Genomic DNA, 57,671 nt, shown 5'->3' with positions numbered 1-57,671 from the left:
ATGAGACCGGAGTAGTCCAGCCTCATTATAACTATTGCGGATTATTTTCAGAAGATTTAAACTTGACCTTTTTAATTTTAAAGTCAATATGTCTTTCTCTGATAGTTGATTCGATATCATCAATTAGGATTCTCTTATCATTCTCTATCTGAATATTAATTTCGTACTTTCCTCCAATATCCTTCACATCCACATTTGCGATTTGATATTGTTTTAAATTACAGTATTCATAAATATCGTGAACAAGAGAAATATCTCCAACAGTTCCATTAATACTTGCCTGATAAATCTGCTGCTGTTTTGTAAAATCATGTGTTAACCATTGAATTAACATAACAAAGATACTACAAACAATTCCAAAGAACCAAAATCCTCCACCAATGGCCATTCCAATCCCAGAAGTAGCCCAAATACCAGCAGCTGTTGTTAACCCGCTTATTTTTTTATCCCTCATGAAAATGATACCACCACCAATGAAGGAAATCCCACTTACGATTTGAGCAGCCACACGAGAAGTGTCGTAATCTGGAGTGTCTAGAAAAGCTTCTTTAGAAATAATCATCATTAAGGCAGAAGTAAGACAAACGATCACGTGAGTCTTTACTCCAGCTTGTTTATTCCTTGCTTTTCTTTCATAACCAATTAATAAACCACAAATACAAGCTAAAATAATTGATGTAAAATGTCGTAATTCAAGCATTGCATCAAATGAACGTATAAACACTTGATCCATATCTTTCCTCCCTAAAAACGTGTATTCCTATTTTACGTTTGTTTAATAGGAAAGTCAAATTTTATGAAATCGTTTACCGAAACGAATTAAAGAGAATTTAATCTCAAAATAAAATCAGGAAGTGAGTCTATACTACTCAATCTTCCTGATTTTTTAATAAATAATTTTTCTCGATAGAATTATATTATGTGAGAAAAACACTCTAACAACTACTCTTCTTTTGCCAACATGTAGCATAAGAATTATATACTCCTCTTCATATTAATGAGTTCTCTTTAAATACGTTTTCTTACTTCTCTATCTTCTACTATCCTTTGCCAAGTATTCATTAATTTCAGAATAAAAATCTAGATAATATAGTTCTTTTAATAAATTTAATAACTATTTAGTTTATTACAATTCAATATTTTTATTTGCAATCTTCTTTTTGAAATAGTTATCGTGTTCAACAAATATAAGAGTAATATCATTATCCAGTATTACTTTCTCAATTTGCTCCCTAGAAATTACATCGATATAATTCATAGGTTCATCCCATATATACAAATGAGCTTTTGTAGCCAAGCTAATTGATAATAACAATTTCTTTTTTTGACCATCACTATATAAGTCGATATCACTTTCTAACAAATCTTTTGAAATATTTAGTTTTGACAATAGAGTTCTACAGAGTGTTTCATCGATTTCTTTTGAACGAATGTATTCTTTAAAACTTCCTTTTAAATTTTTTATCTCCTGAGGAACATAGGAAATTTTTAAATCTTTTGGCTTTAAAATCATAGTGGGATTAATTTCTAGTTTACCAATCAAACATTTGAACAATGTACTTTTTCCTGAGCCATTTGCTCCATTAATCGATACTCTATCCCCTCTTCTTATCACAAAAGAAAAATCTTGAAGAATATTTTTATCTCCATAATTAAAAGTAAGATGATTCACTTTTATGAATTCCTTTTTAGGATAATTCAATGGATGCAAAAACAAGTTTTCCTGAATCTCTATATCTTTTAGTAGCCGTTCTTTCTCTTCAATTAGTTTTTCTTGCCGTTTTATAAGATTCTTTGACTTTTTCATCATTTTTGCAGATTGATGCCCAATATATCCCTTATCTGGTTTAATTCCCGATATTTTATGTCCATTTTTAGTGTTTTCAATCCGATCGGACCATTGTTTGGTTTCCTTCGAAGCATCCTTTAATCGGCTAATTTCCTTTATTAGTTTATGATTTTCATAAAATTCTAGTTGGTCTTTTTGGAGTTTATTTTGATACCAAGTACTGTAATTTCCACTTTGGATTTCTATACTATTGCGATTAATGGACAATACATGATCGATACAACCATCTAAAAATTCACGATCGTGTGAAATAACCATAAATCCCTGTCTTTTTTGCCGAAGATATTCGCTAACAACTTTTCTTCCTAAGGAATCAAGATGATTCGTAGGTTCATCAATTAATACAAAAGCATCTTCCTTCGTAAACAGAATTCCAAGAAGAACTTTCATTCGTTCCCCAGGAGATAATAAAGATAAAGGCTGATCCAAAACACTTAAATCTAAACCTAAAAGATTAAGCTCTCTTATAAATTTCCATTCTTCTTCTGTGCTACTTTGTCTATATATTTCCAAACACGTTAAATCATGATTTTTAATCGTTGGAGGAAAATAACAGCATGTAGTGCTATTTGTAATGACACCTGTATATTCTAATTCCTTCGTTATCATTTTTAATAAGGTTGTTTTACCGATTCCATTTCTTCCAATCAACCCTATCTTCCAATTTGTATCAAAAGATAAATTTATCTGATTAAAAATAGGTCTTAGACTACCATAGTAAGAAAACGAAACATTCTTTAAAGAAATATCAGTCATGAACCCACCTCCTCTATTCTAATTTTACCATATTCATGTAAAGACACAAAAAGGTGATTACGATATCCGTAATCACCTTTTTATTAATGATATAAATTTGAGTAATCTTTAAGACCACCGATTCTGTTTAGAGGCCATACAGTAAATACAGCTTTTCCTTCAATTGAAGCCTGATCGATAAAACCAATCATTCGACTATCCTTTGAAACTCCTCTATTATCTCCCATTACGAAGTATTTTCCTTCTGGAACTTTCTCTTCTCCAGTCAATTGTTTTAATGTGAAATCATCAATATAGACAGTCTTTTTATCACTATTTGAATTGATAAACGGCTGTTCTACCTGTTTCCCATTAATGTAAAGGACTCCTCCTTTAACTTCAACAGTGTCTTCAGGCATCCCTATTACTCGTTTAATATACTCTTTGTCTTCATCAGGTGCTTTCAAAATAACAACATCAAAACGATTAATACCACCAAGTTTTGACATAATCATATGATCACCGTTATGAAGAGTAGGATACATCGATTGCCCACTAACCGTAAATGGTCTTCCTACAAAAACGTATAAAAGAAACATAATAGTTGCTGCAACAATTATTGACCAAATCCAACTCACAATTTCCTCGATGATTGGATGAAGTTTTTTCTTTTGTTTACTCTTATCTTTTCGAGACTGAAGACGTCCTTCAATAGACGATAGGCTTGAATTTTCTAGTTGATTCTCTTCGTTCATTCCTATCCTCCTTATTGTAATGCTTTTACCGCAGCTTTATATTGCGTATCGTTTTTCTTCAATTCTTCACGAATTGCAGTCATTAAAGCCGATCCCGTTTGTTCATTCACTTCACCAGTTTCTGAGATTCCTTTTGATTTTTGGAACTGTTTTACTGCTTCAGTTGTTTTAGAATCAAAATATCCATCTGCTTTTACATCATATCCTAAACCTTTTAAGATTGTTTCGATGGTTTTAACATTATCAGATACAGAACCTTCTTTTACGACTTCACGAGTATCCACAATTGTAATGTTGTAGTATTCAGGCATTGATACCGCTTCGGTTGGTTCAATTCCTGTTTTGTGAATCCACGTTTCATTTGGAGTTAACCATTTAGCAGTTGTATATTTTAGCTCTGCGTTTTTTGAAACATCAACTACAGACTGTACGGTTCCTTTTCCGTATGTTTTGGAACCAATTAATTTTGCATTTGCAGATTCTTTAAGGGCTCCTGCTAAAATTTCAGACGCAGAAGCACTTCCTTCGTTCACAAGAAGCACATAAGGTTCTGTGATTTTAAAGGTACCATATTCTTTAGAAGCTTTATAGGCTGTAATTTTACCATTTCTATTTTCAATATTTAAAATAGTCTTGCCTTCTTCTACAAACATATTACTAATCGCTAATGCTTGGTCTAACAATCCACCTGGATTATAGCGCACATCAAAGATGAATTTCTTAACGCCTTTTTGACGTAAATCGGTAACAGCAGTTTCAACTTCTTGAGCCGTATTTTTAGCAAACGAGTTAATTTTTACATGACCAATCGCTGGATTTGTTTCATCAACAGTCCCTTTTACAGTCTCAATAGAAATTTTCGCTCTGGTAATTTTTACTTCTAACTCTTGACTTCCGCGTTGAATGGTTAAAGTGACATCTGTTCCAATTTCTCCACGAACTTTGGATACTACATAAGAAATACTTTTTCCTTCCATATCCTCACCATTAACTTTAAGAATCACATCATTTTCCTGTAATCCAATTTTTTGAGATGGTGTTCCTTCACGCGTATTACTAATAATCACTTTATTATTCTCAGATCTTAATTCCGCACCGATTCCTCCGAAAGAACCCGTTAGTGTTTCGTCTATCGCCGCTGTTTCTTCATTCACCAAGTAGGTTGTATAAGGATCTCCAGCTGCATCACTCATTCCTTTTAAGGCTCCATTAATAAGATTATCTTTGGAGATGTTTTTATCCACATAACCGTTCATCAAAGTTTTATAGACTAATTCTATCTTACTTAAATCTTCGTTAGAGAGCACACCACTATTTGAATTTCCATTGGTAGTTTGCGTAGATTGCGTAGTTGAAGCTTGGGATTGTGGTGAAACTGTAAGAGTTGTGCCAAAGTAAGTTAAAGCAGCAGTGATCAGTACAGCCAGTATTAAAATCCAAACGGAAACTTTTTTTGACTCAAATCCTGTTTGAACAGCTCCTTGAGGTTTTGGATTATTTCCCATTCGGGTTCCTTCTTTCTATTCAAATTTTATGCACGAACTGTTTCTAACGCGATTTCCATCATGTCGTTAAATGTTTGTTCACGTTCTTGTGCAGTTGTTTCTTCACCTGTTAACAGATGATCACTAATGGTAAGAATTGCTAAAGCTTCTTTCTTATGTTGTGCTGCTAATGCATATAGTCCAGCAGCCTCCATTTCAACACATAGCATTCCATAATCCATTAATTTTTTCTTATCTAATTCTGCATTATAGAATCGATCTGATGATAGTACGTTTCCAACGTGTACACCTACACCACGATCTTTCGCAAGATGATATGCTTTATCTAATAAATTAAAGCTTGCAATTGGAGCGAACGTTACTTGGTTATGAAAAATATTGTTGAAGATTGATGAATCTGTAGTAGCTCCTTGAGCTAATACAATATCACGAACCTTAACATTCTCTTGCATACCACCCGCAGAACCAATACGGATGATGCGTTCTGCACCAAATTCAGTATATAATTCATTCGCATAAATCATAATTGAAGGAATTCCCATTCCACTTCCTTGAACAGAAACACGTTGTCCTTTATAAAGTCCTGTATATCCAAACATATTTCGGACCGCATTATATTGTTCTACTTCAGTCAAGTAATGCTCAGCAATAAATTTCGCACGTAATGGATCTCCTGGCATTAAAACTGATTCGGCAACTTGCCCTTTTGTTGCATTAATATGAACACTCATTGTTAAATCTCCTTTTCTGGGAACACCCAATACTTATATATCCACTATTTTACTATAAAATGGAATTAATGAAAACTTAAAAAGGCACCTTTAAGCCTTTCTTAACAACGAATATGTTTCAGGTTCACAAAAAAATCCTAAAAAGTCAGTTGGACAAATAACGATTTGCCTTCTATAATAAGATGTATTGAAAGGAGCGTGTTTCTATGAAAGAATCAACTCTCAAAAAAGAACGAAAAGTCCAATCGATAAAATCAGAGATTGTCGGTGAAGTCCTTAATGCGGTCACTCACGGTATTGGAGTCGCATTAGCCATTACAGCGCTTGTACTACTCTTAATGAAGGCTGTGGCAGTCAATAATACCACGCAAATCATCGCATTTAGTGTGTATGGAGCTTCACTCATCTTATTATTTTTAGCGTCAACGCTCTATCATAGCTTTAAATTTACAAAAGCCGCGAAAATATTTCAGCGGATTGATCACTCTTCGATATATCTATTAATTGCTGGAACCTATACTCCATTTTGTTTAATCGGAATTGGAGGCCAGGAAGGATTAACCTTCTGCATTGCTATTTGGATTTTTGCTATTGGTGGTGTCATCATCGAAGCATTCTTTTTAGAGAAATTCTCTAAGATTTCAGTTTTTCTTTACCTAGCAATGGGATGGGTTTCCATTTTTACTATAAAACCTTTATATGAAAGTATGGGCTGGGGAGGGATTCTCTATCTCATCTTGGGTGGATTAAGTTATTCGCTTGGTACAATCTTCTACAAACGTAAATATCATAATTTCTATCATGTGATTTGGCATATTTTCGTTCTGGCTGGAGCCATTTTCATGTTCCTAGCGATTTTCAAATATTTATAAAGCAAAAAAAATCTCTTAGATTGCTCTAAGAGATTTTTTTGTTTACTTTTAATTAGCATTGAATGTCATTTTTACATGAACCAGTTTCAACATATGCTTTTAAGTTTTCAAAACTTGTTTCAACCATGTTTAATACTGCTTCATCAGTGTAACTACCCATATGAGGTGTTAATAATACACGTGGGTATAATTCAACTAATTTACGGATAGCAGGATTTTTGATTTCTTGACCACGTAAGTCTTTGAAGAATACTTCGCTTTCCCCTTCTAAAACGTCTAAACCAACACCACGTAAGTGACCTGATTCTAATGCTTCGATGATCGCATCGATATCTTGTAATTCACCACGAGCAGTGTTTACTAAGATAGCACCTGGTTTCATTTTGCTGATGAATTCTTTAGTGATTACCTTTCCGTTTGCTGGAATGTAAGGAGCGTGAATTGAAATCACGTCTGATTTTGCTAATAACTCATCTAAAGGTACTTGAGTACAGATATGATCAACGCCTTCTTTAGGGAAAGCATCATAAGCTAATACGTTAGCGCCTAAACCTTTAAATAATGTTGCAGTTGTTAAACCGATACGTCCGATACCAACAACCCCAACAGTACAGTTACGGATTTCTTTAGCAAACATTTGAGTATCTACTGTGAAATCTTGTTGGCTAGTTTTTGCTGCAGTGTAAGCAACGTTACGTAATAATGTCATTGCTAAAGTAACTGCTAATTCACTAATTGCGTTTGGAGAATAGAAAGGAACGTAACCTAATTTCATTCCTAATGATTTTGCGTATTCAGCATCGATGTGGTTTACACCCACAGTACGAGTTAATACGTACTCTACTCCTAATTCTTTGTAGATATCTAAAGTTTCTTTGTTTGCCCAGCAGTTTCCACGTAAAATAACAGCTTTGAAACCTTCTGCTTTACGAGCAGTTTCTTCAGAATTTAAGTATTCTGGAATACATGTTAATTCGTATCCAAATTTTTCGTTTACTTGTTCGAAAATTGGTAATTCAACTTCGCGAACACCATATGCTAAAACTTTCATTTTTCATCCTCCGTTTTATATAAATTGAAAAGTAGACCGAGAATCGATCTACTTTTATAGTTTATCCTATCCAGGGAAAATAACAGATCCAGCAACAATCCAGAAGATGATTGCGAATACTGCTAATACAGTTCCTAGTAATGAAGCATTACTTGCAAGTGCTGCTTCTTTATCATATTTTATAGCGTATGCCACAGCAACTGTTGCTGGTGGTGTCGCTAGCATAATAAGAATCCCTTTTGAAGCTTCAGGGCTCATTGGTAAGAATGCGCTAACTGCGAAGATTACTCCAACAAATACTGCAGGAACTAAAATTAATTTAACAATGCTGTAGAACCAAACCATCTTATCTTTAACGGCTTCACCTAAAGAAATGTTTCCTAAAGTGATACCGATTGCTAACCAAGCAAGTGGTGAGCTTAAATCAGCTAAGTAAGTAAGAGCTTTAAATAACCATGGTGCTGTCTTATCAATACGTAAGAAAGCATACATCATTTCTTTTGTTTCTTCACCGACTTTAACTTGAACTGCTACTTGTGGTAAAGAAGCTTGGAAAATCCAAATTAATAATCCAGCAAATGTTGCAATAACAATAATGTTTCCAAAAATCATTTTTAAGTTTTTCTTTTCGAATTTTAATCCGCTCATACGAATTAATCCGTAAGAATATAAGAATACACGGTAAGCTAGGTTGAAGATGTTGGCATATAAAGTACCAGTTGCACCTAACAATCCGTTAATAATTGGAATTCCAAAGAAAGTAGTTGAACCGAAAGTTGTTAAAACTGATAAAGTAGTTTTACGGTCACCTTTCTCTTTCATGAAGAATAATTCTCCTAAAAGAATTAAAATTACATAAGCGATAAAACCAAAAATAAATACGTTTAAACCAGTTGTGAATGTTTTGTCGTTAATATCAACCATGAAGGCTTTGAACGCTAACGCAGGAATCGCAACTGATAGTAAAACGTTAGATAAGACTTTACCACTGTTTGCATCAACAATATTTTTCTTACGGATGAAATAACCCACTAAGATAATTGAAATTGTTGAGAAGATAGCAGACACAAATGTTGGTGCTGTTAAGATCTTAACGATATTTTCCATTGGATAGATATCCCCTTTTCTTTTCTTTTCTTTTTGTGCATTTGAAATGCCATAAGATATAATAACACATTCTTTAAGAAATGTTTAACAATAACTCTTATTTTCAAAAAAATTCATTTTGATTTTCATCAATCAAAAATGCTTGGAAAACGTTATTTCCAAAAAATTTCCCTTGATGCGTCAAAACAAAACCATCAGGAGTTGTTGTAATGAGTTTATCTTCCAATAATTCGTCTATTACTTCTCCATAGATTTTTTCCATTGAAATTCCAAATCTTTCAAAGAATTCTTTTTTCGACACTCCAGAAAACTTTCTTAATCCTAAAAACATAAATTCTTCAATCAGCTGTTTTTTAGATAGTTTTGTTTCTGAAAAGATAGGAAGTTTCTTCTTTCTCAAAGGTGTAAGATATTGTTGAATAGGACCATTATTCTGATAACGGACTTCGTTCACATACCCATGAGCTCCAGCACCGAAAGCAAGGTATTCATCCGCATTCCAATAATGGAGGTTATGTCTCGATTCATATCCATCAAGTGCATAATTACTAATTTCATAATGATGTCTGCCAAACTCCTCCATTGTTTTCATAGCGAGTTCAAACATATCCGCCTCTTCATCCTGCGTCGGCAACGGAAGTTTTCCTTGTCTCATTAGATTATAGAAAACAGTCTTCTGCTCTAAAATAAGCGAGTAAATGGAATAATGAGGCAAGTCTAGCACCATCGCCATTTTTAGACTCTCTTCAAAATCTTCAATCGTTTGTTTTGGAAGTCTGAAAATTAAATCGATACTCATGTTCTCAAACCCGACTTTTCGTGCATTTTCAATCGTTCGGATTGCTGTTTCTTTTGTATGTTTGCGACCAATTGATTTCAATAAATCATTATTAAAGGTTTGGACACCCATGCTGAGACGATTCACTCCTCCTTGTTTCATTACGCTGAGCAGTTCAGGAGTACCGTCATCAGGATTCAATTCCATCGAGAACTCCGCACCTTTTTGTAGTGGTAAATATTGATGGATGCCATCCAATAATCGCTCCATCTGTTGAGGAGTTAAAGAAGACGGCGTTCCTCCACCCACATATAGCGTTTCAAGTAGTTCAATTTTATATTTTTCCCCAGTCAGTTCCATTTCTCTAATCAATAATTCGATATATTCATCAACCGGCTGTCCTTCAATAAATACTTTGTTAAAATCGCAATAATAACAAATATGCGAACAAAAAGGGATATGAATATATGCTGCTTTTGGTGACATTATTCATCTCCCTCCTTTCTAAAAAATGGCTCCCTCTTGAACCTTAATATCTTCATCTTTTAAATAATCACGGATTGTCTCAATCGCAATCTGTAAAGCTTTAGTGCTCTCTTCAAGCGGTAGAGACGGTTTATCCGTTGTTTGTTCTGGAATAAAAGGAATATGCATAAATCCCGCTTTAAAAGGTTTCTCGGCCTTTGTTGAAGCAAATAATGCTTGGTACATAATGTGGTTACACACAAATGTCCCAGCGGAATTTGATACTTCAACTGGAATTCCCGCTTCACGAATCGCTTTTACAATTCGTTTGATCGGTAAAGTTGAAAAATAAGCAGCTGCCCCTTCTGTTTGAATTGTTTCATCAATTGGTTGTTGGCTGATATTGTCTGGAATTCTCGCATCATCTACATTGATTGCAATACGTTCCATTGTAATCCCAGGTCTTCCTCCTGCTTGACCAACGCTTAATACTGCATCTGGTTTCACTTCATTAATGACTTCATTCAAACGCTTTGCTGATTCCTTAAATACAGTCGGTAATTCTAATCGAATGAGTTCTACGCCTTTAATTCCAGGAAGAGCCTTAACACATTCAATTGAAGGATTAATCTTTTCCCCTCCAAAAGGGTCAAATCCTGTCACAATAATTTTCATAAGTTCACTCTATCTCGGTTTATTATTTCTTAACGCTTCAACCTTTACTGGATCTGGCGTAATATAAGTATTTTGTTGGCCTTCGTAGACTACAAAACCTGGTTTAGCTCCATTTGGTTTACGAATTTTCGATACTTGAACATAATCCACAGGAACCGTCCCAGAAAGTCGATATTTCGAGTAGTATGCCGCAAGCATCGCGCCTTCACCAATTGTTTCTTCGGCTGGATTACTGGATTCGATAATAACGTGCGATCCTGGAATATTTTGCGCATGAAGCCATAAGTATTCCTTCTTCGCTTGTCGAAGTGTCAATTGGTCATTTTGTAAATTGTTACGTCCAACTAGAATTCGCGTGCCATCAGTTGCGTAGAACACATGTGGTTTTGCGCTTCCTTGTTTCTTGATGCCTTTTTTCAAAGTAGAACGTTTTAAGTAGCCGCTCTCTACAAGTTCTTCTCGGATGGCTTCTAAGTTGAATACGTCCGCTTCTTCGATTTGGTAAATAACACTCTCTAAATAATCCATCTCATTTTTCGTTGTTTCTTGTTGCTCATGAATATGCGTTACCGCATTTCTAAGTTTTTGGTACTTTTTAAAATACGCCTGCGCATTTTGAGAAGCCGTTAATAATGGATTTAATGGAATTGTTACTTCTTCGTAGTCTTGATAGAAGTTTTGAACCGCAACACTACTTGCACCTTTTTCAATTTGGTGTTGGTATGTGTTAATCAAATCTCCATATACACGATAATGATTCGCATCTTCTGTTCGGGCTAAATCTTCATCGAGTTTTACCATCTTTTCGCGGTTCTTGCGAAGTTCGGATTTTAGCATTTGCAACAGGTGGCCTGCTAATTGCTGAATTTTCTCTTCTTGAATCTTCTGAACATAATATGCACTTAATAATTCAGAAAGAGTTTCAAAGTTTTGTGATTCACCCGTCTTACTCATATACGAAAACGGTAAGAAGTAAGTCTTCCCGTCCGTTGATTTCGTAAGTGTCGGTTTTATATCGGTATTCCCTTCTTCGAGATAATGATGCAAGGCCTCGGCTAAGCTTTGGCACTTTCTTTCACTACGTTCCACAATTTCATGAGCTGACTGTTTACTAATCCCTTGAAAGACATTCATCAATGTTCTTTCTCCAGGTTCTCCAATAAATGGATGAAGTAAACTATCTAATTCAAAGAGCGAATACTCAAAAGGATTTTTCTTCTGCGTTTGAGGAGGCATTACATAGGCAGCACCTGGCTGTAAGGTACGGTAACTATTTTGCCCAAGAGAAACACGTTTAACACAATCGATAATCGTGTTATCTTCTTGATTCACTAGGAATAAATTACTATGACGGCCCATCATCTCAATGGTGAAACGATATCCAGCCTTATCCCCAAGTTCATCACGTGTAGACACATCCATATGTAAAATACGATCATTCTCTACTTGAGTGAACGATTGAATAATAGATCCTTCTAAATACTTACGCAGAATCATACAAAAGTTAGGAGCAACTTCTGGATTCTCTGGTTTCTCAGAAATAAATTGTACACGAGCCATCATTGGGTGTGCCGAACATACAAGTAAGTAATTCTTACGGTTAGCACGAATGGTGAATTGTACATCGTATGGTAATGGCTGATGAATTTTTGTAATACGCCCTCCTACTAATAGAGGCGCTACTTCGTCCATCATCCATTTGGTGAAAATACCATCAAATGTCATGAACTCACTCCTTTCTTTCTATTGTTAAAAATTATAATGCTGCTAAACGAGCGATTTCGAGAATCACTTGTGTTGCTTTTTCCATTGATTCAACAGCAACATATTCATAGCGGCCATGCATGTTTTCGCCACCTGCAAAAATGTTTGGAGTTGGTAATCCCATGAAGGAAATTTTAGAACCGTCTGTACCACCACGGATTGGTTTAATGATCGGAACGATATCTAAGTTTTCTAATGCTTGTTTTGCCACATCCACACAACGGAAATCTTTTTCGATGATTTCAGCCATGTTGTAGTATTCGTCGTGTAAATCAACGGTAATACGGTCTGTATCCAATTCTTTATTCATACGAGAAGCGATACGTAGCATCATGTCTTTCTTCGCATTGAATAATTCACGGCTATGGTCACGTAAAATGTAGACTAATTTAGCTTCTTCTACAACCCCTTCAGCTGCTACTAAGTGGTAGAATCCTTCACGCCCTGTAGTATGTTCAGGAACTTCGAACTCTGGAAGAGCATTTTGGAATTTACGAGCTATTTCCAATGCGCTCACCATAGTATCTTTAGCTGTACCAGGGTGAACATTCTTTCCTTGAATACGAACGGTTGCACGACAAGCGTTAAAGCTTTCGTATTCTAATTCACCAACAGGTCCACCATCCATTGTATAAGCAAAATCACATGCAAAATGTTCAACGTCGAATAAATCAGCTCCACGACCAATTTCTTCGTCTGGACCAAAGGCTACGCGGATTTTTCCGTGTTTAATTTCTGGGTGTTGTAATAAATAAGCACCTGCTGTAACGATTTCTGTCACACCAGACTTATCATCAGCACCTAGTAATGTTTTACCATTTGTTGTAATTAATGTTTGTCCAACATAGTTCTTTAAGTTCGGGAAGTCTTTAGGATCTAATACGAATTTTCCTTCTTCGTCTAAAACGATTGCTTCGCCATTATAGTTTTCGTGAATTTGTGGTTGAATATTTCTCGCTTCAAAGTCAGCAGTGTCCACGTGAGCAATAAATCCAATAGTTGGAACTTCATGGTCAACATTTGATGGGATTGTTGCTGTTAAAAAGCTGTTTTTAGGATTTAAATATACTTCTTGGAATCCTAATTCATTTAATTCTTGTTCTAAGTCTTTTAAAAACGCTGTTTGAGATGGCGTTGTTGGGACTGTTTGACTTGTTTCATCAGATCTTGTTTCTTTCTTTGCGTAACGGATAAAACGTTCTGTTAATTCTTTATGCATTTTCTTCACCTGCTTTATAAAATTCAAATGGATCTGTAAAAGTTTCACTTTCAATCACTGTTACATCCCAATTGTTTTCTTCTTTCCATTCTTGAACCCATTTCGCTAATTGTTTTCGACACACCACTTCAATATGATGTCCAGCATCTACTAGGAATAATGGAGTCTCTTCTATATCATGCGCTGTATGGTAGAAAATATCTCCTGTTACAAAGGCATCTGCACCATTTCTAAGTGCATCCATATAATAATTTCCACCTGAACCACCCATAACAGCGACTCTTGAAATAAGGCCATCTGGATGTACGCGAGAAGGAACGTAACGGAGCCCCTTCAAACTGAAACGCTCAGTAACAAAAGCGATAAATTCTTCCCCAGTCATTTCTTTAGGAAGATTACCAACTCGTCCAAATCCTAAGGTCTTCCCTGCATTCTTCAATGAGAAAACGTCGATTGCTGGTTCTTCATAAGGATGAGCACCTCTTAAGGATCGTAAAACATCAGTTAACACTTCTTCCGAACAAACAACTTCCAGTTTCACTTCCTCTACGAATTCTAGCAGGTTCAATGAACCAATAGTCGGATTTGCACTCTCAACGGGTGTGAATTGTCCAACTCCTGAAGTTTGAAACGCACAGTCTTTATAGTTGTCACCAATTGTCCCAGCACCAGCTTCAAACATCACTTCTAAAACTTTCTCTGCACTATCTTTTGGAACATAAGTAACGACCTTAACAGAAGAAATCGTCGTTGTTGGAGACATCACCGTAACATCAGATAACAGTAATTCATCTGCCAACCAATCATTCACTCCACCTTGCACTACGTCAAGGTTTGTGTGCGCGGCATATACTGCGATATCATGTTTTAAAATTTGTTGAAACATCTTGTTTTGCGGAACGGTTAAGTCAAATAACGCTACCGGTCTAAAGATTGGCGGATGATGCGCGATAATTAAATCAACGTTTTTAGCAATCGCTTCCTCAATGACACTTGGACGAATATCCAAAGTTGTCATGATTACTTTCACTTTTTGATTCCAATCTCCAAAATGAAGTCCAATTGGATCTTTTGGAACGGATAGACTCTTTGGTACACGCTTTTCAAAACGACTTACCACATCTCTAACTGTTGGCACGATCAATCACTCCTTGCAATTCATTAAATGCTTTTTCAAACTGCTCAATTTTTTCATGTTGAGGTGTCTTGCTCTTTTGTAATTGTTCCAAAATCTCTTTGTTTTTACGGTTCGTACGTTTCCATTTTGCAACAGATAATTCTGATGGTTCTTTTAGTAAAATCGGACCGTATTTTAATTCTAATTCTGTGTACTCTACTTGTTCATTTGATGGTTCTGCAACGATAATTTCATACAAGCGATGGTTATCACTAACAACTGTTTCTTCAACAATTTGATAAGAATGATTCATTAACCATTCACGCACAAAATGTTCAGCGACATTTGGTTGAAGAATGAGTCTTTCACGTCCGTTTAGATGACTACCACTGTATCCAGCTTCAAGAATCCTAGAAATGAGTTCTCCGCCCATTCCACAAATTGTAACGGCCGTAACTTCGTCTTCTTTGGACAAAATTTGAAGTCCGTCCCCAAAGCGAACTTCGATGTGGTCTTCCATTCGATAATCACGAACTGTTTGCTTTGCTGATAAAAACGGGCCTTCGACCACTTCTCCTGCAATGGCTGAAGTAATCTGGTTATTTTGGATTAAATATACTGGTAAGTACGCATGGTCACTACCAACATCACATACCTTTGAATCCTTTGGAACAAAATTAGCAACTTTAGTTAATCGTTCTCCTAATTCAATCATTTTATACCTCTACATTCTTTTTCTTACGAAATAAATATGACTTTGATACCAATGCTCTTTAGATAAGCAACAGTCTCAGGATCTGCTGAATGGTCTGTAATTAAATGAGTAATCATATTACAGTCAGCAGTATGGAAGTTTGAATCACGCCCCACTTTAAATCCTTCCGTAACGATAATGCGATGTCCTGTTGTCCGTTCTAAAATCACACGGTTCACCGCAGTCTCTGGAAGTGCATAGGTTGAAATTCCATTTTTACTAATTCCACCGACCCCTAAGAAGCAAATATCAGCTCTAGCTTTTGAAAATGAGTTAATCGCAAAATCCCCAACAAGAGATTTTTTCTGTTCGAAAATTTCCCCACCACTAATCACAACAGATGCTTTCGTAGATGGCTTTTTGAAGATGGAACGACCATTATTCGTTAAAATCGTTACATTTGCATCCGCTAGAAAATTTAATAATAAAAAGGCAGTAGAGCCTGAGTTAATAAAGACCATATTATGATCTCGTACTAATCCCGCGGCTCTTCTTGCGATGTTTTTTTTCATGGAATTATATTGGATTTGTTCCACGTTTTCATGTTTAATTTTTCCAGCAAGGTACCGCGCGCCTCCATAGAAGCGCTCGATAACTCCTTGATCTTCAAATTGTTGTAAATCTCTTCGAATGGTGATTTCAGAAACTTCTAACTCTTTCGATAAGTCTTCAACAGACATTTCATGGTTTTCTTGTAAAAGTTGTAAGATACGTTGCTGTCTTTTAAAAACAACACCTTTACTACTCTTCAAAGTTTCATCCTCCTTTTAATTTTCCATTCTATACTATTTAATTTTTAATGAAAGCTCATCTAGTTGTTTTGCGGACACTTCACTTGGAGCTTGTGTCATTGGGTCTACTGCTGAGCTGTTCTTAGGAAACGCGATGACTTCACGGATGTTGTCTTCACCAGCAAGTAGCATTACTAAACGGTCTAAACCAAGCGCAATTCCTCCGTGTGGTGGGAAGCCATAATCTAATGCGTCTAATAAGAATCCGAATTGACTTTCCGCAGATTCTTTTGTAAATCCTAAAACTGTGAACATTGCTTCTTGCATGTCACGACGGTAAATACGTAATGAACCTCCACCTAATTCATAACCGTTTAATACGATATCGTAGGCTTGTGCTTTCGCCGATGCAGGATCATCGATTAATGCTTGGAAGTCTTCATTTACTGGACGAGTGAATGGATGGTGCATTGCAACATAACGGTCTTCTTCAGCATCATGTTCTAATAATGGCCAATCAACAACCCATAAGAAGTTAAATTTGTTTGTATCGATTAAGTTATGTTTCTTACCAAAGTGTAAACGTAATTCAGATAATGATTGAGCCACTACTGACGGCTTATCCGCACAGAAGAATACGATATCTCCTACTTCAGCATTGATACGTTCACGAAAAGCTGCTTCTTGGTTCACGATGAATTTTGCGATTGGTCCTTTTAAGCCATCTTCTTCCACTTTAATCCAAGCCAAACCTTTAGCACCAAATTTCGCTACAAAGTCCGCTAAGCTATCTGCATCTTTACGAGAGTACTCTGAAGCTAGCCCTTTTAAGTTAAGCACTTTAACTTCTCCGCCGTTTTCGACACATGAGCTGAACACTTTAAGGTCTGATTCTTTCATGATGTCGCTCACGTCGATTAACTCTAACTCAAAACGAGTGTCTGGTTTATCGTTACCGTAACGTGCCATTGCTTCTGCAAACGAAATACGTGGGAATGGTGTTTGAACCTCCACATCCAATGTATCTTTCATCACTTTCTTCAATAAACCTTCCATCATTTCTTGAATTTCTTCTGCTGATAAGAAGCTTGTTTCGATATCGACTTGTGTAAATTCTGGCTGACGGTCTCCACGTAAATCTTCGTCACGGAAGCAACGAACGATTTGGTAGTAACGGTCTAATCCGGCACCCATTAACAATTGTTTAAATGTTTGTGGTGATTGAGGTAATGCATAGAAACTACCTTCGTGAACACGGGATGGTACTAAGTAGTCACGCGCTCCTTCTGGTGTCGATTTTGCTAAAATTGGTGTTTCAACGTCGATATACCCCTCGCCATCTAAATACTCACGAATAGATTTAGTCGTTTTATGACGTAAGCGTAAATTTTCTAGTATTGGACGACGACGAATATCTAAATAACGATATTTCAAACGTAATTCTTCTGATGGTTTTTGTTCGTCATCGATATAAATTGGAGAAGTTTTCGCCTTAGAGAATACTTCAACTTCGTCTACTAATAATTCATATTTACCCGTTTTAAGATTTAGGTTTTCTAACCCTTCACCACGAAACGCTACTTCACCTGTAACTTGAATTACGTATTCAGAACGTAATTTTTCAGCAATTTCAAACGCTTCTTGGTTACGTGCGGGGTTGAAGACTACTTGCATAATGCCTTCACGGTCACGTAAGTCGATGAAGATAACTCCGCCATGGTCACGACGTTTTGATACCCAACCATCTAACGTTATTGTTTGTCCTACTAATTCTTCACTAATTAATCCACAATATTCTGTTCTTCTTTTCATATCCATCCCTCTTTCTATTTACCGAAGTACTCGTCAATAGCTGTTGTATCCATTGTAATTTGACGATAAATACTATCAAAATCACTATACAACTCACCTAAATCAACTTTCACTTCTTTACCAGTCTTCATCACTTTCACTGGAACCTGTTTTGTTTCTAATTCTTCTTCACCGAGTGTAATCACCACTTTGGCCCCATATTTTTGAGCGTTCTTGAATTGTGGTTTTGCTTTACGTCCAAAGAAATCACGGTCTACCGAGTACCCTTGTTGACGAAGTGAAATTGAAAGTTTTAATACTTCCTCTTCTGTTGTTTCACCAAGACCTACCACATAAACATCTAATTCTTGTAATTCAGGGACTTCAACTTGTTCATCTTTCATTAATAAGACAAGACGTTCCAATCCAATACCGAAACCAAATCCTGGTGTTTCAGGTCCATCGAGTTCTTGAACAAGACCATCGTAACGTCCACCACCACAAATCGTAGTCTTTGCTCCGAATGATTTTGAATCCGTCATGATTTCAAAAATCGTATCTTGATAGTAATCAAGTCCTCGAACCATTGTTTCATCAATTTCATATGGAATCTCTAGAGCATTTAAGTATTGTTGTACTTTTTCAAAGTGCGTACGTGCCTCATCTGATAGGAATTCTAAGATACGTGGCGCATTCTTCACGATTTCAATATCACGTTTGTCCTTACTATCTAAGACACGTAACGGATTTTTGTGAAGACGATTTTTAGAATCTTCACTGAGTTTATCTGCAAAAGGTTCTAGGTAACTAATTAATGCTTCACGATATTGAATACGGTCTGCAGTTTTCCCTAATGAATTAATCACTAAGCGCATATTCGATAACCCTAGTTCTTTTAATAAATCCCAAGCCATCGCGATTGTTTCAACATCTGTAGCAGGATTTGTAGACCCAAAAACCTCAACTCCTAATTGGTGGAATTGACGAAGACGACCTGCTTGAGGACGTTCGTAACGAAACATTGGCGCCATATAATACACTTTATAAGGTTTCTTATGTTCTGGTCCGAATAATTTATTTTCTACATAGGCACGTACAATTGCTGCAGTTCCTTCTGGACGAAGTGTAATGTGACGATCTCCTTTATCGTAGAAATCATACATCTCTTTTGAAACGATATCGCTTGTATCCCCAACACCACGGCTAAATAAATCGTAGCTTTCAAACATTGGTGTACGCATTTCTTCAAATTGATAATCGCCTAAAATGATGCGTGCTGTTTCTTCGATATAGTGCCAAATTTTAAGTTCTTCAGGTAATAAATCGGCTGTTCCTTTGGGTTTTTGAATCATATGAATCATCCTTTCTTTCGATAAAAATAAAAAAATCCCAACTTCAATAGAAGTCAGGACGAAAATTTCGTGGTACCACCTTAGTTTGGAAAGAGCTCTTTCCCTCTTAATGATAACGGAATTACCGGAATAACTTTGCATTATTCTCCTCAAGAGTGTCTTCCCTCGTACGGTTAGAAGCTTTCAGCCACGGCTTCCATCTCTTTAGTGTACGTCTTATGTCTCTGTCTAAGGATTTATATTGTTGGTATAAAGAATACTAGAGGAACGTGTATTTGTCAAGAAAATCTAATTATTTTTTAATCTCATAATCTACTAAAAACGAAAAAGCAAAATGTAACATATATGTTACATTTTGCCTTTTTACAATTTATTGAATTAATTTGTCAATAGCCTTAATGACGCCATTATTTTCATTCGTATCTGTTACGATATCTGCAATAGCTTTTACTTCTTCGCTGGCATTACCCATTGCAATCGCAAGTCCTGCATATTCCAACATTTCGATGTCATTGGCCGCATCTCCAATTGCTGCGATTTCACTTGGTTGAATGCCTAACTTATTTGCTAATTTTTCTAATCCAAAAGCTTTATTCACACCTTTTGTAAGAACTTCTATTAAATACTTCTGACTACGAACTACATAAAATTCGTTTCTCCACTCTTCTGGAATAACCTTTTCAAACTCATTGACTTGTTCCCCGTCGCCAAGTAATAAAAGTTTATAAAACTTAGTAGATAACGACTCTTCTTTTGAAATTCGTTTTAAAGAACCGTTCACGATTTTCACGTCAAATTCCATCCATTCTGTCGGTTCTTCGTCGAATGAATAATAGTAATCAACACCCGCCCCCATAACACTAACTCCGTGTTTCTTGCCTAGTTCAATCCATTTTTGAATCTCCTCTGAATCAAGAAAAGCATCCATTACTCGTTTTCCATTTAGACTCTCATAAATGTTCGCACCATTTTGACTAATGATATAGTGGTTTTCTTCTAAATATCCCAAGTCTTTTAAATAAGGTCGAATTCCACTTTCAGGCCTGCCTGTACAAAGCACTAATAAAGTTTCAATGCCTTTGTTGTGAAAATCTTTGAAATATAGCTTAGTTTCCTCTAATAATTGTTTTCTTTGATTTAATAAAGTTCCGTCCATATCAATGGCAATCAGTTTAATCATTATTTATTCCTCTCTAATCATTTTTTGTTCAGATTACCCAACCTTAATTATTTTAACTCAATTTCTCTACAATAAAAGCCCTCATGTAATATGAGAGCTTAAAATCAGTTATTTTAAAATTTTGATTGTAACTGTTCTTCTTCCCCATTGTTTCGCTTGATCGACAGAAACGAAATGAAGGTCAATTTTATTTCCCTTTATCGCACTACCAGTATCCCCAGCAATTGCAACACCGTAACCAGGAACTTCAATCAAACTTCCTAAAGAAATGACACTTGGATCCACCGCAATGACGGTTGGATTAGAGCGCAAATCAATTCCTGTTGCTGTATAGTATCCTAAACCAGGTTCATTATATGAATATCCAGTCGCGACAACTTGTAGTGTTCTTCCGCTAGATTGTGAGGAACTCGAACTGTTTGAGGTAGTCGTAGGCGTCTCTGATGTAGTAGAAGCTGCTTGAGTAGTTGTCGTTGAAGGTTCCGCGGCTACTGGTTTAGCAATAGTCGTATCCTGACTTGAAGTAGATGGCGCTACCTGATTCGTTTGTTTAGAATCATTCGTTAAAGTAGCAATTGAAGGTGAAAAAGCTACTTTTGCTTCTTTCTTTTCCTTCTCCATCTTTTCAAATGTTGCTTTATTATCAGCAATCAACTGCTTAAGTCCTTCAATTGAACTTTGGTATGATTGACTTTCAGAAGTTAATTTTTCTTTCTTGGTTTCTAAATCACTTTGTGCTTGAGAAGCTTTAGTTTTCAAACGATTTAACTCATTCACTTGATCTGCCAAGTTCTTCAATACTTCTTCATCAGATTGGAAAAACTGTTGAAATACAAATAAACGATTTAGAAAATCAGAAATACTTTCTGAATTTAATAAGTGAAGGATACTATAAGTTGCTAAATCAGAAATTTGCATCAGTTGTAATCTTTTACTAGCAACCACTTTTCGTTCTTCCACTTTCGCTTCTTGCGTTTTTACTTTTTCAGAAAGTGTTTCTTGCTCCTTATGAAGCGATTCAATCTGTTGGTTTAAACTTTCAATTTCTTGATACTTTGTATTCACTTTTTGTAGTTCTGACGATAATTGAGCTTCTAATTTTTGCACATCGGTTTCTTCTGCAAACACAGAAGGAGCTAAAGGACCTGCAACTAAAAAGAATGCTGTTATTGTCAAAAACAGTTTCTTTATCTTATTCAAAAGCGATATTCACCACACTTTCTCCAACATACTCTTTATTTTACAAGAAGAACATATGGAGAACGTATCAGTTATATTACAAAGTTGTAACAAAAGTTTACAGTTTTATGATTCCTTCAAATAAGCTTTTAGGGCTTCTAATAATTCTTCGCTGCTAGAAACAATCTCTCCTCTAAGTTTTACCAGACCTACCGTATATAAATTTACATAGCTAAATTGTGATTCTGCTACCTCTTGTAAGGCAGCGATTTTTTGAGGATTATCAGCACCTTGCTGGCGGCTGTCCGTGTATAATCCAAGAATCGGCATATCTGCGTGATACGCTACTCCAATTTCACTTGCAACACCGACATCAATCACTGCGCCATCTAAAACAGCAATCATTAAATCTGAATCTAATAATGCATCTGTGTCGTATTGTGCAATCATCGTTGAGTCCGCATATGAGCTCTTGTCATTAATCGCCATTTGTTCTTGTGGCAAATACACCTCTACTCCTGGAAACTGATTGCGAATCTTATCAACTAGTATTTTGTTAAAGGCTAATTCCATTTCTGAAAATAATGGACTTGCAAAATAAATTTTTGTCATTTGAATACCTCCTCTAATATCCTTATCCTACACTAAAAACACCAAAAAGACCAGAAGACATTTCACTCTTCTGGTCTAATCCATTAATTGTATAAAGCATCCACTCGTGCTTGAACAGCATCATCTTCAAGGAACTCATCATAAGTAGAGCCAAGACGGTCCACAATGCCTTTTGGTCCAATTTCAATAATACGGTTTGCTGTTGTTTGAATGAATTCATGGTCATGACTTGAGAATAGTAATGAACCTTTGAAGGCGATTAAGCCATCATTTAATGCAGTAATTGATTCTAAGTCTAAGTGGTTTGTTGGGTCATCCAATAATAATACATTCGCTTTAGAAAGCATTAATTTAGATAACATACAACGCACTTTTTCTCCCCCTGAAAGAACGGTGACTTGTTTCATAACATCGTCTCCAGAGAATAACATACGACCTAAGAAGCTACGTAAGAAAGTGTTATCTTGTTCCTCTACTGGTGCGTATTGACGTAACCACTCTAAGATGTTTAATTTCTCGTTTGAGAATTCATCTGTCATATCTTTTGGTAAGTACGCTTGACTAGTTGTGACACCCCACTTGAATGTACCACTGTCTGCTTCCAATTCGCCTGTTAAGATCTTGAATAATATTGTAATCGCAATATCTGAACGGCTTAAGAAGGCTACTTTATCGTCTTTTGATAATTGGAAGCTTACGTTTTCAAAAATGACTTCGCCATCAATTGTTTTTGATAAGCCTTCTACTAATAATAAGTCATTCCCGATTTCACGCGCAGGTGAGAATCCAACGAATGGATATTTACGGCTTGAAGGTTGAATATCATCCAAAGTAATTTTATCCAACATTTTCTTACGAGAAGTCGCTTGTTTTGATTTAGAAGCATTCGCAGAGAAACGAGCGATAAACTCTTGTAACTCTTTGATTTTTTCTTCTTTCTTCGCGTTTTGGTCTGCTAATAATTTCGCAGCTAATTGGCTTGAATGTAACCAGAAATCATAGTTACCAACGAATAATTTAATCTTACCAAAGTCAACGTCCGCCATATGCGTACATACTTTATTTAAGAAGTGACGGTCATGGGATACAACGATAACAGTGTTATCAAAGTTGATTAAGAACTCTTCTAACCATGCGATTGATTTTGCATCCAAACCGTTTGTAGGTTCGTCTAATAAAAGAACATCTGGTTTACCGAATAACGCTTGTGCAAGTAACACTTTAACCTTGTCTGCTTCGACTAATTCGCTCATCAATTTGTAGTGTTGGTCTTCAGTGATTCCTAAACCTTGTAGTAATTGAGAAGCATCACTTTCAGCTTCCCAACCGTTTAGTTCAGCAAATTCCCCTTCAAGTTCAGCGGCACGGATACCATCTTCATCAGAGAAGTCTTCTTTCATGTAAATAGCATCTTTTTCTTTCATGATGTCATATAAATGCTTATGACCCATAATCACAGTATCAATGACGCGTTCATCTTCGAATGCGAAGTGGTCTTGTTTTAAGACTGTTAAACGTTCATGTGGATCTAGAATCACTTCACCTGTTGTTGGTTGTAATTCCCCAGATAAGATTTTTAGGAATGTTGATTTTCCGGCACCATTAGCACCAATAACCCCATAACAGTTTCCTGGTGTAAAAGTGATGTTTACATCGTCAAATAATTTACGGTCTGAAAATAATAGACTTACATTTTGTACTTTTAACATTTCGTTCTCCTTTGTTTTTGAATTCGATTCATTCTATCATACTCTCACTCTTTTTTAAACCTTTGTACTAACTAAGAAGAAAATGAGGTAGCTTTCTGTAAGCTACCTCTCATCCTTATTTTGTAAATTTTAGTTCAACCTTGTATCCATTCTTAGCTGCCAGCTCAATAATCGTTGATAGTCTCGGATTACTCTTCCCGTTTTCAAAATTTGAAACTTTATTTTGCATCAGTTCATTCGCTTTGGCATATTTTCTTTGAGAAAATCCCGTTCCCAAGCGCAACTCAACTAGCTGCAAGGCAATCTTTTCCTTCGAATATTCTTTATTAAAATCAGATACAAAATTAGGATAAGTAGACTCTAACTCTGTGTATAATCTCTTTTGGTATTGGCCCATTTGGTACACCCTCCCTAAAGTTTCTTGATACTTCGAAAACTAAAGTCTCACGATTATCCTTTATCTCCCCCCATTTTTCCCAGACGGCTGGGGTAAGCCCTTCTTCTTCAACAATGGTCAGTATAGCAAGTATTTTTACTAACTCATCATAAGGAAAATCTATAATCTGCTCGTATACTAATTCTCCAATCTCAAATGTTTCTCCCATAAACATCCCTCCTAAATTTATTATACTTTATAAGGGTGATACCGTATACGGTATCACCACATCTTTACAAAAAAATCCGTAGACAAAAAGTCTACGGATAATTAAATTATTCAGTTACAATAACTGGACGTTTTAAACGTTCCACAGTTTCAGCAATGTTTCTGAAATGATCACTCACACGTTCTAAGTTACTGAGTAAATCCATAACAAAGATTCCAGATTCTGCTGAAGCAATTCCTTTATTCATACGTTTCATATACTTGTCGCGTACTTCAATTTTTAATTTATCAACGTCACGTTCAATTTGTATTGCTTGTTGGACTTTCTCTTGGTCTCCAGTAGATAATGCATCAATGGATAATGCAAAACCTCTTTTAATAAGCTCATAGATTCCGTCTAATTCTTTAACTGTATCTTCATCAAGAAAAATTTCACGTTCGATAATCGATTTTGCAAAATCAGCAATATTCTCAGCATGATCCCCAATACGTTCAATATCATTTGCAGTACTAAATAATTCGTCAATAGTTTGTTGATCTTTTGCGGAAACTTTTTGTTGAGATATTTCCACTAAATACTTAACAATCGCTTTTTCATAGGCGTTAATATTTTTCTCGTTCTCAAGCGCCTTTTTTACAAGCTTTTTATCTCTGTTACGAGCTGCACCTACAGCATTATCAAGAGCTTGAATCGTTTCTTGAGCCATTGCCGCGAATTCATACATGGTGTTTTCTAAGGCAATTGAAGGTGTAACCAAAATACGTTTATCTAGATAACGAGTAATGCTTTCTTCTTCTTCTTCGCTGTCCGGAATAATCACTTGGATTAATTTTACTAAAAGATTTGTGAATGGGAATAATACAATCACATTTACAATGTTAAAAATCGTATGCGCATTGGCGATTTGTCGAGCCACGTTACCTGGATCAATGCTCTCAACAACATTCACAAGAATACCGCGAAGGAAAAGCATGAAGTAAATAGTACCAATAATATTAATCATTAAATGGAACAAGGCCACTTGTTTTCCACGACGAGAAGTTCCTAAACTACTAATTAATGCTGTTGTACATGTACCGATGTTATCTCCAAAGATGATAAACACAGCGGTTGTAATTGGAAGCACTCCTTGACTAGCAAGAGCAATTAACACCCCGATGGTTGCTGAAGAACTTTGTAATACAAGTGTCATTAACAGACCGATTCCAACTCCAATAAAAGGATTGCTACCATATTGCAAAATCCAGTTTGTAAATTCAGGTAATTCTTTTAAAGGTTCTAGTGAGTTACTTAATGTACTCATCCCGATAAATAAAATCCCAAAACCTATAAAGATTTCACTCGCTTCTTTTATTTTTGGATTTTTCATTAGCATGTTGGCTACTAAACCAGAAGCTATGACGATTGGCGCCCATTGTGACAAATTGAAAGAAACCATTTGCCCTGTAATAGTCGTCCCGATATTGGCACCGAAGACAACTCCAACCGCTTGAGCCAGTGTCATAAGACCAGCATTTACGAAACCAACAACCATTACTGTCGTTGCTGAAGAGCTCTGAATAATAGTAGTTACAAACATCCCTACTAATACGGACATCAAACGATTTTTTGTTAATCTACGAATGATTCCCTTTAAACCTTCACCTGCAACTTTTTGCAATCCATCGCCCATCAATTGCATCCCGTATAAGAATAAACTGAGTCCTGCAATTGCGCCAAGAATCATCTGCGTGTACATAAAATTGTAACTCCTTTAAAGTATAACGTTTAGGTATAAATTTATTTTCAGAAAGATTGTAACACATCAATTTTAATTACGAAAGTGTTCGCTTAATATTAGCTTCTTCAAAATGATTAACAAGTGGTTTGATATCTTGAACATATTCAAGACATCCCATATATTTCCCTTCTTCATCCCAAACAGCATGGTAGGTCACATGAACCATTTTATCTTCTGTTTTAAACCACATTTCTTCTTTTTCTTTCTGTTTTGATTTTAATTGTTCAAAAATCGTTTGAACCGTTTCATGGACACGAGGCGGGTGGCACAGAATAACATCTCTTCCAATTGCACTCGGGGTTCTCTTAAAAATTTTTTCTTCTCCATTTCCTTCGTTGTAGTACTTAACTATATTTTCAGCATCTACAAAAGATAATTCCATCGGTAATAAATTTAAAATTAAATTCAATTCTTTTAACGAAAGCGAACCGGTAGATAAAGGAATATCTCCCTCTGATTCAATTTGTGTTTCTTCTTTTACTGGAGAAAATGATTTCTTAACAGCCCATTCTTTTTCAGGTTTAACGATACAGTATCCATATTCAGGTGACTGAGACGCTATTGTCTCCCAATCGTCTACATGAAACACTTGCTCTACCATCGGGATTAAAATATTCTCTTCTTTTTGAATCATTTCTAACATTTCGTCACGGGCTATTTGAAATTCTTCCAAAGCGGATTCTTTACCATCGTTCAAAGCTTTTTTGAAATCACGATACAAATCTCTTATTTGATCGTGAACTCCCCACATCACTTTTGGAGGGGCTGTAATTCCCTTTTTTTCCATTATAGGAAACATCGCATATTCTTTACGTTGATAATGATTTTCAAACTGATCCAGCAAAGAAATTTGTCTTTTTAATCCTTTTTCGATTATAGAATCTTTTGTTTCAAGAAAGTTGACTAAGAGCCGCTCCACTCTATCTAAAGCCCCTCTAATAGCCAAATTTTCCATTTTCATCACATGAACTGGATGTCCTGGTTGTTCAAAGTCAGCTACTGTTGTTTGCGTATTCACTTTAGCCCCCATCAAATTTGCATGAACATTACATAAACTCATGATTTCAGCAAAAGTAATACCTTCACTCATTAAGTTTCTTTCCATCAATTGAATCTCGTATGGAGAAATCTCGTCAAACACTTCATTGAACTCTTCTTGAATAACTTCTTTATCTTCACCCGCGTGAAGTCTGAGCATTAGATTTTTTAGAATTTCTTGACGTTCTTCCATAGTGTAATCTTCTTTAGCCATCTAATCCCTGCTTTCTTTAACAATATAACCATTTGCTTCAAGAGTTTCTACAATGGTAGTTAGTGGAATTTTGGCAATCTTTGACCCTTTTTTTAGACTAGTTATTCTTCCCACCGTTTGTACCATTTGTGGTTGATTTAAGGGTGTAAACCCGATTTCCACTAACAAATCCTTTACTTCTGGGTGTTCCTTTAAAGTAGTAAATACAGTATCTTCTAAATAGATTGTATTCATTGTAACCCTCCTAGAATCCACGTGGGATAAAGTAAATTCCGACTGAATAATACAATATCACTAGAGTATATAAAACGATTTGCCACTTAGTGAAAGTGATGAACCCAATGCCTTTAAAGGCATGATTCTCACTAATATAAGCTTTAATCTCTGAGAATTTTGTAAATAAAATATAAATTAATAGAACAAATCCTATAAGTTCTAAAATTGAATGGAGTGGATATTTGTCTATCACAATGGCAGGAGAAATGTAAACATCCACAATAATTGCAAAAATAAAGTTATTAATCATATGAAACGCTACTGCCCATTGGAATCCATACTCAAATGCAATATAGGCTAACAGAATTCCTAAGAAGAACGTAAAGATTTCTTGTGATAAATTTGCATGGAATAAAGAGAAAATCATTGCAGAAAAACCAATCGCAAATATTTTCCCGTAACGTTCCATTCGGTATCCAATAAAACCTCTAAAAATAACTTCTTCAACAAATGGAGCAACAACGCCTAAATAAAGTACAAATACAATACTACTCGTAATATCTGGTGAAGAATCTCCTAAAAGAGAAACTGGAATACCTATTTGTGTAAATAATTTATCAATCCCCATTAGAATGAACTTAGAAACGAAACGAATCCCAAAAATGGAACCAGACATTAAGAAGAAAGTTCCTAAAGTCATTTTCTTAGGAGCAACATGTTCAAAAATCCGTTTAAATGGGAATTTAGTTTTAACGACCCAAGCAATAAGGCCAACAAACGCACCAATGTATAAAAATACAGCCGTAATAGTATAAACAAAGCTAGTATCTATCAGTAAATAATAATATTTCGAATATAATTGCATTTGTCTTAATACAGCTCTTCCTAAAAGACTAAAGAAGAAAAAGATTACAAAATAAATTAATAGTCTTCTTGCAATTGATAAAATATCTTTCTTATACTCAGATTTTACATTCTCTTTTGAAGGAAAAGTTTCCTCATTATTAAAATCATCATTTGGTGTATGATACATTATTTCCACCTCTATTAATTTTATTTTTAATAACAGCTCTTTTTAGACGAAAGACTAAAAACGCGCAATTGGACATTAAGCCCAAAATTAATCCTATCCAATATGAAAATGGACCAAAATTAAAACCATAATGTAAAAGAAAACCAATTGGTAGCCCAATAATCCAATATCCAATTAAACACAAGATAAATGGCATTTGGACATCCTTAAATCCCCTTAGGATTCCTTGTATAGGAGCAGCGATAGCATCAAATAGTTGAAAAAGTAAACTATATGCTAAAAACTGAATGGTTAATTTAATAAACTCCTCTTCACTTCCATAAAAACTTGCAATGGTATTCAAATTTATCGCTAGACATACAAGTGTCACAACTGCGATGATAAAAGATGTCAAAATCCCAATCTTACTATATTGAACCGCTGATAAAATATTTTTTTGTCCAACTTCAAAGGATACAATAATTGTTAAAGCGGTAGAAATACTAATAGGAAAAGCATAAATTAATGTAGCAAAGTTCATAGCAGCTTGGTGAGCTGCAATAACCGTTGTTCCAAATCCAGCCATTAACAATCCTACAAAACAAAATATAGCAACTTCTGCAAAAATCGATAATCCAATGGGAAATCCAATTTTAAAAGGTTCCTTCCATAAGGATAAACGGATTCCTTCCCATCTAAAAATGGGATATTTTTTTAATTCTGAGTGCCATTTAAAAACAAAATAAGCAATGAATAAAAGCCCCCAATAAGCCAAAGCAGTCCCCAGCCCCGCTCCTGGCCCTCCCATTTCTGGAAAACCAAATTGACCATAAATCAAAGAATAATTAAAAAAGACATTCAACGGGACCACTAAAATCATCAATAGCATTGAAAGTTTGGTTAACCCTAAAGCATCTACAAATGATCGCATTACGCTAAATAATAGTAAAGGTACTAAACCAAGAGATAACCAGGATAAGTACTCAAACGCAATCATTTCTACTGACAACTCTAAATTCATAATCCCTAGAGTGGGCTTCAAAAATGTCCAGCTCAAAAGAAATAATAGAAAAGCAAGAAATACTCCAATCAGTAAATATTGACGCATGACTTCTGTAATCTTTTCTTTTTTCTTTTGACCTAAATATTGGCCAACGATTGGAACTAACCCAGAGACTATCCCTGTCAACATCGTAAAGAACGGTGAGTATAGGCTTCCTCCAATCGAAACCCCAGCTAAATGGACCTCATTGTAACGTCCCGTCATTACTGCATCGATAAATTGAGCTGAATAATTTGCTAACTGATAGATTAACACAGGAATCAATATTTTTAGTAAATGTTTTATTTTATAATTTTTATGAGTAGTAAGTTCCATTATTTCTCCTTTACTAACTCCTCAATGGAATTTACTTTAAAGAATGCGGTTTTAAAACGATTCTCATTATCTTCGTTATTCACAACAGCTACAAAGCCTGCTGTATGACTAGCAAACTCCTCATCAACCGAAGAGTCACCAATATAAATCATTTCATGAAATAATACGTGGAACTCATTCGAGATTACCTCTAATGCGTTAATTGCTGGTTTAGAAGGAAACTCATCAGTCGTTCCGATGAAATCAAATAAAGATTCTACTTTCAATACTTCTAATACCGCTTTAGTTGGTAGATTTGAATCATTTGTTACTAAAGCTAATGTAAAACCTAAATCTTTTAACTGTTGAAGAGTCTTTTTAATATTCCCCAGAGCAATAATTTTATCCGGATTGGAAATAATATAGTGATAAAAAAATTGAACCGTAAACCGGTAATTCTCCTCAATATCAAACTCTCCAAATTGAGAAATCACTTCTAACATGTCTCGAACGCTTCCGGATGAAATGACACCATTTTCAATTATTCCAGACCTAGTAATTCCCAGCTTATCATATAAATTTCTCTTTTTCTCTTCATTTAAACGCATTCCGTTTCTCACTAATAAAGCTTCAATGACTTGTAAAGTAGGCTCCAACCATAATGCAGAAGTATCTGTAAGCGTCCCATCCTTATCAAAAATAAGAACCCTAATATGATGATATTTTAAAAAATCTAAAAATTTCATTGTCATTATTCAATACTTTGGAGCTCAACGGAAATAATATTCTCTAATGAGCTGATTTCTTTCAATACTTCTTCTACACTAACAGTTGCTTCAGAAATATCAATCATAATTTGAACAACCGCAACACTATGGATGGCTAAACCTTGGAATATCGTTAAAATATTCATATTTCGACTTGCAAATACATCTAGTGTTTTCGTTAGTGTCCCTCTAATATTTTTCATATGAATATTTATAGAGGCTTTTCTTCCTGCGTTCACAGAAGAGAACCCTTGGACTTTACGATAATATTTGTAGTACACACTTCTGGAGATTCCTACCATTTTCACAACTTCAGTTACATCTTTTGCCTGTCCAGTGGCAAGTAATTCCTTTGCTTGCAAGACTTTAGAAAAAACCGGTGGTACAGCATCTTCTGATACTAAAAAATGTTTTTGTCTACTCATTTGCTGTCCTTCTTTCATAATCATTCGTATCCATTTTACCTTATATCAAGGACAGATATCAATTGATTCCTGGAAAAACAAAAAAGAAGTCAGAAAAAATTCTAACTTCTTTTCATAAAGTCATATGGAGAAAGATCCTCCATTCCAATCATCGGTGAAATTAAATCCTCATCGATCATTCTTACGTTTAACACGAGGTTTTCTTTTGCATGCGACTCCTCAACAATAAATGATTGAGTATCATTCTTGTCTTCTATAATTTTTTCTTCAAACTCCTCAAAAGTATTTGTACTCAAATCTCTAAGGAATTCTTGTAAAAAAGTTGCTCTTTTAGGAGAAATGGTGGTCGCACTTTTTTGAAAGGCACCCGCCTCTCCACATAAAATTAAGTACTGTTGACTTCTAGTAACTGCTGTGTACAGTAGATTTCTTTGTAGCATTCTAGAATACTGATTGACCATTGGGAGAATCACCATTTTAAATTCGGAGCCTTGCGCCTTATGAATGGAACAGCAGTAGGCTAAAGTTAATTGTTGCCAATCTGTTCTGGTGTACTCCACCTCTTTTTGGTCAAATAGGACATATATCTTATCTACTTGCTCTTCATTTTCTTTTGCAAATTGAATTGCTATAATCTCTCCTATATCTCCATTATAGACATTTTCCTCAGGCAAATTCACCAATTGGAGAACTTTATCTCCAACACGAAACACTCTATCAAACGATTCCACCTCACGAACACTATTTCCAATTTTCGGATTTAATATTTCTTGCATCATTTGATTAATGGCGTTTATTCCAGAATCCCCCTTATACATAGGAGCTAATACTTGAATATCCTTTTTCGTGTATCCTTTTTTCAAAGCTACCACCACTACTTGTTCAATAATTGACACAAGACGTTCCGGAGTACAGGGTAGAAAACTTCTATCTAGCTGTTTTTGGGCGAAATTATTCGGTAAAAACCCATCTTTAATACAGTGAGCTAATTCTACAATAGAAGATTGTTTTGTCTGACGATGGATCCGTTTCAACTCCATTGAAGGAATACATTTTGTTTCAAGTAAATCTGTAAGGACTTGACCTGGTCCAACCGAAGGCAATTGGTTACTATCACCGACTAACAATATCTTCAAACGATCCGGAGAAGCCTTTAACACACGATTCATTAACCACGTATCCACCATTGACATTTCATCAATGATTAAAAATTCACCATTAATCTCTTTATCCTCAAAACTTTCCTCGGGACTATCAATAGCAATCCCAAGCAAACGATGGATTGTTGATGAAGGAAATCCCGTGAGTTCATTCATTCTTTTAGCCGCACGCCCTGTCGGAGCTGCTAAAACTAGAGCGTCTTCTACATCTTGAATTTCATTCAATTGGCAATAGACATCAATCACAGCATTTATAATCGTTGTTTTTCCCGTGCCAGGTCCACCTGTTAATACAAATATCGGTTCATTCATAATTTGATGAATGGCTTCTTTTTGGGATTCATCATAAATGATTTCAAATTTTTCTTGGGTCTTTTGAATCGCTTCGTTAATGGATTCTTTAGAAAGAGTGTCTTTTTCATTAGTCACCCTTCTAGAAATTGCATTTCGTATTCCAAGCTCTGCATAATAAAGAGAAGCAATAGAAATTCTACTTTCATCTGAATAAACGACACCTTCTCGAATTAAATCATTTAAAGCGTCTACCAATTTTTCAGGATCAATTAAATAATTCTGACAGGATTCTAACAAACGCTGTGCTTGAGTAATTAAGACTTCACTTGAAATATAAGTATCGCCTGTCTGGTAGCAAAAGTCTCTAGTAACAATAAACAAGGCGCCTTTTAATCTCGAAGCATCATCGGGATCAATTCCCATTGATTGTGCAATACTATCCATCCGCCTAAATCCAAGACCTTCAATTTTTTGTAACAACAGATAAGGATCTTCGTCTAAAATCTGTTTAGCTTTGTCTTTAAACATTCCAATAATCTTTTGCGCGATAGAAGGAGAAAAACCTAAATTCGTTAACTCAAACATTAATTTTTCTGTTCCTTGATTTTGAGTAATAACTTCACGAATCATTTCCTTTTTCTTTTTCGTTAATCCTGTAATTCCATTTAGAGAATTGCCGTCATTTAATATCCGTTCTAGGGCATTTTCTCCTAATTTTTCAACAATTTTTTCGGCTGTTTTCTCACCTATCCCTGGAAAATGAGAGCTTGAAAAATATTGAATAAGGCCTCTTTTCCCAGTAGGTTGTGTTTGTTGATAATTATCCGCTTGAAACTGTTCTCCGTATTTTGGATGAGAGACAATTTTTCCATTAAAATGATAAGAAATATCCGAATGAATTTGGCCAAAAATACCTGTAACAACAATCTCGTCATCTACTGATACACAGTCTGACTCAATCACACGAACAAGCAAAACTTTGTAAAAATTTTGAGCATTTTCAAAAAATGTTGTTAGTACTTCTCCAACAATATAGCTAGCCTCACTCATTGGTTATCTCCTTTCTTTAGAATTTTAAACGTATTGACGTTCTTTTCCTTCCATAAACGCTTTATCAATAATTCCTCCACCAAGACATTCTTCTCCGTTATAAAAGACAACAGCTTGCCCGGGAGTTATCGCGCGGACTGGTTCATCAAAAATAACCGTTGCAAGTGTTGGGTCGTTTTCATCTAATACGACTTTGACTTTTGTATCTTGCTGACGATATCTAAATTTAGCGGTACATTCGAAAGTATTCTCTCTTGGTAAGTCATTTGTAAATTGAATCTCCGTAGCCGTTAAGCTATCTGAATAAAGGTTTGGATGATGGAAGCCTTGACCTACATATAAAGTATTTGTCGACAAGTCTTTTCCAATCACAAACCAAGGATCATTTGTCTTTCCTCCTCCGCCAATGCCGAGGCCTTGGCGTTGGCCAATCGTATAGTACATCAGTCCTGCGTGGTCACCTTTAACTTCCCCATCAAGTGTCACCATTTTTCCTGGTTTTGCTGGTAAATAATTTGATAAGAACTCATTGAAATTACGTTCTCCGATGAAGCACACTCCAGTAGAATCTTTTTTCTTTGCTGTTGCAAGATTATACTTTTCAGCAATCTCACGGACTTCTTTCTTCTCTAAAAGACCAATAGGAAACATCGCTCTTTCCAATTGTTTCTGATTCAATTGACTTAAGAAATACGTTTGGTCTTTATTATTATCTTTTCCTCTTAATAGGTGAACAATTCCGTTCTCGTCTTTTTCTACACGAGCATAGTGTCCCATAGCAACATAATCTGCTCCTAATTGCATCGCATAATCTAAAAATGCTTGGAATTTCACTTCTTTATTACACATCACATCTGGGTTTGGTGTACGTCCTAGACGATATTCGCGAAGGAAGTATTCGAACACACGGTCCCAGTACTCTTTTTCAAAATTTACTGAATAATATGGAATTCCTATTTGTTCTGCAACGGCAGCAACATCTTTATAATCTTCTGTTGCCGTACAGACACCATTTTCGTCCGTATCATCCCAGTTTTTCATAAAAATACCGATGACATCATACCCAGCCTCTTTTAATAAGAGAGCTGTTACGGAAGAATCCACTCCTCCACTCATGCCAACAACAACCCTAATTTTTTCATTACTCATTTTTTCACCATCATTTCTTTTTATTTCCTGAACTAGTCGATTTGAAGGTCGAGTTGTCAGATTTATCCTTATTTTTAAATTTATTTTTTAATTTTTCAAAAAAATTGCTTGAAAGTCATTGAAAATGCGATAGTACTGGGATTTTTGCCCAGTTGTGCTTTTGACAAACGATTTCATTTTCACTATAATTATATTGAGAAAAAGGGGGCGAAGGTGTATGATGATCTCTTTACGAGCAGCACGGGTTAATCGTAATTTAACACTGTTAGAGGCCGCCAAATATCTTAAAATAAACAAAGATACGCTTACGAAGTATGAAAAAGATTCAACTAATCTTCCATATTCTTTAAGCAAGAGAATGCAGGAGCTATATGAAGTTCCTAGCGAGAATCTTTATTTTGGCGATACCTTGAGCTTCGTAGCACAATTCAAACCGCTACCAGAAGTCGAATAACAGTCCATAGGGTACTCTGCCCGTGCATGATAAACGAGACAGTTCAAATTGAACTGTCTCTCTTTCTTTATCCTTATTTCGTTGTTACTTCTAGAACTCCACGTTCTACTAAGCCTTCTAAAATGAATTCCAATTTTTCAACAGCCATTGCTGTATTTGATTTTCCATACAAATCTACTGTTTGAAGACCATTCTTAGTAACCGTTGAAATTTTTAATGATTTTTTATCTTTGTCAACCATCACTTTTAATTTTAAGCCACGATGATCATCAATGGTATTATCTAAACTACGAATTAGTTGAAAATTCCCAGATTTTGTCTCTGTAAAGCCATTATCACGTAATGTGTATCCTTTACATGTTGGACTAACCGAAAATACTTGGTTTGACCCTTTTAATGATGCAGTTGGTGTAAATGCCATATACGTTTCTCCTCTTTTTTTTCTACAAAATTAGTTTAACATATTTTACCTTTAAACAAAAGCTCTCTTTTACCAGAGAGCATCCACAAATGCATCAATATCCTCTTTCGTTGTCCCCATTCCAAATGAAAGTCTGATGGACTCTTCAAGACGACTTGATTCATCCGGATACATAGCAGATAATACCGGACTAATTTGCACACTTCCAGCTGAACAGGCAGATCCAGCAGATACTGAAACATCTTTCAAATCATTAAAGATTAACGTTTGCGTTGCTTTTCTTCCTTTTATCCAGAGGTTACATATATGTGGATTCTTTGGATTAGGCAAACCATTAATCTCAAATGCAATGCCTTTTTGAGTTAATCTAGCAACGAGGTACTCACGTAACTCTTCATATGTTTGAACTAAATCGTCTCTATTATTTACAACGATTTGTATTGCTTTTTCTAGACCTAAAATATAAGGAACGTTCTCTGTTCCTGCTCTAAACCCTAACTCTTGTCCGCCACCCTTAATTAAAGCGTGAATAGGAGCATCTTTTGATTTATATAATAATCCAATTCCTTTTGGGGCGTAAATCTTATGCCCAGAAGCTGTTAAATAATCAATCCCCTCAACTTTTAATGGTTCTTGCGCAAAGGCTTGAACGGCATCTGTATGGAAATAAGTAGGAGTTTCCTTTAAAAGAGCTGCAATTTCTTCGATTGGAAAACGGGCACCTGTTTCATTATTAACGGTCATGATAGAAACAAGACGAGTATCCTCTCTAAGAGCTTTTTCAACCGCTGACACCTCAATACTTCCCTCTCTATTCGGAGCTAAATACGTTACATCAAAACCTTCCTGTTCTAAAAACTCAGCTGATTTACTAACAGATGGATGCTCCACTGCAGAAACAATAATATGACCTTTTTCTTTTGCAAAATGTTTTCGAATACTTTCAAATACTAAGTTATTTCCTTCAGAACCTGAACTAGTAAAGATAACGGCATCGTGTGGAGAGGCTTGTAGTTCTTTTAAAATAGCTTTTCTCACGCGTTCGATTTTTTGTTTCTGTTCACGACCAATGCGATACACACTAGATGGATTTCCAAAAGAAGCCATTTCCTTTGTAATCACTTTTAACACTTCCGAATGAACCGGTGTTGTTGCTGCATAATCTAAGTAATTCACCATTAATTCTCCTCACTTTCAAACAATACTATTATACGGAATGTCTATTTATTGTCCTAATAAGTTGTTTTAATCTTTCCTATTATATCATTATTTTAACTTATGATACACTAAACATAAAGAAATATAAGGAGGAGCTTAAATGAACCACCAACCGCTCGCTTACCGCATGCGACCTCGTACGATTGAAGAAGTGATTGGTCAAGAGCATCTTGTCTCTCCTGGAAAAATTATCAATCGCATGGTTGTGGCTAAACAATTATCATCTATGATTTTATATGGACCTCCAGGAACTGGAAAAACCAGTATTGCAAGTGCTATTAGCGGTAGTACGAAAATTACCTTTAGACAACTAAATGCAGCAACCGATACAAAAAAAGATTTACAAATTGTTGCTGAAGAAGCAAAGATGTCGGGTAGTGTTATTTTACTACTTGACGAAATTCACCGACTCGATAAAACAAAACAAGACTTTTTATTACCGCATTTAGAAAACGGTCGAATTATTTTAGTCGGTGCTACAACTGAGAACCCATATATTTCGATTAATCCAGCGATTCGCAGTCGTACACAAATTTTCGAACTCAAACCACTCTCTTCAGATGATATTAAAAAAGCACTCTTAAAGGCTATCAAAGATGAAGAACGCGGATTAGGAAAACTTGATTTAAACATTTCAGAAGAAGCCTTAAATCACTTTGCAAGTACTACCAACGGTGACGTTAGAAGTGCCCTAAACGCACTTGAACTAGCGGCAAAGTCTACTGAACCTGGTGAAGATGGGATAATTCATATTACGATCCAAATCGCTGAAGAATGCATCCAAAGAAAGGCACTCTCCTACGATAAGGACGGAGATCACCATTACGATGTCATCTCTGCTCTTCAAAAATCCATTCGCGGTTCAGATGTAAATGCTGCTTTGCATTACGCTGCTCGTTTAATAGAAGCCGGAGATCTAACAAGTTTAATGAGACGTCTTTTAGTCATTGCTTACGAAGATATTGGACTAGGAAATCCTCAAGGAGCTTCTCGCGCAGTATCAGCAGTTCAAGCTGCAGAGCGTCTAGGTTTGCCAGAGGCACGAATCCCACTAGCAAATGCCATTATCGAACTAGCCCTTTCACCGAAATCAAACACCGCTATCCGTTCGATTGATAGTGCCTTATCGGATGTTCGAAAAGGTCGTGCAATAAGTATTCCAAACTACTTAAAAGATGCTCATTATTCTGGTGCTTCAAAATTAGGACGTGGCATTGGATATAAATATCCTCATGACTACCCAGGACATTTTGTAAAGCAACAATACTTGCCAGATGCTCTTAAAAATGAGGAATATTTTAAGGCAGAACCAACCTCTTCCTACGAGGAAGCCTTGATGAAACAATACCAAAAGTATCGTCAAAATAATTAGTGATTTCTTAAGAAATCGGTACCAAAATTTTATTGCAATTCCCCTATTCATGTGCTACTATAATGACATAGAGATCTAAGATGTGCGCGGTATTTACTAAGTGTTGACCGAACAATTTACGACTTTTTAGGGATTCAGATTGATGTTACTGATAACAAGCCTTTTCACTTGGTAGTTAGGAAGTAATACATAGAAGCCCACCTGCTTTAGATGCGGGTTCAAACTAACAAATACATCAAACGGCATCGTTGGAAATCTATATAAAGTTATTAACTTTAGGCCACTCTTCGTGAGTGGTTTTTCTTTTACCTAAATTCCTATTTTCTTCCTTTTTGGTTCCCTTTTCATTCCCTTCATTTAGGTGTATAATAAGAATATCAAGAATAAGGATGTGATTTTATGTTTCATGAATATGAAAAAATTCTCGTTCCAATTGATGGTTCTAAGGAAGCTAAACTAGCCTTTGACAAAGCCATTGAAGTGGCCAAACGAAATCATGCGAAGCTTCTATTATCACATGTCATCGATACTCGTTCTCTTCAAACACCTACTGGATTTGAAGGAAATTTTTCAGATGAAATTCGTAAACAAGCCGAAAACTTATTTGCTGAATATGTTGATTATGCTAAATCTCATAACTTTACAGATGTTGAAACAGTACTTGAATATGGTTCGCCTAAAGTGGTCATTTCTAAACAACTGACAAAGGATTACAATATAGACCTTATCATGATGGGAGCTACCGGATTAAATGCTGTAGAACGTCTCTTCATTGGTTCGGTTTCTGAATATGTGATTCGAAATGCCTCTTGTGACGTTTTAGTCGTAAGAACAGACTTAGAAAACAAACGTCCATAATCATTTGATAAAAAAATAAGCACAGGAGAAGTCCTGTGCTTTCTTTTTATTGATTTTTTGTATCGAGTAAAATCGTTACTGGCCCATCATTCACAAGACTGACTTGCATATCCGCTCCGAACTCACCTGTTTCAACCATTAAACCATACTCGGTTCGAAGAATATCATTGAATTCTTCATAGAGCTGATTCGCTAATTCTGGACTGGCAGCACCGGTAAAAGAAGGTCTATTCCCCTTTTTTGTATCTGCAAACAGTGTAAACTGCGAAACGGATAAAATTTTCCCTCCGACTTGATGAATCGATAAATTCATTTTTCCATTCTCATCGCTGAAGATACGCATTCCAGCAATCTTTCTAGCTAAATAGGAGGCATCATCTCTATTATCATCAGGACCTACACCAACTAATAAGAGGAAGCCTTGATTGATTTCACCAACAACGGATCCTTCAATCGATACACTCGCGGACTTCACTCGCTGTAATACTATTCTCATGAACTCCTCCTATGAAATCACACGACGTACACTGTAAACATCGGGAATTTGTTTAATCTTATCCACAATAAAGTCTAATTGTTGCGTATTCATAATTCCGATATTGACGGAGATTGTCGCCATCTTATTCGCATCAACTTTCCCGTTAACTGAGTTTAGTGATTTCGTCGTACTGTTGATAACATTCAAGACTTCATTCAATAATCCATTACGGTTATATCCTTCAACAACTAGTTCCGTATCGTATTGTTGCCCTGTGTTAGCAGCATCCTCCCAATCCACTTCGATCAGGCGATTTTGTTCGCTCTCAGGTAGTTGAACGTTCGGACAGTCTTTTCTATGAACAGAAATTCCTCGACCTTTCGTAATATAACCAACAATGTCGTCCCCGGGAACTGGATTACAACAACGACTTAAGCGAATAAGAAGATTGTCTACTCCTTCAATAATCACGCCGCCTTCATGACGAATTTTCATCTTTTGACTTTCTTTCTTCTGTCCTTGAGTCGTCGTTTTCTCAAAAGCAGTTTCAACAACTTTTTGATCCTCGATTTCTTTACGAGCTTTATCGGTCATCTTATTAGCAACTGTTTGATAAGAGACTTCTCCAAAACCAATTGATGCTAACAAATCTTCTTCCGTTCCAAAGTTGAAACGAGCAGCAATGTCTTTCATACCTTGTTTTGTCATAAAGTCCTTGAAATTAAATCCAAGCTCTGTAATTTGCTTTTCGAGTAGCTCACGTCCTTTGATAATATTTTCATCGCGATCTTGTAACTTAAAGAAACGTTTGATTTTATTTTTCGCACGTGTTGTATAAACAAGATTAATCCAGTCACGAGAAGGTCCAAATGAATTGGCAGACGTCAATACCTCTACAATATCCCCAGTCTTTAACTGATAGTTCAATGGAACAATCTTATTATTGACTTTGGCCCCTACTGTTTTGTTACCAACCTCAGTATGAATATTATAAGCAAAATCAAGTGGTCCAGAACCTAAAGGAAGCTCAGATACATCTCCCTTTGGCGTAAAGACATAAACCTTATCTCCGAAGATGTCTCCTTTTACACTATTCATAAAGTCTTTGGCATCTTTAGTTTCATTTTGCAGTTCGATTAAGTCCTTAAACCAATCTAATTGTTTTTGCAATGGATCGTTCGTAACTTTTTCTTTATTTCCTTCTTTATAAGCCCAGTGAGCAGCAACCCCGTACTCAGCTACTTGGTGCATTTCAAAGGTACGGATTTGAATTTCCACTGGTCGGCCACCAGGACCAATTACCGTTGTATGGATGGATTGATACATATTCGCTTTTGGAATAGCAATATAGTCTTTAAAACGACCTGGCATTGGTTTCCATTTTGTATGAATCGCCCCAAGAACAGCGTAGCAATCTTTAATGCTGTCGACTAATACACGAATGGCTAGTAAATCATAAATTTCGCTAAACTGTTTCTTTTGATCTTTCATTTTACGGTAAATGGAATAAATATGTTTTGGACGTCCATAAATGACCGCTTCAATTTCCAAATCTTTAGTCGCTTCTTTAATATTTTCAATTGTTGTTTCAATGTACTCTTCACGTTCATCACGTTTCGAATTCATGAGATGAACAATACGATAATATTGCTGTGGGTTTAAATATCGAAGAGATGTGTCTTCCAATTCCCATTTAATTTTATTCATCCCCAGACGGTGCGCTAGCGGTGCATAAATTTCAAGCGTTTCTTCAGCAATCATTCTTTGTTTTTCAGGTTTATGAAATTTTAATGTACGAAGATTATGTAGTCTATCAGCTAGTTTTACCATAATCACACGCAAATCATTAGCCATCGCAAGAAGCATTTTACGGTGATTCTCCGCTTGTTGTTCTGCGTGAGATTTATATTTGATTTTTCCTAATTTCGTGACACCTTCTACAAGAAATGCTACATCTTTTCCAAACTCATACTCAATATCATCGATACTAAAACCCGTATCTTCAACAACATCATGAAGAAACCCTGTTGCAATAGTATCAGGATCCAGCTTTAATTCCGCAAGAATCCCAGCAACTTGGATAGGATGAACAATATACGCTTCACCTGATTTACGCACTTGTTCCTTATGAGCGAAGGTTGCGAAATAAATCGCTTTTTCTATAAATTGAATGTGCTTCTCATTCATGTACTCCTTACACATTGCAAGGACATCATCTGAGGTGTAAGTCTTATTTTTAGACATTTGAATCTCCTTAAGCATTTCTTGATTGCATGTAGTAATTTATAGTACCGCTCTAAACGAATATCGTCAACTGAAGTTTATTGCAGTAATTCACATTGATAGGATAATGCACTTAAAGCATATAAAGGAGCCGTTTCTGCTCGTAAAATTCTTGGCCCTAATGAACAAGTATGAAACTCATTCATTTGTAATTTGGCTACTTCTTTATCGTCAATGCCGCCTTCCGGACCAAAAACGAAAACAATCTTTTCTCCTTCTTTTAAAGCTTGTAAACTCTTTACAAGTTGAACAGTCTCGCATTCTTTTGCAGCTTCTTCATAAGCAATTAATTTTTGATGATACGGTTTTGTGTATTCTATCAAACTTTCGATGGTCATTACGTCACTGATAAATGGTACTTTTAATCGATGAGACTGTTCACTTGCTTCTTCTGCAATTTTTTGTAATCTTTCTGTTTTTTTGCTAGCTTTATCCTTGTTCCATTTCACAACATTTCTAGACAACTCTAGAGGAATAATTTCATTAACTCCTAATTCCGTTGCTTTTTGAACAATCCAATCTAATTTATCTCCTTTTGATAAACCGACTGCAATTGCGGTGAACACGGGAAGTTCTACCTTTTGATTTAAGGTCTTAATAACTCTCACTTCAAAAGGTTCTAAACAAACTAGTTCAACTATTGCTAAGGTACTATTCTCATCCACAATTTCAAACTGCTCTTCCACTTTCATTCTCATCACGTTTTTCAATTGATGTATCTGTTCTTTTGAAAACTCAAGTGAATGAGTAGTTTCGCTAACGATTCCTTTTACAAAATAACGTTGCATTTACTCAACATCCTTTTTCATAATAAAACAATTCCACTCTTTCATTGTCATTCTTTCAACAAGAGTAAATCCAGCTTTTTCATAAGCTTCCTTCACTTCATTTGCTTTTGACTCAATAATTCCAGATAAAATTAAACTTCCATCATCCTTCAGATTACGATAAGCATCTTCTGGCATTTGAAGTAAAATCTCAGCTAAAATATTCGCAACGATTAAGTCACTCTTCTGGTCTACCCCAACAAGTAAATTATTTTCAAAAACTTCAATTTCACCAATGGTAGGATTCAATGCAATGTTTTCTTTTGCAACTCGAGTAGCCATTTCATCAATATCAAATGCAGTCACTTTACTTGCACCTAATAATTTAGAAGCAATACTTAAAACACCAGATCCAGTACCCACATCAAGAACACTCTCATTTCCTCGAATCGTTTGCTCTAAAGCGGTTAGGGACAATTGAGTCGTTGGATGTGTTCCTGTTCCAAATGCTAAACCAGGATCTAATTCAATTAATAACTCATCATCTTGTTCTTTTTCATAATCAATCCAACTAGGAACCACTGTTAAGAATCTTGTAACACGCACTGGGAAATAATATTGCTTCCATGCATTAGCCCAGTCTTCTTCACCTACTTCCTTCACTTGAATGAATAGTGGTCCTGTTTGTAAGCCATAAATTTTAATTTCCTCTAGTTTTTCATGAAGAAGATTAGCTGAATCCTTTAACCACTGTGACGGTTGAAAATATCCTTTAACGATTACCGTATCTGTTTCGTAAAGGTCTTTTTGTTGAACTTTTAACCATTCAAGTTGTTCATCCGTTAATTGATAATAGTCCTGTGGATCTTCAATAGAAACCCCTTTAGACCCTAATTCAATCAAAATAGAACTTACTACCTCTACACTTTCAGAATGTGTATTTACCGTTACTTCTAACCAATTCATGATAATCCTCTACTTTACAAGTTTATTTTTAAAAATTATATCAAATTTCATTAAAAATAACTAAAAATAACTCTGTCGTATTTGTATTTTTCTAGTGATTTTAGTATCATAAAGAAGATAAATTAAATTAATGATTATTATGATTGATTAAAAAAGGGGAAAGCAATTATGGCGCGTATTTCATTAAGTACAAAAGATATTTTACAAAAACAATTTAAACGCTCATTCAGAGGTTTTGATATTGAAGAAGTCGATGCATTTTTAGACTTAATTATTCGTGATTATGACACATTCCAAAAGGAAATCAGCTTTTTACAAGCAGAAAACGAACGTTTATTAACAAAAGTAGACGAATTATCTCGTCAAGCTACTGTATCAAAAGTAAATCGTACTTCTAATGTTTCATCTTCAGGAGTGACTAACTTTGATATTTTAAAAAGACTTTCAAATCTAGAAAAACACGTTTTTGATTCGAAGTTAGAGGAAGGAAATGGTGCTCATTCTTCATTGGATTCAACAGAAGATGATGACGATTTTTATAAAACACGTGTAATTACGCCATTACGTGACAACGATTATTAATCATAAATGTATCAAAATTGATACATTTAACTAAATTACTAAGTAAACTTTGAGTAATCGCGGCATTCAATGCTGAGGAAAGTCCATGCTCGCACAAGCTGAGACGCTTGTAGTGTTCGTGCTTAGCGAAACAATAAGCTAAGGCAACTTTATGTTGACGGCAGAAAAACGAGCTACGGCGGTGCTATGCTCTAGTATTCTTGAAAGTGCCACAGTGACGAAGCAATTTTGGAAACGAAATTGGTGGAACGCGGTAAACCCCTCGAGCGAGCAACCCAAACTTATGGTAGGGGCACTCTTACTAGGAAATGAACGAAAAAAGAGACACATTTGTGTAGACAGATGATTACTGAAATTTAATAGATCCTGCTATTAAATGGAACAGAACATGGCTTATAGAAGTTTACTTCAGGATTTTAGCGAATGGTAAGGAGTGAGGCCTTGTGTCCACTCCTCTTTTTACGAATAAAGGAGAAATCTATGACAAAATATAAATTAATAGCAACTGCTGCTGCAGGAATCGAAGCTCTTGTTGGTAAAGAATTACGCAACTTGGGATACGAAGTTCAAGTCGAAAACGGAAAAGCCTTCTTTGAAGGTGACGACTACGATATCGCTCGTACAAATATTTGGCTTCGAACTGCAGACCGTATCAAAATCATTATGGGACAGTTCACCGCAAAAACATTCGACTCGCTCTTTGAACAAACAAAGGCAATTCCTTGGGAGAAAATTCTTCCAGTAGATGCGGAATTCCCAGTATCAGGTAAATCTGTGAAATCAACACTTCACAGTGTTCCAAACTGCCAATCTATCGTGAAAAAAGCAATTGTGAATCGTTTAAGCGAGGCATATCACCGTCGTACTCATTTACCTGAGTCTGGTGCCCTCTATCCTATCGAAGTGGCGCTTTTAAAAGATGTTGTCACTTTAACAATCGATACAAGTGGAACAAGTCTCTTTAAACGTGGCTACCGTACAGAAAAAGGGGGCGCGCCGCTGAAAGAAAACATGGCTGCGGCTCTTGTGATGCTTACAAGTTGGTATCCCGATAAACCGTTCTACGACCCTACTTGTGGTTCTGGGACAATCCCAATTGAGGCTGCTCTGATTGGTAAGAATATCGCTCCTGGATTGAATCGTTCGTTTGCAGCTGAAAAATGGACTTTCTTTACTCCAAGTGTCTTCGATAAAGTTAGAGAAGAAGCTAGAAAAGAAATCCGCACTGATATCCAACTCGATATTCTTGGTGCCGATATTGATGGCTCTATGATTGAGATTGCTAAACAAAATGCGATTAAAGCTGGTGTCGCGGACCAAATCGAATTTAAGCAAATGCAGTTGAAGGACTTCCGCACGAAGAAAGAAAATGGAATTATTGTGGCTAACCCACCATATGGAGACCGTCTTCTTTCTGAAGAACAAGCTCAAGCCATCTATAAACAAATGGGTGAAACCTATGCACCACTGACAACTTGGAGTAAATATATTTTAACGAGTGACTTAACCTTTGAAGAGCACTATGGTCAAAAAGCAACAAAGAAACGCAAACTTTATAACGGTGCTATTCGTACTGACTACTTCCAATTCTGGGGCGTTAGAAAACGTCGAATTCAAGAAGACAAATAAAGCACAAAAAACGCAATGGACAAAAGTCCATTGCGTTTTCTTTATATTACTTATTCATTCTTTCCAATCACTTCAAATGTCACATGATCAATTCCTAAATCACATTTCACTTGGTCGCCTGGAAGGATACTTGCACGGATGATTTCTTTAGCAAGTGGCGTTTCAATTTCACGTTGAATATAACGAGAAATTGGACGAGCACCGTACACTGGATTATAAGCATTATCTGCAATCCAATCTTTCAATTCATCTGTGAAGCTTAAGATGATTTCTTGATCTTCTACACGTTTGGCTAATTGTTTCAACATCTTCGTAATGATTCCACGAATATTGTCTTTAGAAAGTGGTGTGAAGAAGATTGTTTCGTCGATACGGTTCAAGAACTCTGGTTTGAAGGTTGCTTTTAGAACACCTTCTACTGCCGTACGAGTTTCTTCATCGATTGTTTCACCTTGATTTTCAAGCAAGAATTGTGAACCGATATTACTTGTCATAATCATCACGGTATTCTTGAAGTCTACTACACGTCCTTTAGAATCGGTTAAGCGTCCATCGTCTAAAACTTGTAATAAGATATTAAATACATCTGGATGTGCTTTTTCAATTTCATCTAAAAGAACGATTGTATATGGATTACGACGAACAGCTTCTGTTAATTGGCCTCCCTCTTCATATCCAACATATCCTGGAGGAGCTCCCACTAAGCGAGACACTGAATGTTTTTCCATATATTCACTCATGTCAATACGAACCATATGATCTTCTGAGTCGAACAAATCTTCTGCAAGAGCCTTAGCAAGTTCTGTCTTACCAACCCCTGTAGGTCCAAGGAACAAGAAACTTCCGATTGGTCGGCTCGGATTTTGCAAGCCTGCACGAGAACGAAGGACTGCTGAAGCCACTTTTTGTACAGCTTCGTCTTGACCAATCACACGTTCATGAAGAATATCTTCTAAGTGAAGAAGTTTTTCACGCTCGCCTTCCATTAATTTTGTTACAGGAATACCCGTCAAGCGACCCACTACTCGAGCAATTTCTTCAGACGTTACTGATTCTTGAACGAGACGTTGCGTGTTTTCAGCATTCGCCTTGTTTTGATCCTCAAGTTCTTTCAACTCATGTTCAAGGGCTGGAATACGTCCGTGACGAAGTTCAGCCGCTTTTTCAAGGTTGTAGTCTGCTTCTGCTTGTTCCAATTCACGTTTAGCACGATCGATTTCTTCACGTTTGTTACGGATCTTATTAGCTTCTTCTTTTTCGATTTCCCATTTCATTTTGAGGTTATTTGCTTTTTCACGTTGTTCCGCTAATTCCTCTTGTAAAATAGCAAGTCGTTTTTGAGAAGCATCATCTTTTTCCATTTTCAACGCTTGTTCTTCGATTTCAAGTTGCATCAAACGACGAGTGACTGCGTCAAGTTCTGTTGGCATTGAGTTCATTTCAACACGAATCGTAGCACAGGCTTCATCGACTAAGTCAATCGCTTTATCTGGCAAGAATCGGTCAGTAATATAACGGTTTGATAAAGTCGCAGCAGCTACTAACGCACTGTCGTGAATGTTTACACTGTGGTGGATTTCGAAACGTTCTTTCAATCCACGAAGAATTGAAATGGTGTCTTCAACAGTTGGTTCTTGAACGAGTACTTTTTGGAAACGACGTTCTAACGCTTTATCTTTCTCCATATTTTCACGGTATTCGTCAAGAGTTGTGGCACCAATACAATGCAGTTCACCACGAGCCAACATTGGTTTTAGTAAGTTACCAGCATCCATAGAGCCTTCTGTCTTACCAGCACCCACAATTGTATGAATTTCATCGATAAATAAGATAATTCTTCCTTCTGATTTCGTTACTTCTTTCAGAACGGCTTTCAAACGTTCTTCAAATTCACCACGATATTTTGCGCCGGCGATTAACGCTCCCATATCTAATGAGTAAATTAATTTGTCTTTTAAGTTTTCTGGTACGTCTTTTTTCACAATACGTTGAGCTAAACCTTCAACAATCGCTGTCTTACCGACACCTGGCTCCCCAATCAATACTGGATTATTTTTAGTTTTACGAGACAAGATACGAATCACATCTCGAATTTCTTCATCACGTCCAATGACTGGATCTTGTTTTCCAGACTGAACAGCTTCATTTAAATTACGCGCATATTTTGATAATGCTTCATATTGTTCTTCTTGATTTTGACTAGTCACACGTTCTCCCCCTCTTAGCTCTTCAATACGAGATCTTAATTTTTCTTTGTTTACTTGGTGTTGTAGTAAATAGCGAGTCAATGGATGATTTCCAAGTTCCATTAACGCAAGGACAACTACCTCTGTAGATAAATAATCGTCTTTAAAGCTTTCTCTAATTTTTTCAGCTTCTGTAAAGAGTCGGTATAAGTTTTGACTCATACTTTGCCCATATTGGACATTTTGTCCTTCTACTACAGAAATACGGTCTAATTCTTTATCAATTAATTCCTCAAATTCTTTGTCATTCACTTGTAAATCACTATATAAATTTCTAACAAAGTGATTTGGTTCCATAAATACTTTCCATAAATGAGGAATATCTATTTCTTGATGTTTACGGACCATCGCAATTTGTTGCGCTTGGCCTAATGCTTGTTGCATTGTTGTAGTCATTTTTTCAATATTCATCTTCATTCCTCCTTTTGTGGTCTCCTGACCATGTATTAAGTATATACCATTAGTCAGAAAAGGTCAATATTTTTATTTGACTTTTTTTGACTTTAATAAATATTTAAAAAATCAGCCACAACAGTGACTGATTTCTTTTTTACATTTCAATTCGAATAGCACGTCTTGCGCAGTAATACCCTGCAGCAAGATAACCATTAGGATCCACTAATAGTGGTAAATTAACAGAATAATAAGACGATAGTGGCAATAAATTCAAAACAGGTGCTTTGAAATTTTCTTCTAACCATGCTCCCTTAGTATATGGTCTGCCCTCAATTAATTCAGGTCCAAATTCAGCATTTGCAATTTCCAAACCAAACATATTTTCATTCCATATAGGAGAATTAGCTTCGTCTCGAATTAGAGAACGATATAATTGGTTGCCCCATTTAAAGAGACGACGCGTACCGCTTCCACAGCAATACTCCCACTCATCTTCATTTAAAAGCCCCATACCAGTACGTTCAATTTCTTTTCTAGCCTCTTCATAACTAACAGGGTCGGCCACGTAGCAAGCAAAATTATCAGGATTCTTCAAGTCTTGTTGCATAAAGTAACGGTCCACTCGAACCGCTCTAGGGAATTCTTGGAACAGTGCTTCCATTGAATTATCGGGAGTAATAGCTTCTTCCATAATTTCTAGTGTTTCAGGTGCAACTTCTTCTGCTCCTGTTAATTGTCCTGTAACAACTGAATAGTTTCCGATAAAGCGAAGACCTACAAAATAAGGTTTCTTTTCCACTAACATTGCTGAAATATCAACTTTTCTTAATTCAGATGTCATCAAATTAATGCCATCTTCAACCATTTGTGTAGTTAATTTTTCAGAAGAAAGGTCCTTTTCTTGTACCTCTTGATTCAAAAACATAAAACCCGTTAAATGTTGATTTAAATAGCGTTTAAAAGCGTAACGAAGCTCTTGACGTTCTTCGCTACAATCTAGTCCAGAAAGTCCTGACAAACCGCTATCCCACCCAAGAACAACCTCTTTCTGACCAGGTACAAAAACAAAAACTCTACCATCAATTGTTACTTCAAACGTATCATTTGTGATACCAGCATAATCATATTGTACAAACTTTAAATCTTCAATTGTTAGTATTGGATTCACGAAAAAGCGTAGAATATTTCGAATTACTACTTTTTTTGATTCTCTACTTAAATTTTTCCAAGTAGGATTTAACACTCGCTCAAAAAAATCATTAGCCATACTTTCACCTCATCTTCATTATACGTTATTTCTTACAAAAATCACTCTTTTTTTACTTTCATTTATGCTATAATTGTGAAGAGTCGAAAGGAAGTATTTCATGAATTTATTTATTTTTGGAAATCCGATGTCTGGCAGTTTTTCAGGCCAGCAACAAATCAATCATATTGTTGAAGCTTGTACAGAAAAAGGAATTCCCTTCAAGTTATTTCAAACTCAAAGAGCGGGAGAACTTCCAGAATTAATGAACAAATATCTACAACAACGAAATCAGCATACAATAGTCGTTATTGTTGGTGGAGATGGAACTCTTAATGAAGCTATTCATTATTTGAAACAACATAATATCATTATTCCACTAAGCTATTTACCGGCAGGAACTGGAAATGATTTTTCACGGGAAATGAATTTAACTCATCACTCAAGAAAGTTTATTGAAAAGCTTTCAGAGAATAATATTATTGACTTAGAATTTCTTACTTACTCAGAAGCAAACTCACAATCAACTGGTATCATCTTAAATTCGATGGGATTTGGAATTGATGCTGCTATCTGTGAAATAAACCAAAAACAAAGGGAAGCACTTCTTCAAGCAAAAGGAATTAAAAAAGCTTCTTATCTTACTCCTATTATTAAGGCTTTTAAAGAGCGTAAAGAGTTTGATGCTCTAATCACTCTTGATGATGGGAAAAGTTTTGCTTCTACAGAAAATCTTCTTCTTGGAGCTTTTAATCACTCTTATTTTGGAGGAGGGATTCGCTTTGTACCTTCTGCAACACAAGGGAATCATCATTTTCAAATTGCAATTGCTAGAAAAGTCTCTCTTTTTACAGTTCTAAAAGCTTTTCCGTTTATTTTAACAAACGGAACTCATTTCAAACTGTTCCCCCAAAATTTAAAAGAATACTCATGTACAAAAGCCAATATAAAAATTTATGAACCTATAAAAGCTCAAAAAGATGGCGAATTTGTAACATATCCAACGGTGAATTTGAATCTTTCCATGGATCATTATCCCTTTCTACTTACAAATGAAATTTAAAAAGGCGAATGCTTTAGCATCCGCCTTTTTATTACTTTTTAAATATTTTTTTCAAACTAAATAATGGTTCAGTTTTAACAATTTTATCATTTCCAATAAAATCTCTCATCATTTTAAGAGTTCTTCCAGCATCTGAAGAAATAAACTGAAATGTTCCAGCTTGTTTCGTATCAATATAGTATGCTCTAATGAAACGTCCTTTAAACATGACATGAGCCCTAACCAATTTAATTTCTTCCCATGGAATTTGAAGATAGCTTTCCGGGTTCTGATGATTATAGAATTCGAATGCGCGATCTCCAATAAGGATATCACCATTTTTAAATCCTATTCCTCCATTAAAAAGGTTTGCTTTTGTTTTATAAATCGCTTTTGTATTTAATGAAACAGCCATAGTCTATCTCCAATCAAGTAGGATTAAGGAGCCATTACTCCTGTTAAACCAGCTAAAATACCTAATGCAAATAGCCCAAAGATAATGTAAATTGGTTTTACATTTTTCTTCAATAACCACATTACTAAGAATGTTAATAGTAAAGCAGCCAATCCTGGAATCAATTTGTTCAAGTTGTCTTGAAGAGTGGTTACTACTTCAGGCGATAATTTTTTACCATCCAATAATTTGGCAACGATCTCTTGAAGTTGCCCACCAGTCACAACATCATCTTTTCCAGGAGTTTGAATATATTGATCAGCCGTCAATTGTACTTTTGTTAAGACAAGTGGGAATTTCATACTTGTCCAACGTTGTACTAAAATCCCCATTACAAACATCCCTACAATTGAAGAAACTTTTGTAATAGATTGTAAAATACCACCTGATAAGTCTTTAGTAATCTCAGAACCTTGGCGATATCCTAACTCTTGTGTATACCACATAAAAGCGATACGAATTAAGTTCCAAACAATAAAGAAGAATAATGGTCCAATGATTGAACCCGTTGCTGCTAATCCTGCGGCGATCGCACCTAAGATAGGACGAACAGTAAACCAGAATACTGGGTCACCGATACCAGCTAGGGGTCCCATCATACCAACTTTAACCCCTTGAATTGTTGCGTCATCGATTGACGCACCGTTTGCACGGTCTTCTTCTAAAGCTAAAGTTACCCCAAGAATTGGTGAAGCGATATATGGGTGAGTATTAAAGAATTCTAAGTGACGTTTTAACGCTGCTTTTGAATCTTCTGGATTTGGGTATAATTTTTTCAATGCAGGAATTAGGGAGAATGCCCATCCTCCATTTTGCATACGTTCATAGTTCCAAGAACCTTGTAAGAATTGTGAACGTAACATAACTTTTAAGCGGTCTTGTTTCGTTAAAGATACTTTTTTCTCTGTCATCTCATTCACACTCCTTAGTAGTCATTTAAAATGTCACCTAGTGGGTCTCCAGAACCTGAACGTCCACCAGTTGAACCATTTCCCCTGTTATTAGATAAGTTTAAGTAAATTAACGCTAAACTTAAAGCGATAACACCAGTTGCAATCAATGTTAACTCGTTTAAAGGAGCGATTGCGAAACCAATGAAGAAGAATGGCCAAGTTTCTTTAGAAGCCATTAAGTTAATAACCATTGCTAGCCCCACTGCAACTACCATGCTACCACCAATTGTCATACCATTAGCAAACCAATCAGGAATTGCTTTTAAGTAACCTTGAACAACATCTGAAGGTAAGAATAAAAGTAATCCAGCTGGAATCATAATACGTAATCCTTGGCAAGATAATGCAACATAATGCCAGAATGAAACTCCTTTGAAGTCTCCTTTTTCAGCCGCTGCATCCGCTCTATGGACTAATGCAACTGATAATGTACGTACCACCATTGTTAAAACTAAACCAACTGTCGCTAAAGTAACAGCAGTAGCAATAGCAAGGTTACGTCCACCTTCTGTAAAATCATTCCCTTTAATAAAAATAATAGCTGAAGCTACTGATGCTAAAGCAGCATCAGGTGCTACCGCAGCACCAACGTTTGCCCAAGCAAGTGCAATGATTTGTAAAGAACCACCAAGGATAATCCCCTCAGTTAAATGTCCTGTCGCAAGTCCAACTAATGTACAAGCAATAATTGGTTGATGGAATTGAAACTCATCTAAAATCCCTTCCAAACCAGCTAAGAATGCGACAATTAGGACTAAAATAATTTGAAATACATTAAAATCCATAATAATCTCCTATCTCTCTATTATAGTTTCAAGCCTTCATTAGACTTTGCTTCAATTAATTTGAAGATGTCTGCAGGAGAATCCGAAACAACTTTTCGAACATCCATTTTAACACCTAAATCACGTAATTTTTTATAAGTTTCTACATCATCTTGGTCTAATGATAATGCATTACTTACTTGAACTTTACCTACAGAGTGTGCCATTGATCCAATATTTAATTGATCAATATGAACACCTTTTTCAATAACTTCCAAAGCTTCTTGTGGTGTCTCGAATAATAATAATGCCCTTGTATCTCCAAAACGTGGATCGTTGTACACTTCTACTAGTTTATCTAGTGGAATTACATGAGCACGAACTCCAGTAGGTGCTGCTTGTTCAATTAATTTCTTACGTAAGTCATCTTTTGCAACTTTATCAGAAACAACGATAATGCGGTTTGGATTTGTTGCTTTTGTCCAACTTGTAGCTACTTGTCCATGTAACAAACGAGTATCAATACGAGCTAAAACAAATTTAATTTTCCCATCTCCAATAACTGTTCCTTCTGGAATTGCCCCATTAGTAACAGGTGCTGAAGGTGCAGATTTTTCCTCTTTCTTCTCTTCTGGTTGAAGAGCTTCTGGGCGAATCTTAACCCCTTCAATCGCAGTTGGTGCAATTGCCTTTGCGATTTCATGAGAAGTGTTCATTGAAAAACGACTAGCGTACGATTCAATAAGCATTGGTAAGCTTAAACCAGCAACAATTGCACGATGTTCAGGATCTTCTTCGAACAAAATATTTGCTTGGTTAAATGGGCTTCCTCCCCATAAATCTACTAAAAATAGAATTTCTTCTGTCTCTAGTTTATCAACAGCCTCACGCAGTTTACGTTGTAAGTCTTCAGGGCCTTCACTAGGCATAAATGTAACTGATTCAACTTTTTCTTGGTTTCCAAAAATCATAGAACCAGATTGTTTTATCCCGTCAGCGAACTCACCATGACTTGCAATGATAATCCCTACCATAAAGCTACCTCCTTTATATAAATTTAATCATTTTATTGATTTAATTTATAATAACACAACACTGGGAATTTTTCACTAAAATCAACCGTTAATATACGCTGAATTGAGTGCTTTTTGAGCAATAAAAAAAGATAAAAAACCAGTCAAAAATGACTGGTTTTTTATAACATAAATTAATAGTTAGGACGAGCGTACCCAATGATATAGTATGCGGATAAGCGATGAGTGTGGCGCACTACTTTTGACTCATCAACATTCAAATGTTCCGTGGTATTTCCTTCAATAGTTACGATTTTACCATCTTCTACTTTTTCAACAATTGCTATATGATCTGCAACTCCATCACTATTCCAGTCAAAAGTTACAATATCTCCAGCTCTTGGTGTTGATTTGCCAATCCAAATTCTCTTATTTTTGAAAATATTTATGTGATAAGGAACATACGCTTCTTTATCAATAAGATCAATCATTCCCGCAATTTGGTACATAGATGAAACAAAAACATCGCACCAATCATCCCAGCTTTGTACTTTATATCCACTATAACTACTTGGTCCAGAATTATATTGATTCACCAAATACTGGTGAAGAGGATCATACTGTTCTACTCCGATAAATCCTCGAGCTAAATCAAGTAAGATTTCTTTTCGATTTTTAGCTTCGCTAATGTTGGAAACCCATGCACCATCAGGACCTACATAATATTTAAAATTATCTACCCATTTATTGGTTGCCATCTTTCCATCATCTAAAAGATAATAACTTCCGACCCATTTGTTTCGGGAAGGAATACCATTTGAAAAATGATACCAATCACCGGAAGAGTTTTGTTTCCATCCATCTTTCCCTTTTTGGGCTTCTGGAATCCATTTTCCATCCTCATTGACATAGTATCGATTTTGATCGACCCATTGGTTAACGAGCATCTCTCCCCTTTCACCCAAGTAATAATTACCTCTCCAAGCATTTTTAACTAGAGATTCTTTTCCTTCGTAAAAGTACCAATAACCATTCTCTTTTACCCATCCAGATTTCATCTTCTTATCTCTAATCCAAGCACCATTATCACCAACAAAATAACGATAATCATCTACCCATTTGTTCGTTGCCATTGTGCCATCTTCTTGTAGAAAGTAATTTCCTTTCCATACATTTCTTACTGGTAATCCATTTTCATAGAAATACCAAATAGAATCTAATTTAACCCAATTTTCTTTTTTCTTTCCTGGGACCCAGACACCATCTTTATCGACGTAATATTGGTAATTATCAACCCAATTATCAACACTCATTTTCCCATCAGATCCTAAATAATAATAAGAATCGACCCATTTGTTTCGAGTAAGATTTTCTTGTACGTCATAATAGTACCAATAACCATCTTCCTTTTTCCAACCGTTTTTTTTGATTTTTCCTGGTATCCATTTTCCTGAAGAATCAACAAAATAGCGATAATCATCTACCCACTTATTTGTCGCCATTTGACCATTATGTTCTAAATAATAGTCCCCAATCCATTTAGAAGTCTCTAGAACACCATTTTGATTATAATAGTACCAAATCCCATTTGAATCCTTCATCCATCCGGTGCGTTTCACTTCTTTTTCTTTATTAGGAGCCTCTTCTTTCTTTTTCAATACCGTTTCTTTTGTAGTGACTTCATCTTTTTCAGGCTTTGCAACGGTAGTAGTTTCTTCAGTAACATTTTTATTCACTGTTGATTCCGTTTGATTTTCGTTTGCTAAAACCGCTTGTCCATTTATAAAAAGTAAACCTATAAAAATTCCCAAAGCTTTCTTAATTTTCATACTCCCCATCCTTTTAATGCAAAAATTTATTTCCACTGTCGTCAAAGTAGAAAGTAAATCCTTCTCCAATGACCTGATTTACATCTGTAATAATAACAAAGGCGTTCGGATCTATTTCATGAATGATGCGTTGAATTGGCATTAATTGTTGACGATTCACTACAACATAAAGAACTTGTCTTTTATCTTTTGAGTAAAATCCATGCCCATCAAGAACCGTGATTCCTCTGTCTAATTGCTCTTGAATCTTTTGACCAATTAGTTCGTATTGATTTGAAATAATCATTATTGCTTTTCGTGGGTTAAATCCTTCGAGAATAAAATTAATAACCTTACTTGCAATAAATAGCATCATTAACGTTAAAACAGCCTTTTCAAATCCTATTACAAATGCTAAAGGAGTGACAACAATGGTATCAATTACCAATAATGAAGATGAAACTGGCCATCCAAGATATTTATTCATCATCATTGCAATAATATCTGTTCCAGCAGTTGTGCCTTTTCCTAAAATAACAAGTCCCAAAGCAATACCAACAAATACACCAGCAGCAACCGAGGCTACTACTAGATTCTCAGGTACAAATACTGGCCATTCCTGAGTGTATTTTAGAAACATCGGTAGTTCAAATACAGCAAGAACTGTATAAATCATTGTTTTCTTCTCTAAGTAACGATAACCGACGATTAATAAAAAAACATTTAAAACTAGACTTGATAATGCAGGATCAATATTTAGCGTATAGAACATAAGAAGTGTTACTCCCGTAAGGCCACCTTCACCAAAATGATTAGCTATTACTACAGCGTTAATAGTGTATGAAAATAAAAAACAGCCTAAAGTTACGAGCATAAACGATTTTAAAATATCTTTTTTAGAAATAGCTTGCAGTTTAATTACCTCCCTACTCTGGTTCTCTATGGAATCTTCCATAAAAGTTTTCTGTACTAATTTGATTGATAATCGCACGAGGATCCGCTTCTTTAATAACAGCTACGGCATCCATAACTTCATAAGATGAAATTACTGTATGTAATAGATACATTTTTTCTCGACTAAATCCTCCAATAGCGTCCACACATGATATTCCATGCCTTATATTCTTTAAATAAGATTGCATAACATCTTCCCCATAACGAGTCGTAATCTGTAATGTAACCCTATGATATCTCTGATGGAATGTGCTAATCACTTTCGTAGAAATGTATTGGAATATAATCGAATAACCTGCATTTCTCCATCCAAATAACGCCCCAAATATTACAAGTAATAATGTATTAAATAAGAATACTTGTTGCCAAATGGTTTTACCGCTCTTATTTGAAACATATAATGCAATAAAATCCATTCCCCCTGTTGAAGCATTCCCCTTCAATGCGAGCGAAACATACAAGCCGTTTAATACTCCACCAAAAATTACATTCAACATGGTGTCATCGACAAATAAAGGATCAAAATTTAAAACACGAATAAAGAAACTTCCAACAAAAACTTGAAGAATCGAATAAAACGTAAAACGAGCACTAATCCCTCTATAACATAAAATGGCCACAGGAATATTAAGTAGAATTAATAAAATCGAAATGGATAACTCTACACCAAATAATTCGGATATTTGATTTATTAAAATTGCAACACCCAAAAAACCACTAGAAAGTAAATTTGACGGTTGGATAAATACTTTTAATGTGAATGCTTGTA

General features: G+C 35.7%; 53 protein-coding genes and 2 other RNA genes. 9 read left to right on the top strand and 46 right to left on the bottom strand.

Features of this window, described 5'->3' with window-relative positions; translation table 11 throughout:
• Positions 1-31: 31 nt before the first annotated feature.
• The 5 genes from ACO5V7_RS00275 to deoD all read right to left on the bottom strand — a co-directional run bounded on the left by ACO5V7_RS00275 (position 32) and on the right by deoD (position 5,575).
• Entirely contained in the window at positions 32-733 is a 702-nt protein-coding gene (locus tag ACO5V7_RS00275) for an MgtC/SapB family protein (RefSeq protein WP_005605428.1), read from the bottom strand.
• A 393-nt stretch (positions 734-1,126) separates the two neighbouring features.
• Positions 1,127-2,605, bottom strand: coding sequence for a ribosomal protection-like ABC-F family protein (gene abc-f, locus ACO5V7_RS00270; RefSeq protein ID WP_485484609.1), 1,479 nt, complete (start codon positions 2,603-2,605; stop codon positions 1,127-1,129).
• An 83-nt stretch (positions 2,606-2,688) separates the two neighbouring features.
• Complete coding sequence (gene lepB / locus ACO5V7_RS00265; protein ID WP_485484608.1) at positions 2,689-3,339, bottom strand: signal peptidase I; 651 nt, start codon at positions 3,337-3,339, stop codon at positions 2,689-2,691.
• Between the two features lie 11 nt (positions 3,340-3,350).
• A complete protein-coding gene (locus tag ACO5V7_RS00260; RefSeq protein ID WP_485484607.1) occupies positions 3,351-4,844 on the bottom strand; it encodes a S41 family peptidase in 1,494 nt (497 codons plus the stop codon).
• A gap of 26 nt (positions 4,845-4,870) precedes the next feature.
• Positions 4,871-5,575 (bottom strand): purine-nucleoside phosphorylase, encoded by a 705-nt coding sequence (deoD, locus tag ACO5V7_RS00255; RefSeq protein ID WP_049554605.1) that lies wholly within the window; start codon positions 5,573-5,575, stop codon positions 4,871-4,873.
• Positions 5,576-5,781: 206 nt separating this feature from the next.
• On the opposite strand from deoD, the gene trhA reads away from it, so the two are divergent.
• Positions 5,782-6,447: a PAQR family membrane homeostasis protein TrhA gene (gene trhA, locus ACO5V7_RS00250; protein ID WP_485484606.1), complete on the top strand. Its 666-nt coding sequence runs from the start codon at positions 5,782-5,784 to the stop codon at positions 6,445-6,447.
• A 52-nt stretch (positions 6,448-6,499) separates the two neighbouring features.
• Here trhA and ACO5V7_RS00245 read toward each other — a convergent pair whose 3' ends face one another.
• The 26 genes from ACO5V7_RS00245 to mnmA all read right to left on the bottom strand — a co-directional run bounded on the left by ACO5V7_RS00245 (position 6,500) and on the right by mnmA (position 34,998).
• Positions 6,500-7,498: a 2-hydroxyacid dehydrogenase gene (locus ACO5V7_RS00245; protein ID WP_485484605.1), complete on the bottom strand. Its 999-nt coding sequence runs from the start codon at positions 7,496-7,498 to the stop codon at positions 6,500-6,502.
• A 66-nt stretch (positions 7,499-7,564) separates the two neighbouring features.
• The gene (locus ACO5V7_RS00240) at positions 7,565-8,605 is read right to left on the bottom strand and encodes an AEC family transporter (RefSeq protein WP_298646735.1); all 1,041 of its coding nucleotides are present in this window, start codon (positions 8,603-8,605) and stop codon (positions 7,565-7,567) included.
• 103 nt (positions 8,606-8,708) lie between these two features.
• The gene (gene hemW, locus ACO5V7_RS00235) at positions 8,709-9,869 is read right to left on the bottom strand and encodes a radical SAM family heme chaperone HemW (protein WP_485484604.1); all 1,161 of its coding nucleotides are present in this window, start codon (positions 9,867-9,869) and stop codon (positions 8,709-8,711) included.
• Positions 9,870-9,887: 18 nt separating this feature from the next.
• Entirely contained in the window at positions 9,888-10,523 is a 636-nt protein-coding gene (pcp, locus tag ACO5V7_RS00230; protein ID WP_485484603.1) for a pyroglutamyl-peptidase I, read from the bottom strand.
• 9 nt (positions 10,524-10,532) lie between these two features.
• Positions 10,533-12,248, bottom strand: coding sequence for an NFACT RNA binding domain-containing protein (locus ACO5V7_RS00225; protein ID WP_485484602.1), 1,716 nt, complete (start codon positions 12,246-12,248; stop codon positions 10,533-10,535).
• A 31-nt stretch (positions 12,249-12,279) separates the two neighbouring features.
• Positions 12,280-13,506 (bottom strand): peptidase T, encoded by a 1,227-nt coding sequence (gene pepT / locus ACO5V7_RS00220; protein ID WP_485484601.1) that lies wholly within the window; start codon positions 13,504-13,506, stop codon positions 12,280-12,282.
• The gene (locus ACO5V7_RS00215) at positions 13,499-14,644 is read right to left on the bottom strand and encodes a Nif3-like dinuclear metal center hexameric protein (protein ID WP_485484600.1); all 1,146 of its coding nucleotides are present in this window, start codon (positions 14,642-14,644) and stop codon (positions 13,499-13,501) included. Before ACO5V7_RS00215 ends, pepT begins: the two co-directional genes overlap by 8 nt.
• Complete coding sequence (locus tag ACO5V7_RS00210; protein WP_485484599.1) at positions 14,631-15,338, bottom strand: tRNA (adenine(22)-N(1))-methyltransferase; 708 nt, start codon at positions 15,336-15,338, stop codon at positions 14,631-14,633. The genes ACO5V7_RS00215 and ACO5V7_RS00210 overlap by 14 nt, the downstream gene beginning before the upstream one ends.
• A 23-nt stretch (positions 15,339-15,361) precedes the next feature.
• Complete coding sequence (locus tag ACO5V7_RS00205; RefSeq protein ID WP_298646716.1) at positions 15,362-16,129, bottom strand: DeoR/GlpR family DNA-binding transcription regulator; 768 nt, start codon at positions 16,127-16,129, stop codon at positions 15,362-15,364.
• 33 nt (positions 16,130-16,162) lie between these two features.
• The gene (gene aspS, locus ACO5V7_RS00200; protein WP_485484598.1) at positions 16,163-17,920 is read right to left on the bottom strand and encodes an aspartate--tRNA ligase; all 1,758 of its coding nucleotides are present in this window, start codon (positions 17,918-17,920) and stop codon (positions 16,163-16,165) included.
• A gap of 14 nt (positions 17,921-17,934) precedes the next feature.
• Positions 17,935-19,251, bottom strand: a complete 1,317-nt coding sequence (gene hisS / locus ACO5V7_RS00195; protein ID WP_485484597.1) for a histidine--tRNA ligase — start codon at positions 19,249-19,251, stop codon at positions 17,935-17,937.
• 370 nt (positions 19,252-19,621) lie between these two features.
• Positions 19,622-20,431, bottom strand: coding sequence for a Cof-type HAD-IIB family hydrolase (locus tag ACO5V7_RS00190; RefSeq protein ID WP_485484596.1), 810 nt, complete (start codon positions 20,429-20,431; stop codon positions 19,622-19,624).
• Positions 20,432-20,539: 108 nt separating this feature from the next.
• On the bottom strand, positions 20,540-21,607 hold the full coding sequence (locus ACO5V7_RS00185; protein ID WP_485484595.1) for a 3D domain-containing protein: 1,068 nt from the start codon (positions 21,605-21,607) through the stop codon (positions 20,540-20,542).
• 129 nt (positions 21,608-21,736) lie between these two features.
• Positions 21,737-22,222, bottom strand: coding sequence for a nucleoside 2-deoxyribosyltransferase (locus ACO5V7_RS00180; RefSeq protein WP_485484594.1), 486 nt, complete (start codon positions 22,220-22,222; stop codon positions 21,737-21,739).
• 83 nt (positions 22,223-22,305) lie between these two features.
• Positions 22,306-23,931: an ABC-F family ATP-binding cassette domain-containing protein gene (locus ACO5V7_RS00175; protein ID WP_485484593.1), complete on the bottom strand. Its 1,626-nt coding sequence runs from the start codon at positions 23,929-23,931 to the stop codon at positions 22,306-22,308.
• 115 nt (positions 23,932-24,046) lie between these two features.
• Positions 24,047-24,328: a helix-turn-helix domain-containing protein gene (locus ACO5V7_RS00170; protein ID WP_485484592.1), complete on the bottom strand. Its 282-nt coding sequence runs from the start codon at positions 24,326-24,328 to the stop codon at positions 24,047-24,049.
• Positions 24,276-24,536, bottom strand: a complete 261-nt coding sequence (locus ACO5V7_RS00165; protein WP_485484591.1) for a hypothetical protein — start codon at positions 24,534-24,536, stop codon at positions 24,276-24,278. The genes ACO5V7_RS00170 and ACO5V7_RS00165 overlap by 53 nt, the downstream gene beginning before the upstream one ends.
• 106 nt (positions 24,537-24,642) lie before the next feature.
• Entirely contained in the window at positions 24,643-26,274 is a 1,632-nt protein-coding gene (locus ACO5V7_RS00160; protein WP_298645647.1) for a Na/Pi cotransporter family protein, read from the bottom strand.
• Positions 26,275-26,350: 76 nt separating this feature from the next.
• Positions 26,351-27,568, bottom strand: coding sequence for a DUF438 domain-containing protein (locus tag ACO5V7_RS00155; protein ID WP_485484590.1), 1,218 nt, complete (start codon positions 27,566-27,568; stop codon positions 26,351-26,353).
• Positions 27,569-27,802, bottom strand: coding sequence for a DUF1858 domain-containing protein (locus ACO5V7_RS00150; RefSeq protein ID WP_005605389.1), 234 nt, complete (start codon positions 27,800-27,802; stop codon positions 27,569-27,571).
• A 10-nt stretch (positions 27,803-27,812) separates the two neighbouring features.
• Positions 27,813-28,817 (bottom strand): CPBP family intramembrane glutamic endopeptidase, encoded by a 1,005-nt coding sequence (locus ACO5V7_RS00145; protein WP_485484589.1) that lies wholly within the window; start codon positions 28,815-28,817, stop codon positions 27,813-27,815.
• Positions 28,798-30,174, bottom strand: coding sequence for an MATE family efflux transporter (locus ACO5V7_RS00140; RefSeq protein WP_485484588.1), 1,377 nt, complete (start codon positions 30,172-30,174; stop codon positions 28,798-28,800). Before ACO5V7_RS00140 ends, ACO5V7_RS00145 begins: the two co-directional genes overlap by 20 nt.
• The gene (locus tag ACO5V7_RS00135) at positions 30,174-30,905 is read right to left on the bottom strand and encodes an HAD family hydrolase (RefSeq protein ID WP_485484587.1); all 732 of its coding nucleotides are present in this window, start codon (positions 30,903-30,905) and stop codon (positions 30,174-30,176) included. The genes ACO5V7_RS00140 and ACO5V7_RS00135 overlap by 1 nt, the downstream gene beginning before the upstream one ends.
• Entirely contained in the window at positions 30,905-31,345 is a 441-nt protein-coding gene (locus ACO5V7_RS00130) for an ACT domain-containing protein (RefSeq protein WP_070436755.1), read from the bottom strand. The genes ACO5V7_RS00135 and ACO5V7_RS00130 overlap by 1 nt, the downstream gene beginning before the upstream one ends.
• 101 nt (positions 31,346-31,446) lie before the next feature.
• Positions 31,447-33,849 carry an SF1B family DNA helicase RecD2 gene (gene recD2 / locus ACO5V7_RS00125; protein ID WP_485484586.1) on the bottom strand — a complete coding sequence of 801 codons (2,403 nt, stop codon included), beginning with the start codon at positions 33,847-33,849 and terminating at the stop codon, positions 31,447-31,449.
• Between the two features lie 24 nt (positions 33,850-33,873).
• Complete coding sequence (gene mnmA, locus ACO5V7_RS00120; protein ID WP_485484585.1) at positions 33,874-34,998, bottom strand: tRNA 2-thiouridine(34) synthase MnmA; 1,125 nt, start codon at positions 34,996-34,998, stop codon at positions 33,874-33,876.
• Between the two features lie 217 nt (positions 34,999-35,215).
• Between mnmA and ACO5V7_RS00115 the strand changes: the two genes are divergently transcribed.
• Positions 35,216-35,452: a helix-turn-helix domain-containing protein gene (locus tag ACO5V7_RS00115; RefSeq protein ID WP_005605381.1), complete on the top strand. Its 237-nt coding sequence runs from the start codon at positions 35,216-35,218 to the stop codon at positions 35,450-35,452.
• A gap of 73 nt (positions 35,453-35,525) precedes the next feature.
• Here ACO5V7_RS00115 and ACO5V7_RS00110 read toward each other — a convergent pair whose 3' ends face one another.
• Positions 35,526-35,873, bottom strand: a complete 348-nt coding sequence (locus ACO5V7_RS00110) for a cysteine desulfurase (protein WP_005605379.1) — start codon at positions 35,871-35,873, stop codon at positions 35,526-35,528.
• Positions 35,874-35,942: 69 nt separating this feature from the next.
• Positions 35,943-37,052, bottom strand: a complete 1,110-nt coding sequence (locus ACO5V7_RS00105; RefSeq protein WP_485484584.1) for a cysteine desulfurase family protein — start codon at positions 37,050-37,052, stop codon at positions 35,943-35,945.
• A gap of 139 nt (positions 37,053-37,191) precedes the next feature.
• Here ACO5V7_RS00105 and ACO5V7_RS00100 point away from each other — a divergent pair, with 139 nt between their 5' ends.
• The 3 genes from ACO5V7_RS00100 to ACO5V7_RS00090 all read left to right on the top strand — a co-directional run bounded on the left by ACO5V7_RS00100 (position 37,192) and on the right by ACO5V7_RS00090 (position 39,321).
• Complete coding sequence (locus ACO5V7_RS00100; protein WP_485484583.1) at positions 37,192-38,463, top strand: replication-associated recombination protein A; 1,272 nt, start codon at positions 37,192-37,194, stop codon at positions 38,461-38,463.
• A 69-nt stretch (positions 38,464-38,532) separates the two neighbouring features.
• A non-coding RNA gene (gene ssrS / locus ACO5V7_RS00095) (6S RNA) lies at positions 38,533-38,722 on the top strand.
• A gap of 140 nt (positions 38,723-38,862) precedes the next feature.
• A complete protein-coding gene (locus ACO5V7_RS00090; RefSeq protein WP_485484582.1) occupies positions 38,863-39,321 on the top strand; it encodes a universal stress protein in 459 nt (152 codons plus the stop codon).
• A gap of 46 nt (positions 39,322-39,367) precedes the next feature.
• On the opposite strand, the gene dtd is transcribed toward ACO5V7_RS00090, so the two are convergent.
• From dtd to prmA, 4 genes are all read right to left on the bottom strand, one after another.
• A complete protein-coding gene (gene dtd / locus ACO5V7_RS00085) occupies positions 39,368-39,817 on the bottom strand; it encodes a D-aminoacyl-tRNA deacylase (protein WP_485484581.1) in 450 nt (149 codons plus the stop codon).
• A 9-nt stretch (positions 39,818-39,826) separates the two neighbouring features.
• The gene (locus ACO5V7_RS00080; RefSeq protein WP_298645668.1) at positions 39,827-42,043 is read right to left on the bottom strand and encodes a RelA/SpoT family protein; all 2,217 of its coding nucleotides are present in this window, start codon (positions 42,041-42,043) and stop codon (positions 39,827-39,829) included.
• Positions 42,044-42,120: 77 nt separating this feature from the next.
• The gene (locus tag ACO5V7_RS00075; protein WP_485484580.1) at positions 42,121-42,870 is read right to left on the bottom strand and encodes a 16S rRNA (uracil(1498)-N(3))-methyltransferase; all 750 of its coding nucleotides are present in this window, start codon (positions 42,868-42,870) and stop codon (positions 42,121-42,123) included.
• On the bottom strand, positions 42,871-43,815 hold the full coding sequence (gene prmA, locus ACO5V7_RS00070; protein ID WP_485484579.1) for a 50S ribosomal protein L11 methyltransferase: 945 nt from the start codon (positions 43,813-43,815) through the stop codon (positions 42,871-42,873).
• A gap of 168 nt (positions 43,816-43,983) precedes the next feature.
• On the opposite strand from prmA, the gene gpsB reads away from it, so the two are divergent.
• The 3 genes from gpsB (at position 43,984) to ACO5V7_RS00055 (ending at position 46,026) form a co-directional block, all read left to right on the top strand.
• On the top strand, positions 43,984-44,397 hold the full coding sequence (gpsB, locus tag ACO5V7_RS00065) for a cell division regulator GpsB (RefSeq protein WP_005605364.1): 414 nt from the start codon (positions 43,984-43,986) through the stop codon (positions 44,395-44,397).
• 45 nt (positions 44,398-44,442) lie between these two features.
• Positions 44,443-44,798: RNase P RNA component class B (rnpB, locus tag ACO5V7_RS00060), an RNA gene on the top strand.
• A 79-nt stretch (positions 44,799-44,877) separates the two neighbouring features.
• Positions 44,878-46,026, top strand: a complete 1,149-nt coding sequence (locus ACO5V7_RS00055) for a THUMP domain-containing class I SAM-dependent RNA methyltransferase (protein WP_485484578.1) — start codon at positions 44,878-44,880, stop codon at positions 46,024-46,026.
• A gap of 50 nt (positions 46,027-46,076) precedes the next feature.
• Here ACO5V7_RS00055 and clpB read toward each other — a convergent pair whose 3' ends face one another.
• Positions 46,077-48,683 (bottom strand): ATP-dependent chaperone ClpB, encoded by a 2,607-nt coding sequence (gene clpB, locus ACO5V7_RS00050; RefSeq protein WP_485484577.1) that lies wholly within the window; start codon positions 48,681-48,683, stop codon positions 46,077-46,079.
• Between the two features lie 139 nt (positions 48,684-48,822).
• Positions 48,823-49,935, bottom strand: a complete 1,113-nt coding sequence (locus ACO5V7_RS00045) for a hypothetical protein (protein WP_485484576.1) — start codon at positions 49,933-49,935, stop codon at positions 48,823-48,825.
• A gap of 100 nt (positions 49,936-50,035) precedes the next feature.
• Between ACO5V7_RS00045 and ACO5V7_RS00040 the strand changes: the two genes are divergently transcribed.
• Positions 50,036-50,977, top strand: coding sequence for a diacylglycerol/lipid kinase family protein (locus tag ACO5V7_RS00040; protein ID WP_485484575.1), 942 nt, complete (start codon positions 50,036-50,038; stop codon positions 50,975-50,977).
• Positions 50,978-51,008: 31 nt separating this feature from the next.
• Here ACO5V7_RS00040 and ACO5V7_RS00035 read toward each other — a convergent pair whose 3' ends face one another.
• The 7 genes from ACO5V7_RS00035 to ACO5V7_RS00005 form a co-directional block, all read right to left on the bottom strand.
• A complete protein-coding gene (locus ACO5V7_RS00035; protein ID WP_308609874.1) occupies positions 51,009-51,371 on the bottom strand; it encodes a DUF956 family protein in 363 nt (120 codons plus the stop codon).
• 23 nt (positions 51,372-51,394) lie between these two features.
• Positions 51,395-52,321: a PTS system mannose/fructose/sorbose family transporter subunit IID gene (locus ACO5V7_RS00030; protein ID WP_485484574.1), complete on the bottom strand. Its 927-nt coding sequence runs from the start codon at positions 52,319-52,321 to the stop codon at positions 51,395-51,397.
• 14 nt (positions 52,322-52,335) lie between these two features.
• Positions 52,336-53,148 (bottom strand): PTS mannose/fructose/sorbose transporter subunit IIC, encoded by an 813-nt coding sequence (locus ACO5V7_RS00025; RefSeq protein WP_485484573.1) that lies wholly within the window; start codon positions 53,146-53,148, stop codon positions 52,336-52,338.
• Between the two features lie 20 nt (positions 53,149-53,168).
• A complete protein-coding gene (locus tag ACO5V7_RS00020) occupies positions 53,169-54,161 on the bottom strand; it encodes a mannose/fructose/sorbose PTS transporter subunit IIA (protein WP_298645691.1) in 993 nt (330 codons plus the stop codon).
• Positions 54,162-54,334: 173 nt separating this feature from the next.
• On the bottom strand, positions 54,335-55,969 hold the full coding sequence (locus ACO5V7_RS00015) for a CHAP domain-containing protein (RefSeq protein ID WP_485484572.1): 1,635 nt from the start codon (positions 55,967-55,969) through the stop codon (positions 54,335-54,337).
• Positions 55,970-55,982: 13 nt separating this feature from the next.
• The gene (locus ACO5V7_RS00010; RefSeq protein ID WP_039848862.1) at positions 55,983-56,822 is read right to left on the bottom strand and encodes a YitT family protein; all 840 of its coding nucleotides are present in this window, start codon (positions 56,820-56,822) and stop codon (positions 55,983-55,985) included.
• Between the two features lie 52 nt (positions 56,823-56,874).
• The coding region (locus tag ACO5V7_RS00005) for a YitT family protein (protein WP_485484571.1) at positions 56,875-57,671 on the bottom strand (797 nt) is incomplete at its 5' end.

Source organism: Granulicatella sp., from assembly GCF_057274575.1.
Note: the sequence above shows the minus strand (reverse complement) of the source record. Positions and strands in the feature narration are given on the sequence as shown.

What these genes read in the sequence shown, in the direction of transcription:
- ACO5V7_RS00275 (WP_005605428.1), bottom strand. Translation starts at nt 733, where the DNA reads ATGGATCAAGTGTTTATACGTTCATTTGATGCAATGCTTGAATTACGA.
- abc-f (WP_485484609.1), bottom strand. Translation starts at nt 2,605, where the DNA reads ATGACTGATATTTCTTTAAAGAATGTTTCGTTTTCTTACTATGGTAGT.
- lepB (WP_485484608.1), bottom strand. Translation starts at nt 3,339, where the DNA reads ATGAACGAAGAGAATCAACTAGAAAATTCAAGCCTATCGTCTATTGAA.
- ACO5V7_RS00260 (WP_485484607.1), bottom strand. Translation starts at nt 4,844, where the DNA reads ATGGGAAATAATCCAAAACCTCAAGGAGCTGTTCAAACAGGATTTGAG.
- deoD (WP_049554605.1), bottom strand. Translation starts at nt 5,575, where the DNA reads ATGAGTGTTCATATTAATGCAACAAAAGGGCAAGTTGCCGAATCAGTT.
- trhA (WP_485484606.1), top strand. Translation starts at nt 5,782, where the DNA reads ATGAAAGAATCAACTCTCAAAAAAGAACGAAAAGTCCAATCGATAAAA.
- ACO5V7_RS00245 (WP_485484605.1), bottom strand. Translation starts at nt 7,498, where the DNA reads ATGAAAGTTTTAGCATATGGTGTTCGCGAAGTTGAATTACCAATTTTC.
- ACO5V7_RS00240 (WP_298646735.1), bottom strand. Translation starts at nt 8,605, where the DNA reads ATGGAAAATATCGTTAAGATCTTAACAGCACCAACATTTGTGTCTGCT.
- hemW (WP_485484604.1), bottom strand. Translation starts at nt 9,869, where the DNA reads ATGTCACCAAAAGCAGCATATATTCATATCCCTTTTTGTTCGCATATT.
- pcp (WP_485484603.1), bottom strand. Translation starts at nt 10,523, where the DNA reads ATGAAAATTATTGTGACAGGATTTGACCCTTTTGGAGGGGAAAAGATT.
- ACO5V7_RS00225 (WP_485484602.1), bottom strand. Translation starts at nt 12,248, where the DNA reads ATGACATTTGATGGTATTTTCACCAAATGGATGATGGACGAAGTAGCG.
- pepT (WP_485484601.1), bottom strand. Translation starts at nt 13,506, where the DNA reads ATGCATAAAGAATTAACAGAACGTTTTATCCGTTACGCAAAGAAAGAA.
- ACO5V7_RS00210 (WP_485484599.1), bottom strand. Translation starts at nt 15,338, where the DNA reads ATGATTGAATTAGGAGAACGATTAACTAAAGTTGCTAATTTTGTTCCA.
- aspS (WP_485484598.1), bottom strand. Translation starts at nt 17,920, where the DNA reads ATGAAAAGAAGAACAGAATATTGTGGATTAATTAGTGAAGAATTAGTA.
- hisS (WP_485484597.1), bottom strand. Translation starts at nt 19,251, where the DNA reads ATGATTCAAAAACCCAAAGGAACAGCCGATTTATTACCTGAAGAACTT.
- ACO5V7_RS00190 (WP_485484596.1), bottom strand. Translation starts at nt 20,431, where the DNA reads ATGATTAAACTGATTGCCATTGATATGGACGGAACTTTATTAAATCAA.
- ACO5V7_RS00180 (WP_485484594.1), bottom strand. Translation starts at nt 22,222, where the DNA reads ATGACAAAAATTTATTTTGCAAGTCCATTATTTTCAGAAATGGAATTA.
- ACO5V7_RS00175 (WP_485484593.1), bottom strand. Translation starts at nt 23,931, where the DNA reads ATGTTAAAAGTACAAAATGTAAGTCTATTATTTTCAGACCGTAAATTA.
- ACO5V7_RS00170 (WP_485484592.1), bottom strand. Translation starts at nt 24,328, where the DNA reads ATGGGCCAATACCAAAAGAGATTATACACAGAGTTAGAGTCTACTTAT.
- ACO5V7_RS00165 (WP_485484591.1), bottom strand. Translation starts at nt 24,536, where the DNA reads ATGGGAGAAACATTTGAGATTGGAGAATTAGTATACGAGCAGATTATA.
- ACO5V7_RS00160 (WP_298645647.1), bottom strand. Translation starts at nt 26,274, where the DNA reads ATGTACACGCAGATGATTCTTGGCGCAATTGCAGGACTCAGTTTATTC.
- ACO5V7_RS00155 (WP_485484590.1), bottom strand. Translation starts at nt 27,568, where the DNA reads ATGGCTAAAGAAGATTACACTATGGAAGAACGTCAAGAAATTCTAAAA.
- ACO5V7_RS00150 (WP_005605389.1), bottom strand. Translation starts at nt 27,802, where the DNA reads ATGAATACAATCTATTTAGAAGATACTGTATTTACTACTTTAAAGGAA.
- ACO5V7_RS00145 (WP_485484589.1), bottom strand. Translation starts at nt 28,817, where the DNA reads ATGTATCATACACCAAATGATGATTTTAATAATGAGGAAACTTTTCCT.
- ACO5V7_RS00140 (WP_485484588.1), bottom strand. Translation starts at nt 30,174, where the DNA reads ATGGAACTTACTACTCATAAAAATTATAAAATAAAACATTTACTAAAA.
- ACO5V7_RS00135 (WP_485484587.1), bottom strand. Translation starts at nt 30,905, where the DNA reads ATGACAATGAAATTTTTAGATTTTTTAAAATATCATCATATTAGGGTT.
- ACO5V7_RS00130 (WP_070436755.1), bottom strand. Translation starts at nt 31,345, where the DNA reads ATGAGTAGACAAAAACATTTTTTAGTATCAGAAGATGCTGTACCACCG.
- recD2 (WP_485484586.1), bottom strand. Translation starts at nt 33,849, where the DNA reads ATGAGTGAGGCTAGCTATATTGTTGGAGAAGTACTAACAACATTTTTT.
- mnmA (WP_485484585.1), bottom strand. Translation starts at nt 34,998, where the DNA reads ATGAGTAATGAAAAAATTAGGGTTGTTGTTGGCATGAGTGGAGGAGTG.
- ACO5V7_RS00115 (WP_005605381.1), top strand. Translation starts at nt 35,216, where the DNA reads ATGATGATCTCTTTACGAGCAGCACGGGTTAATCGTAATTTAACACTG.
- ACO5V7_RS00110 (WP_005605379.1), bottom strand. Translation starts at nt 35,873, where the DNA reads ATGGCATTTACACCAACTGCATCATTAAAAGGGTCAAACCAAGTATTT.
- ACO5V7_RS00105 (WP_485484584.1), bottom strand. Translation starts at nt 37,052, where the DNA reads ATGGTGAATTACTTAGATTATGCAGCAACAACACCGGTTCATTCGGAA.
- ACO5V7_RS00100 (WP_485484583.1), top strand. Translation starts at nt 37,192, where the DNA reads ATGAACCACCAACCGCTCGCTTACCGCATGCGACCTCGTACGATTGAA.
- ACO5V7_RS00090 (WP_485484582.1), top strand. Translation starts at nt 38,863, where the DNA reads ATGTTTCATGAATATGAAAAAATTCTCGTTCCAATTGATGGTTCTAAG.
- dtd (WP_485484581.1), bottom strand. Translation starts at nt 39,817, where the DNA reads ATGAGAATAGTATTACAGCGAGTGAAGTCCGCGAGTGTATCGATTGAA.
- ACO5V7_RS00080 (WP_298645668.1), bottom strand. Translation starts at nt 42,043, where the DNA reads ATGTCTAAAAATAAGACTTACACCTCAGATGATGTCCTTGCAATGTGT.
- ACO5V7_RS00075 (WP_485484580.1), bottom strand. Translation starts at nt 42,870, where the DNA reads ATGCAACGTTATTTTGTAAAAGGAATCGTTAGCGAAACTACTCATTCA.
- prmA (WP_485484579.1), bottom strand. Translation starts at nt 43,815, where the DNA reads ATGAATTGGTTAGAAGTAACGGTAAATACACATTCTGAAAGTGTAGAG.
- gpsB (WP_005605364.1), top strand. Translation starts at nt 43,984, where the DNA reads ATGGCGCGTATTTCATTAAGTACAAAAGATATTTTACAAAAACAATTT.
- ACO5V7_RS00055 (WP_485484578.1), top strand. Translation starts at nt 44,878, where the DNA reads ATGACAAAATATAAATTAATAGCAACTGCTGCTGCAGGAATCGAAGCT.
- clpB (WP_485484577.1), bottom strand. Translation starts at nt 48,683, where the DNA reads ATGAATATTGAAAAAATGACTACAACAATGCAACAAGCATTAGGCCAA.
- ACO5V7_RS00045 (WP_485484576.1), bottom strand. Translation starts at nt 49,935, where the DNA reads ATGGCTAATGATTTTTTTGAGCGAGTGTTAAATCCTACTTGGAAAAAT.
- ACO5V7_RS00040 (WP_485484575.1), top strand. Translation starts at nt 50,036, where the DNA reads ATGAATTTATTTATTTTTGGAAATCCGATGTCTGGCAGTTTTTCAGGC.
- ACO5V7_RS00035 (WP_308609874.1), bottom strand. Translation starts at nt 51,371, where the DNA reads ATGGCTGTTTCATTAAATACAAAAGCGATTTATAAAACAAAAGCAAAC.
- ACO5V7_RS00030 (WP_485484574.1), bottom strand. Translation starts at nt 52,321, where the DNA reads ATGACAGAGAAAAAAGTATCTTTAACGAAACAAGACCGCTTAAAAGTT.
- ACO5V7_RS00025 (WP_485484573.1), bottom strand. Translation starts at nt 53,148, where the DNA reads ATGGATTTTAATGTATTTCAAATTATTTTAGTCCTAATTGTCGCATTC.
- ACO5V7_RS00020 (WP_298645691.1), bottom strand. Translation starts at nt 54,161, where the DNA reads ATGGTAGGGATTATCATTGCAAGTCATGGTGAGTTCGCTGACGGGATA.
- ACO5V7_RS00015 (WP_485484572.1), bottom strand. Translation starts at nt 55,969, where the DNA reads ATGAAAATTAAGAAAGCTTTGGGAATTTTTATAGGTTTACTTTTTATA.
- ACO5V7_RS00010 (WP_039848862.1), bottom strand. Translation starts at nt 56,822, where the DNA reads ATGCTCGTAACTTTAGGCTGTTTTTTATTTTCATACACTATTAACGCT.